The sequence below is a fragment of the Veillonella sp. 6_1_27 genome (genome assembly GCF_000163735.1).
In the GTDB taxonomy this organism is placed as follows: domain Bacteria; phylum Bacillota; class Negativicutes; order Veillonellales; family Veillonellaceae; genus Veillonella; species Veillonella parvula_A.
This window is the reverse complement of the sequence record NZ_GG770216.1, coordinates 572,588-628,195: the sequence shown is the minus strand read 5'-3', so window position 1 is coordinate 628,195 and position 55,608 is coordinate 572,588. Positions and strand designations below refer to the sequence as shown.

Annotated in this window: 71 protein-coding genes and 9 tRNA genes (1 of these 80 running past the window's edge); 2 read left to right on the top strand and 78 right to left on the bottom strand. The window is 41.5% G+C overall.

Going from position 1 to position 55,608, the window contains the following annotated elements; genetic code table 11:
• The 28 genes from hemB to rpsD form a co-directional block, all read right to left on the bottom strand.
• On the bottom strand, positions 1–881 hold the 5' portion of the coding sequence (hemB, locus tag HMPREF0874_RS06810) for a porphobilinogen synthase (protein WP_008602583.1). 94 nt of this gene lie to the left of the window's left edge; the window shows 881 of its 975 coding nt (coding positions 1–881); its start codon is at positions 879–881; its stop codon lies beyond the left edge, outside the window.
• 9 nt (positions 882–890) lie between these two features.
• On the bottom strand, positions 891–2,399 hold the full coding sequence (gene cobA / locus HMPREF0874_RS06805) for a uroporphyrinogen-III C-methyltransferase (RefSeq protein WP_039965272.1): 1,509 nt from the start codon (positions 2,397–2,399) through the stop codon (positions 891–893).
• Positions 2,396–3,334: a hydroxymethylbilane synthase gene (hemC, locus tag HMPREF0874_RS06800; protein ID WP_039965270.1), complete on the bottom strand. Its 939-nt coding sequence runs from the start codon at positions 3,332–3,334 to the stop codon at positions 2,396–2,398. Before hemC ends, cobA begins: the two co-directional genes overlap by 4 nt.
• A 4-nt stretch (positions 3,335–3,338) precedes the next feature.
• Positions 3,339–4,610 carry a glutamyl-tRNA reductase gene (gene hemA / locus HMPREF0874_RS06795; RefSeq protein WP_004696829.1) on the bottom strand — a complete coding sequence of 424 codons (1,272 nt, stop codon included), beginning with the start codon at positions 4,608–4,610 and terminating at the stop codon, positions 3,339–3,341.
• Positions 4,579–5,226 (bottom strand): bifunctional precorrin-2 dehydrogenase/sirohydrochlorin ferrochelatase, encoded by a 648-nt coding sequence (locus HMPREF0874_RS06790; RefSeq protein WP_008602580.1) that lies wholly within the window; start codon positions 5,224–5,226, stop codon positions 4,579–4,581. The genes hemA and HMPREF0874_RS06790 overlap by 32 nt, the downstream gene beginning before the upstream one ends.
• Positions 5,227–5,283: 57 nt before the next feature.
• On the bottom strand, positions 5,284–6,069 hold the full coding sequence (locus HMPREF0874_RS06785) for an RNA-binding protein (RefSeq protein WP_008602577.1): 786 nt from the start codon (positions 6,067–6,069) through the stop codon (positions 5,284–5,286).
• 2 nt (positions 6,070–6,071) lie between these two features.
• Positions 6,072–6,866, bottom strand: a complete 795-nt coding sequence (gene proC / locus HMPREF0874_RS06780) for a pyrroline-5-carboxylate reductase (RefSeq protein ID WP_021148481.1) — start codon at positions 6,864–6,866, stop codon at positions 6,072–6,074.
• Between the two features lie 26 nt (positions 6,867–6,892).
• Positions 6,893–7,390, bottom strand: a complete 498-nt coding sequence (locus HMPREF0874_RS06775) for a cell division protein SepF (RefSeq protein WP_004695224.1) — start codon at positions 7,388–7,390, stop codon at positions 6,893–6,895.
• 53 nt (positions 7,391–7,443) lie between these two features.
• The gene (locus tag HMPREF0874_RS06770; protein WP_004695221.1) at positions 7,444–8,130 is read right to left on the bottom strand and encodes a YggS family pyridoxal phosphate-dependent enzyme; all 687 of its coding nucleotides are present in this window, start codon (positions 8,128–8,130) and stop codon (positions 7,444–7,446) included.
• 173 nt (positions 8,131–8,303) lie between these two features.
• Positions 8,304–9,158 (bottom strand): polyphenol oxidase family protein, encoded by an 855-nt coding sequence (locus HMPREF0874_RS06765; RefSeq protein WP_039965269.1) that lies wholly within the window; start codon positions 9,156–9,158, stop codon positions 8,304–8,306.
• Between the two features lie 9 nt (positions 9,159–9,167).
• A complete protein-coding gene (locus HMPREF0874_RS06760) occupies positions 9,168–10,895 on the bottom strand; it encodes a radical SAM protein (RefSeq protein ID WP_008602571.1) in 1,728 nt (575 codons plus the stop codon).
• A 120-nt stretch (positions 10,896–11,015) separates the two neighbouring features.
• Positions 11,016–11,735: a DUF421 domain-containing protein gene (locus tag HMPREF0874_RS06755; RefSeq protein ID WP_038125705.1), complete on the bottom strand. Its 720-nt coding sequence runs from the start codon at positions 11,733–11,735 to the stop codon at positions 11,016–11,018.
• A gap of 12 nt (positions 11,736–11,747) precedes the next feature.
• A complete protein-coding gene (locus tag HMPREF0874_RS06750) occupies positions 11,748–12,209 on the bottom strand; it encodes a DUF3290 family protein (protein WP_008602566.1) in 462 nt (153 codons plus the stop codon).
• A gap of 173 nt (positions 12,210–12,382) precedes the next feature.
• Entirely contained in the window at positions 12,383–13,390 is a 1,008-nt protein-coding gene (ilvC, locus tag HMPREF0874_RS06745) for a ketol-acid reductoisomerase (protein ID WP_008602565.1), read from the bottom strand.
• 141 nt (positions 13,391–13,531) lie between these two features.
• The gene (locus tag HMPREF0874_RS06740) at positions 13,532–14,317 is read right to left on the bottom strand and encodes an ABC transporter ATP-binding protein (protein ID WP_008602563.1); all 786 of its coding nucleotides are present in this window, start codon (positions 14,315–14,317) and stop codon (positions 13,532–13,534) included.
• An 11-nt stretch (positions 14,318–14,328) separates the two neighbouring features.
• Positions 14,329–14,817 carry an acetolactate synthase small subunit gene (gene ilvN, locus HMPREF0874_RS06735; protein WP_004695208.1) on the bottom strand — a complete coding sequence of 163 codons (489 nt, stop codon included), beginning with the start codon at positions 14,815–14,817 and terminating at the stop codon, positions 14,329–14,331.
• Positions 14,817–16,526 (bottom strand): biosynthetic-type acetolactate synthase large subunit, encoded by a 1,710-nt coding sequence (gene ilvB / locus HMPREF0874_RS06730; RefSeq protein WP_039965267.1) that lies wholly within the window; start codon positions 16,524–16,526, stop codon positions 14,817–14,819. Before ilvB ends, ilvN begins: the two co-directional genes overlap by 1 nt.
• 18 nt (positions 16,527–16,544) lie before the next feature.
• On the bottom strand, positions 16,545–17,768 hold the full coding sequence (ilvA, locus tag HMPREF0874_RS06725) for a threonine ammonia-lyase (protein WP_008602558.1): 1,224 nt from the start codon (positions 17,766–17,768) through the stop codon (positions 16,545–16,547).
• 42 nt (positions 17,769–17,810) lie between these two features.
• On the bottom strand, positions 17,811–19,481 hold the full coding sequence (gene ilvD / locus HMPREF0874_RS06720; protein WP_008602556.1) for a dihydroxy-acid dehydratase: 1,671 nt from the start codon (positions 19,479–19,481) through the stop codon (positions 17,811–17,813).
• 535 nt (positions 19,482–20,016) lie between these two features.
• The gene (locus HMPREF0874_RS06715) at positions 20,017–21,420 is read right to left on the bottom strand and encodes a DASS family sodium-coupled anion symporter (RefSeq protein ID WP_008602554.1); all 1,404 of its coding nucleotides are present in this window, start codon (positions 21,418–21,420) and stop codon (positions 20,017–20,019) included.
• A gap of 16 nt (positions 21,421–21,436) precedes the next feature.
• Positions 21,437–21,880 (bottom strand): cupin domain-containing protein, encoded by a 444-nt coding sequence (locus tag HMPREF0874_RS06710; RefSeq protein WP_008602552.1) that lies wholly within the window; start codon positions 21,878–21,880, stop codon positions 21,437–21,439.
• Between the two features lie 68 nt (positions 21,881–21,948).
• Positions 21,949–22,257 (bottom strand): heavy-metal-associated domain-containing protein, encoded by a 309-nt coding sequence (locus HMPREF0874_RS06705; protein ID WP_008602550.1) that lies wholly within the window; start codon positions 22,255–22,257, stop codon positions 21,949–21,951.
• Between the two features lie 14 nt (positions 22,258–22,271).
• Positions 22,272–22,514 (bottom strand): twin-arginine translocase TatA/TatE family subunit, encoded by a 243-nt coding sequence (locus HMPREF0874_RS06700; RefSeq protein WP_008602548.1) that lies wholly within the window; start codon positions 22,512–22,514, stop codon positions 22,272–22,274.
• Between the two features lie 36 nt (positions 22,515–22,550).
• Positions 22,551–23,306, bottom strand: a complete 756-nt coding sequence (gene pgl, locus HMPREF0874_RS06695) for a 6-phosphogluconolactonase (protein ID WP_008602546.1) — start codon at positions 23,304–23,306, stop codon at positions 22,551–22,553.
• A 170-nt stretch (positions 23,307–23,476) separates the two neighbouring features.
• Positions 23,477–24,268, bottom strand: a complete 792-nt coding sequence (locus HMPREF0874_RS06690; protein ID WP_008602545.1) for an enoyl-CoA hydratase — start codon at positions 24,266–24,268, stop codon at positions 23,477–23,479.
• A 187-nt stretch (positions 24,269–24,455) separates the two neighbouring features.
• Entirely contained in the window at positions 24,456–24,848 is a 393-nt protein-coding gene (rpsI, locus tag HMPREF0874_RS06685; RefSeq protein ID WP_004695188.1) for a 30S ribosomal protein S9, read from the bottom strand.
• Between the two features lie 20 nt (positions 24,849–24,868).
• Positions 24,869–25,309, bottom strand: coding sequence for a 50S ribosomal protein L13 (gene rplM, locus HMPREF0874_RS06680; RefSeq protein ID WP_004695186.1), 441 nt, complete (start codon positions 25,307–25,309; stop codon positions 24,869–24,871).
• 214 nt (positions 25,310–25,523) lie between these two features.
• On the bottom strand, positions 25,524–26,111 hold the full coding sequence (gene rpsD / locus HMPREF0874_RS06675; protein WP_008602541.1) for a 30S ribosomal protein S4: 588 nt from the start codon (positions 26,109–26,111) through the stop codon (positions 25,524–25,526).
• 297 nt (positions 26,112–26,408) lie between these two features.
• Here rpsD and HMPREF0874_RS06670 point away from each other — a divergent pair, with 297 nt between their 5' ends.
• Together HMPREF0874_RS06670 and HMPREF0874_RS06665 are read left to right on the top strand one after the other, a co-directional pair.
• Entirely contained in the window at positions 26,409–27,308 is a 900-nt protein-coding gene (locus HMPREF0874_RS06670) for a LysR family transcriptional regulator (protein WP_004695178.1), read from the top strand.
• Positions 27,309–27,530: 222 nt separating this feature from the next.
• Positions 27,531–27,854, top strand: a complete 324-nt coding sequence (locus HMPREF0874_RS06665; protein ID WP_008602538.1) for a YnfA family protein — start codon at positions 27,531–27,533, stop codon at positions 27,852–27,854.
• A 44-nt stretch (positions 27,855–27,898) separates the two neighbouring features.
• Here the strand turns inward: HMPREF0874_RS06665 and HMPREF0874_RS06660 are convergent.
• The 50 genes from HMPREF0874_RS06660 to HMPREF0874_RS06415 all read right to left on the bottom strand — a co-directional run.
• Positions 27,899–27,974: transfer RNA gene (locus tag HMPREF0874_RS06660), tRNA-Val, on the bottom strand.
• Between the two features lie 3 nt (positions 27,975–27,977).
• Positions 27,978–28,052: transfer RNA gene (locus HMPREF0874_RS06655), tRNA-Glu, on the bottom strand.
• Between the two features lie 8 nt (positions 28,053–28,060).
• Positions 28,061–28,136: transfer RNA gene (locus HMPREF0874_RS06650), tRNA-Asn, on the bottom strand.
• 7 nt (positions 28,137–28,143) lie between these two features.
• Positions 28,144–28,218: transfer RNA gene (locus HMPREF0874_RS06645), tRNA-Gly, on the bottom strand.
• Between the two features lie 3 nt (positions 28,219–28,221).
• Positions 28,222–28,297: transfer RNA gene (locus HMPREF0874_RS06640), tRNA-Val, on the bottom strand.
• Positions 28,298–28,302: 5 nt separating this feature from the next.
• Positions 28,303–28,377: transfer RNA gene (locus HMPREF0874_RS06635), tRNA-Glu, on the bottom strand.
• A 5-nt stretch (positions 28,378–28,382) separates the two neighbouring features.
• Positions 28,383–28,458, bottom strand: a tRNA-Lys gene (locus HMPREF0874_RS06630).
• 3 nt (positions 28,459–28,461) lie between these two features.
• Positions 28,462–28,537 (bottom strand) — tRNA-Asn (locus HMPREF0874_RS06625).
• Positions 28,538–28,542: 5 nt separating this feature from the next.
• Positions 28,543–28,617 (bottom strand) — tRNA-Gly (locus tag HMPREF0874_RS06620).
• Between the two features lie 198 nt (positions 28,618–28,815).
• Positions 28,816–29,934, bottom strand: a complete 1,119-nt coding sequence (locus HMPREF0874_RS06615) for a nicotinate-nucleotide--dimethylbenzimidazole phosphoribosyltransferase (protein WP_008602537.1) — start codon at positions 29,932–29,934, stop codon at positions 28,816–28,818.
• The gene (locus tag HMPREF0874_RS06610; protein ID WP_008602535.1) at positions 29,931–30,968 is read right to left on the bottom strand and encodes a nicotinate-nucleotide--dimethylbenzimidazole phosphoribosyltransferase; all 1,038 of its coding nucleotides are present in this window, start codon (positions 30,966–30,968) and stop codon (positions 29,931–29,933) included. Before HMPREF0874_RS06610 ends, HMPREF0874_RS06615 begins: the two co-directional genes overlap by 4 nt.
• 123 nt (positions 30,969–31,091) lie before the next feature.
• The gene (locus HMPREF0874_RS06605; protein ID WP_008602533.1) at positions 31,092–31,979 is read right to left on the bottom strand and encodes a prephenate dehydrogenase/arogenate dehydrogenase family protein; all 888 of its coding nucleotides are present in this window, start codon (positions 31,977–31,979) and stop codon (positions 31,092–31,094) included.
• A gap of 107 nt (positions 31,980–32,086) precedes the next feature.
• Entirely contained in the window at positions 32,087–33,433 is a 1,347-nt protein-coding gene (locus HMPREF0874_RS06600; protein WP_008602531.1) for an MATE family efflux transporter, read from the bottom strand.
• A 205-nt stretch (positions 33,434–33,638) separates the two neighbouring features.
• Positions 33,639–34,511 (bottom strand): 2-oxoacid:ferredoxin oxidoreductase subunit beta, encoded by an 873-nt coding sequence (locus tag HMPREF0874_RS06595; RefSeq protein ID WP_008602530.1) that lies wholly within the window; start codon positions 34,509–34,511, stop codon positions 33,639–33,641.
• 1 nt (position 34,512) lies between these two features.
• Entirely contained in the window at positions 34,513–36,264 is a 1,752-nt protein-coding gene (locus tag HMPREF0874_RS06590; protein ID WP_004698101.1) for a 2-oxoacid:acceptor oxidoreductase subunit alpha, read from the bottom strand.
• Positions 36,265–36,560: 296 nt separating this feature from the next.
• A complete protein-coding gene (gene truA, locus HMPREF0874_RS06585) occupies positions 36,561–37,346 on the bottom strand; it encodes a tRNA pseudouridine(38-40) synthase TruA (RefSeq protein WP_008602528.1) in 786 nt (261 codons plus the stop codon).
• Positions 37,343–38,146, bottom strand: a complete 804-nt coding sequence (locus HMPREF0874_RS06580; protein ID WP_008602525.1) for an energy-coupling factor transporter transmembrane protein EcfT — start codon at positions 38,144–38,146, stop codon at positions 37,343–37,345. The genes truA and HMPREF0874_RS06580 overlap by 4 nt, the downstream gene beginning before the upstream one ends.
• Entirely contained in the window at positions 38,136–38,996 is an 861-nt protein-coding gene (locus HMPREF0874_RS06575) for an energy-coupling factor transporter ATPase (protein ID WP_039965264.1), read from the bottom strand. The genes HMPREF0874_RS06580 and HMPREF0874_RS06575 overlap by 11 nt, the downstream gene beginning before the upstream one ends.
• Positions 38,996–39,904: an energy-coupling factor transporter ATPase gene (locus HMPREF0874_RS06570; protein ID WP_039965263.1), complete on the bottom strand. Its 909-nt coding sequence runs from the start codon at positions 39,902–39,904 to the stop codon at positions 38,996–38,998. Before HMPREF0874_RS06570 ends, HMPREF0874_RS06575 begins: the two co-directional genes overlap by 1 nt.
• Before the next feature lie 283 nt (positions 39,905–40,187).
• Positions 40,188–40,523, bottom strand: a complete 336-nt coding sequence (gene rplQ / locus HMPREF0874_RS06565) for a 50S ribosomal protein L17 (protein ID WP_004695155.1) — start codon at positions 40,521–40,523, stop codon at positions 40,188–40,190.
• A 12-nt stretch (positions 40,524–40,535) separates the two neighbouring features.
• Complete coding sequence (locus tag HMPREF0874_RS06560; RefSeq protein WP_008602523.1) at positions 40,536–41,540, bottom strand: DNA-directed RNA polymerase subunit alpha; 1,005 nt, start codon at positions 41,538–41,540, stop codon at positions 40,536–40,538.
• A gap of 70 nt (positions 41,541–41,610) precedes the next feature.
• Positions 41,611–42,000 carry a 30S ribosomal protein S11 gene (gene rpsK, locus HMPREF0874_RS06555; protein WP_004695151.1) on the bottom strand — a complete coding sequence of 130 codons (390 nt, stop codon included), beginning with the start codon at positions 41,998–42,000 and terminating at the stop codon, positions 41,611–41,613.
• A 19-nt stretch (positions 42,001–42,019) separates the two neighbouring features.
• Positions 42,020–42,388 (bottom strand): 30S ribosomal protein S13, encoded by a 369-nt coding sequence (gene rpsM, locus HMPREF0874_RS06550; protein ID WP_004695149.1) that lies wholly within the window; start codon positions 42,386–42,388, stop codon positions 42,020–42,022.
• 23 nt (positions 42,389–42,411) lie between these two features.
• Complete coding sequence (rpmJ, locus tag HMPREF0874_RS06545) at positions 42,412–42,525, bottom strand: 50S ribosomal protein L36 (RefSeq protein WP_004695148.1); 114 nt, start codon at positions 42,523–42,525, stop codon at positions 42,412–42,414.
• A gap of 26 nt (positions 42,526–42,551) precedes the next feature.
• The gene (infA, locus tag HMPREF0874_RS06540; RefSeq protein ID WP_004695147.1) at positions 42,552–42,770 is read right to left on the bottom strand and encodes a translation initiation factor IF-1; all 219 of its coding nucleotides are present in this window, start codon (positions 42,768–42,770) and stop codon (positions 42,552–42,554) included.
• Between the two features lie 22 nt (positions 42,771–42,792).
• Positions 42,793–43,563, bottom strand: a complete 771-nt coding sequence (gene map / locus HMPREF0874_RS06535; RefSeq protein WP_008602519.1) for a type I methionyl aminopeptidase — start codon at positions 43,561–43,563, stop codon at positions 42,793–42,795.
• 3 nt (positions 43,564–43,566) lie between these two features.
• Complete coding sequence (locus HMPREF0874_RS06530) at positions 43,567–44,130, bottom strand: adenylate kinase (protein WP_004695145.1); 564 nt, start codon at positions 44,128–44,130, stop codon at positions 43,567–43,569.
• A 12-nt stretch (positions 44,131–44,142) separates the two neighbouring features.
• A complete protein-coding gene (secY, locus tag HMPREF0874_RS06525; protein ID WP_004695143.1) occupies positions 44,143–45,405 on the bottom strand; it encodes a preprotein translocase subunit SecY in 1,263 nt (420 codons plus the stop codon).
• 1 nt (position 45,406) lies between these two features.
• A complete protein-coding gene (gene rplO / locus HMPREF0874_RS06520; protein WP_004695141.1) occupies positions 45,407–45,853 on the bottom strand; it encodes a 50S ribosomal protein L15 in 447 nt (148 codons plus the stop codon).
• 22 nt (positions 45,854–45,875) lie between these two features.
• On the bottom strand, positions 45,876–46,055 hold the full coding sequence (gene rpmD, locus HMPREF0874_RS06515) for a 50S ribosomal protein L30 (protein ID WP_004695138.1): 180 nt from the start codon (positions 46,053–46,055) through the stop codon (positions 45,876–45,878).
• A gap of 14 nt (positions 46,056–46,069) precedes the next feature.
• On the bottom strand, positions 46,070–46,573 hold the full coding sequence (gene rpsE / locus HMPREF0874_RS06510; protein ID WP_004695136.1) for a 30S ribosomal protein S5: 504 nt from the start codon (positions 46,571–46,573) through the stop codon (positions 46,070–46,072).
• A gap of 18 nt (positions 46,574–46,591) precedes the next feature.
• Entirely contained in the window at positions 46,592–46,972 is a 381-nt protein-coding gene (gene rplR, locus HMPREF0874_RS06505; RefSeq protein ID WP_005385510.1) for a 50S ribosomal protein L18, read from the bottom strand.
• Positions 46,973–46,989: 17 nt separating this feature from the next.
• The gene (rplF, locus tag HMPREF0874_RS06500) at positions 46,990–47,535 is read right to left on the bottom strand and encodes a 50S ribosomal protein L6 (RefSeq protein WP_004695131.1); all 546 of its coding nucleotides are present in this window, start codon (positions 47,533–47,535) and stop codon (positions 46,990–46,992) included.
• Between the two features lie 24 nt (positions 47,536–47,559).
• Positions 47,560–47,946 (bottom strand): 30S ribosomal protein S8, encoded by a 387-nt coding sequence (gene rpsH / locus HMPREF0874_RS06495; protein WP_004695128.1) that lies wholly within the window; start codon positions 47,944–47,946, stop codon positions 47,560–47,562.
• A gap of 27 nt (positions 47,947–47,973) precedes the next feature.
• Positions 47,974–48,243, bottom strand: a complete 270-nt coding sequence (gene rpsN, locus HMPREF0874_RS06490; RefSeq protein ID WP_004695122.1) for a 30S ribosomal protein S14 — start codon at positions 48,241–48,243, stop codon at positions 47,974–47,976.
• Between the two features lie 16 nt (positions 48,244–48,259).
• Positions 48,260–48,799 carry a 50S ribosomal protein L5 gene (gene rplE, locus HMPREF0874_RS06485; protein WP_004695119.1) on the bottom strand — a complete coding sequence of 180 codons (540 nt, stop codon included), beginning with the start codon at positions 48,797–48,799 and terminating at the stop codon, positions 48,260–48,262.
• Positions 48,800–48,822: 23 nt separating this feature from the next.
• Positions 48,823–49,143, bottom strand: coding sequence for a 50S ribosomal protein L24 (gene rplX, locus HMPREF0874_RS06480; RefSeq protein WP_004695118.1), 321 nt, complete (start codon positions 49,141–49,143; stop codon positions 48,823–48,825).
• 18 nt (positions 49,144–49,161) lie between these two features.
• The gene (gene rplN / locus HMPREF0874_RS06475) at positions 49,162–49,530 is read right to left on the bottom strand and encodes a 50S ribosomal protein L14 (protein WP_004695117.1); all 369 of its coding nucleotides are present in this window, start codon (positions 49,528–49,530) and stop codon (positions 49,162–49,164) included.
• 24 nt (positions 49,531–49,554) lie between these two features.
• Positions 49,555–49,815, bottom strand: a complete 261-nt coding sequence (gene rpsQ, locus HMPREF0874_RS06470) for a 30S ribosomal protein S17 (protein ID WP_004695116.1) — start codon at positions 49,813–49,815, stop codon at positions 49,555–49,557.
• Between the two features lie 39 nt (positions 49,816–49,854).
• On the bottom strand, positions 49,855–50,058 hold the full coding sequence (rpmC, locus tag HMPREF0874_RS06465) for a 50S ribosomal protein L29 (RefSeq protein ID WP_004695115.1): 204 nt from the start codon (positions 50,056–50,058) through the stop codon (positions 49,855–49,857).
• On the bottom strand, positions 50,048–50,485 hold the full coding sequence (gene rplP, locus HMPREF0874_RS06460; protein ID WP_004695114.1) for a 50S ribosomal protein L16: 438 nt from the start codon (positions 50,483–50,485) through the stop codon (positions 50,048–50,050). Before rplP ends, rpmC begins: the two co-directional genes overlap by 11 nt.
• Complete coding sequence (rpsC, locus tag HMPREF0874_RS06455; RefSeq protein ID WP_004695113.1) at positions 50,485–51,153, bottom strand: 30S ribosomal protein S3; 669 nt, start codon at positions 51,151–51,153, stop codon at positions 50,485–50,487. The genes rplP and rpsC overlap by 1 nt, the downstream gene beginning before the upstream one ends.
• 16 nt (positions 51,154–51,169) lie before the next feature.
• A complete protein-coding gene (gene rplV / locus HMPREF0874_RS06450) occupies positions 51,170–51,505 on the bottom strand; it encodes a 50S ribosomal protein L22 (RefSeq protein ID WP_004695112.1) in 336 nt (111 codons plus the stop codon).
• A gap of 13 nt (positions 51,506–51,518) precedes the next feature.
• A complete protein-coding gene (gene rpsS, locus HMPREF0874_RS06445; RefSeq protein ID WP_004695110.1) occupies positions 51,519–51,800 on the bottom strand; it encodes a 30S ribosomal protein S19 in 282 nt (93 codons plus the stop codon).
• A gap of 23 nt (positions 51,801–51,823) precedes the next feature.
• Entirely contained in the window at positions 51,824–52,654 is an 831-nt protein-coding gene (rplB, locus tag HMPREF0874_RS06440; RefSeq protein WP_004695109.1) for a 50S ribosomal protein L2, read from the bottom strand.
• 26 nt (positions 52,655–52,680) lie between these two features.
• A complete protein-coding gene (gene rplW, locus HMPREF0874_RS06435) occupies positions 52,681–52,965 on the bottom strand; it encodes a 50S ribosomal protein L23 (RefSeq protein WP_004695108.1) in 285 nt (94 codons plus the stop codon).
• Positions 52,965–53,588 (bottom strand): 50S ribosomal protein L4, encoded by a 624-nt coding sequence (gene rplD / locus HMPREF0874_RS06430; RefSeq protein ID WP_004695105.1) that lies wholly within the window; start codon positions 53,586–53,588, stop codon positions 52,965–52,967. The genes rplW and rplD overlap by 1 nt, the downstream gene beginning before the upstream one ends.
• 26 nt (positions 53,589–53,614) lie before the next feature.
• Positions 53,615–54,256, bottom strand: a complete 642-nt coding sequence (gene rplC, locus HMPREF0874_RS06425) for a 50S ribosomal protein L3 (protein WP_004695102.1) — start codon at positions 54,254–54,256, stop codon at positions 53,615–53,617.
• Positions 54,257–54,268: 12 nt separating this feature from the next.
• Positions 54,269–54,580, bottom strand: coding sequence for a 30S ribosomal protein S10 (gene rpsJ, locus HMPREF0874_RS06420; RefSeq protein WP_004695100.1), 312 nt, complete (start codon positions 54,578–54,580; stop codon positions 54,269–54,271).
• Between the two features lie 180 nt (positions 54,581–54,760).
• Positions 54,761–55,608 (bottom strand): elongation factor Tu (locus HMPREF0874_RS06415; RefSeq protein WP_039965257.1); only part of this gene is annotated, 848 nt, incomplete at its 5' end.

Here is a 55,608-nt window from a genome sequence, read left to right as displayed (position 1 = left end):
AGGCGTTCTTCGTCGATAAGACCAGCCGCTGCGGCAGATTTAACCATCGCATACTCGCCAGATACATTGTATACTGCAACCGGCAATTCATAGCGGTCACGCGTTTCACGAACGATGTCCAAGTAGGACAAAGCCGGTTTAATCATGATAATATCCGCACCTTCAGCGATGTCGAGTTCGATTTCTCTGAAAGCTTCCAAGCGATTGGCTGGATCCATTTGATAAGATTTACGATCACCAAATTTTGGCGCAGAATTAACAGCGCCGCGGAACGGACCATAGTAAGCAGATGCGTATTTTGCAGCATAGCTCATGATGGATACATTGGTATAGCCTGCCGCATCAAGGGCTTCACGAATGGCACCTACACGACCGTCCATCATGTCGGATGGAGCCACCATATGTGCACCTGCTTCCGCTTGGCTCACCGCTACTTTACAAAGCAATGGCAATGTTTCATCGTTCAAGATTTCATGGTCATCGATCATGCCACAGTGACCAGTAGAGGTATATTGACACAAGCATACGTCAGAAATAACCAAGAGATTTGGCACGGCTTCGCGGATGGCTTTGATGGCTTGTTGTACTGGTTGGGACATATCCCATGCAGAGGAACCTTGCTCATCTTTGTATGTAGGAATACCAAAGATTTCTACACCACGCACACCAAGATCATACGCCTCTTGCGCTACTTTCACAGCCTCATCAACAGACAAATGATATTGCCCTGGCAATGTGTCGATTTCTTTTTTGATACCTTCTCCAGGCACAATAAATAATGGATAAATCAAATCAGTTACGTCGAGTGTCGTTTCGCGTACCAAATCTCGCATTTCTGGATTGATACGCAAGCGGCGAGGACGGTATGTTAAATCGTACATGTAATCCTCCTAAATATCTTTTACAATAGCGTTTACTAAGCCATCAGTTGTATATACATCACTAATGATAGCCGGTTTAAGACCTGCACTCATAGCCGTAGCAGCCGTAATTGGACCGATGCAAGCCACTTTAGTATTGCCTAATAGCTCTAGTGCATTGTCGCCCAATAATTGGATTGTATTTGTTACAGTAGAAGAACTTGTGAAGGTAATGTAATCTACATTGCCTTCTGTTAACGCTGTTACTAATGCTTCTTGTTGAGATGTATCTTGTGTAGTTTCGTATAAACGCAAGATATCTACATTCATATCGCGGTGACGCAAGCAACGTGGAATCACATCGCGTGCTACCTTTGGTTGAATCAACAGTACAGAATCCCCTGCATTGAGTTCTTCTTCAAGAGCCTCTACAGCAGATTCAGCCTTATAGTCTACAGGAATGATATCCGGTACGATGCCATATTTTTGAAGTTCACGAGCTGTAGCACAGCCGATAGCCGCCACTTTAGAATTACCTAAAGCACGTGTATCTTTGCCTTCTTTATATAGAGCATCAAAGAAGTAGCGAACCCCTTCACCAGATGTGAATACGATGCATTGGTATTCTTTTGTATTGTTGATGATGCGTTTATCTTCCTCAAACAATTCCAATGGAGATGTTTTAATTGCTGCTGCTTCCACTACATTAGCACCTTGAGCCGCTAATTTTTCACGGAATGCACTTGCTTGGGAGCGAGCGCGTGTGACTACGATAGTTTTGCCGAATAAAGGTTTATTATCAAACCATTGTAATTTTTCACGAAGGTTGACAACATCACCTACTACGATGATAGCTGGCGCTTTCAATTGAGCCTTTGCTACATCTTCAACGACATGTTCAAGGGTAGAAACTAATACCTCTTGTACTGTTTTTGTTCCCCACCGAACAAGCGCTACAGGTGTAGAAGCTGCTCGCCCATGAGCCATCAACTTTTCTGCAATGACAGGCAAGTTACCAACGCCCATTACAAAGCAAAGTGTATCTACCGCCGTAGCAAGGCCTTCCCAATGAATGCCAGATACTGCTTTTGTAGGATCCTCATGACCTGTTACCACCGCAAAGGATGTAGCCATAGCGCGTTGTGTTACAGGAATACCCGCATAAGCAGGCGCTGCGATGGGAGATGTTACACCTGGCACGAATTCAAATGGTACACCGGCTTCGCCAAGAGCCATCGCTTCTTCACCACCACGACCGAATACGAGCGGATCACCGCCTTTTAATCGCGCTACAATTTTGCCTTCTTTACCTTTTTGGACTAATAGCTCATTGATTTCCCATTGATGCATTGTGTGATCTTTACACTGCTTACCAGCGTAAATCAACTCTGCGTCTGGGCGCGCCCATTCTAACAAATGAGCATCCGCTAAATAATCATATACAATTACATCTGCCTTTTCGATGCATTCACGACCTTTTACAGTGATGAGTTTAACATCGCCAGGGCCCGCACCAATTAGATATACCATACCTGTCATTTTATGATTCCTTCCTCTATGAGAGCATCCACAATACGTTTGCCCCCTTCTTCGTATAAAGCTTTTGCAAGGTTTTTCCCAAGAATTTCACCTTTTTTAGCAGGGCCAGAGATTTCCCCTTCGTACACAGTTTTTCCATCGAGGGATGCAATCATGGCTTTCAAGGTTAATTGTCCTTTATTTATGGTACCATGCACCCCCATTGGCACTTGGCAACCTCCATTTAGTTGACGCAAGAAACTGCGTTCCCCTTCAACGGCATAGCGCGTTGCTTCATCGTTGATAGGAGCCAACATATCAAGCATTTCCGCATCGTCGGCGCGGCACTCAATAGCGAGAGCCCCTTGACCTACGGCAGGAATCATTTCATCAGCCTTGAAGACTTGTGTGATTTGGTCTTCTAAACCTAATCGTTTAAGCCCTGCTTGAGCCAAGATAACACCATCTAACTTTTCCGTTTCGATCTTGCTCAAACGAGTCTGTACATTACCGCGAATAACCTCTACCTTTAGGTCAGGTCGAGCATGCAGTAACTGCGCTTGCCGGCGTAAACTGCTGGTACCAACGCGAGCTCCTTGTGGCAATTTGTCTAGTGTTTTATACACGGGACTCACCAGCGCATCATAAGGCACTTCACGAGCAGAAATAGCCCCAAGAGTGAGGCCTTCTGGCAACTCTGTAGGCATATCCTTTAAGCTATGTACGGCGATATCGATATCGCCTTTATGCATAGCCTCTTCTAGCTCAGCAGTAAATAAACCTTTACCACCAACTTGAGCCAGTGGTTTCTCTAGGATACGGTCACCCTTTGTATTAAAGTGAACTAGCTCTACCGTAATATTGGGGTACAGACGTTGTAATTCTGCACTAATATGTTCAGCCTGCCATAGGGCAAGGGCACTTTTTCGCGTGCCGATTCGAATATGATCTCTCATGGCATTAGCCTTCTTTCTCAAGATTAAACATATCTTTGAATAAGTCCCAGTACAGACCTTCTTCCTCCGTACCAGCAATTTCGTTGAAGTGAATCATCGGTTCACGCAACATTTTGCGAATGATCATGCGACTCATCGAGTCCATAACACGGCGCTCTTTATCGGAAATATCTGGTAATTTAGCTAATGCGCGATGTAATTCACGACGGCGAATACGCTCCGCTTTTTCTGTAAGCAATGCCATCATCGGACGCACTGTTAAATAGCTTAATTTATCCAATAGCTCTTCAATAGCATCGTGAATAATAGGTTCTGCCCGACGAGCTTCCTCTTCGCGCTGCGCCTTATTTTCTTCTACTACACTTTCAAGAGAATCAATATTAAATAGATAAATACCGTCCAAGTCTGCCACCGCAGGGTCGATATCGCGAGGCACCGCTATATCGATCATAACGATAGGTTCACCTTTACGAAGAGTCGTAATTTTCTTGGCTTCTCGTTCCGTAATAATATAATGTGGTGCCCCTGTAGATGTGATAAGAATATCCGCATCTTTAGCATAGTCTACAAAGTTATCGAGCTTAACAGCTTTACCATTAAAGCGTTCCGCTAACATTTCAGCCTTAGCAAAGGTTCTATTAGATACGAAAATCGTTTTTACACCCTTCGCTTGTAAATGTGTAGCCGTCAACTCGCTCATAGTACCTGCCCCTAAAATGAGTACCGTAGCTTCAGATAATGGCTTATCTAAGCTATCCTCAGCTAGGTTAACAGCGGTGTAACTAACGGATACAGGCGTATTTGCAATGCCCGTATTGGTACGCACCTTTTTACCAACCCCAATAGCACGTTGGAATAAAATATTAAATATTGTGCCCGTACAGCCTGCGCTATAAGCTTGAATATAGGCTCCTTTTAATTGGCTCAAGATTTGACCTTCCCCCAACACAAGGGAATCAAGGCTAGCAGACACACGGAATAGATGTTCAATACAGTCCCGTTCTTCGTAGAAGAAGAATGCATCTGCATCAATATAATCTGCGCCTTTTAAATCTTTTAACACTGCCAACATGTAATCCTTTGGAAATTCTACGCCTTCTAAAGCAGCATAAATTTCCGTTCTATTACAGGTGGATAATATAACGCATTCTGAGATACAGTCAAATTCATAGAGGCGGTTTAGTGCGGCAACTACCTCGTCTTTATCAAACGAGAAACGTTCACGCACCTCTACAGCGGCACTTCTATGATTTAGACCTAATACCACTAATTGCATGGTTAAGTTTCTCCTCTATAATCGTCCACTCTCCCTTGAGAATGGCTTCAAATGTTTCTACCGTCAGATTGTCTCGCCAAAATTTCTGTCGAGCCTCTGGAGTAGGAAGCAGTAACTTTACTTCTTCTCTAAATATTTTAAGTCTAGGCATAGCCTTTTGCAACTGACCATAACGATTCATCATATCTTGTCGTACGAGACGATTAATACGAGGGCCCACATTATTGGCGCTAATAGCAATATGAAGATCGCCTAGCTCAAGTGATGAAGGTATGGTAAACCTACACGCCCCAGGGTCATCACTGCGGTTGGTCCACACGTGATGCTTTTTGCCAAGTGCATGCAACGAATCGTTCAATTTATGATTATCTGTGCAGATAAAGAACAAACTGCTCGTGATGATGAATTGTTCATCATCACTGGTGAAAGCACGGTCCCACCAAATGATGCGCTTTTCTTTTGCCCATTGGCCAATCCTATCCGTCACAACAGGAGCGATAACAACAATGTTACAAGGCTCCTCAATAAAGAGCCGTATCCGTCGTTCCGCTACTTCTCCGCCGCCTACGAATAGGATTCTATCTTCAGTTGTAGGTTGAAATGTTATGGATACCATGGCTGTCCTACCATATATAAAAAAATCGGCTTGATGGTCAAGCCGATTTTCAACTGCCTACATAAATCGTTTCAGGTATACACCGATACGCCCTTTACGAGAGGTACCTGTAATAGCTTCTACCTTAATTCGGCCACGACCACGCATGGATATAACATCCCCTTCTTTAACTTCTTGGGATGCCCCCTTAGCTGGTTGCCAGTTTACTTGTAATAAGCCCGCATTGATAGCACTCACTAGTTTAGTGCGCGATACACTAAAGCCAGAGCTGGCTACCGCATCTAAGCGCAAAGAGGCAACAGTAGTGCGGACTTCTTTAATTTTTTCTTCTTTTGGTGCTATATCTGATAACTCAATAGCCTCTACAGATACGGAAACCATAGCAATTTTCGTAAAGTTTTGAATTACGAAATCAGCCACGCTTTCATCCACCATAATCTGAGCGCCCCCTTGTTGGACGATAACGTCCCCAAATTTGGAGCGATCAATGCCTAGGCCCATTAAGGAGCCAAGCACATCGCGATGAGTGAGCAATCGGAACCGAGGGTCCCAATTCACCTTAAGGGCGCGAATGCCCATATCCACAGTACCGTTAAAGTCGCTGTCTACGAAAGCGATACGAATGCGTTCCGCCCCTTCATAGCCACCATCAGTTTTAACTGTTAACTGTGGGTAATTAGCCTTAATAGCATCTGCAATAACAAGGCCTGCAGGACTCGTAAAATCCGCCACACGGTATGGGCGACCTTTTACGACCTGCTCAGCCAAATCTAGCATGCGACGAGCTTCCTCGCCACTGCCACTGGCCTCGAAATATCGTATTAATTTACTAGTATCTGCCAAAATTATTTCCCCAACTCATTCGACCGAGCAAGACATGCTACTACGCCATCTTGGAGAGCACTGCGAAGTCCACCTTTTTCCATGGCACCAATACCAGCAATGGTGGTGCCACCGGGGCTGGTCACTTGATCTCGTAGTACTGCTGGATGATTGCCACTTTCAAGAGCCATCTTACCTGCACCGTACATTGTTTGAGCAGCTGCCTTTATGGCTAGCTGACGTGGCAAACCAATGCGAACACCCGCATCAGCCAATGCATCGAGGATGACAAACATATAGCCAGGTCCCGCACCAGATAGTGCGCCTAAGCGGTCCAAATCGGCTTCGCTCACCACTGCTACCTCGCCTACAGCCTCAAATAAGGCTTGTACAGCACGACCTAGGTCAGTATTCACATCATCCCCGGCAAGTGCCGTCATACCTGCACCGATAGAAGCCGGTGTATTTGGCATAGCTCTAAACCAGTTAGCTTGTGGAATCGCCGCATCAAGAGTATCTAATGTGACGCCTGCGGCAACAGAAATCATAACAGTCCCATAAGGTACTTCTTTTAAAGTCTCTAACACAGATGGTAACACTTGTGGTTTCACAGCCAATAGAATAGTGTTGTACTCGTTTACATTAGGCAATATAGTAAAACCTACTACACCAAGCTCCTCTGCAAGAGCCTTACATTGTTCTTCGCGACGCACTAGAATGTGTGTATCACAGGCTTTCAATACACCATGCTGTAATGCACCGCGCAATAGAGCGCCCCCCATTGAGCCAACGCCTATACATAGGGTTTTACCTAACATAGTTATCACCACCATTTATAGAGAGATTATTTGTTTTCCCAAGAATATTCGTTTTGCTCAGTTGTGTTGCTTTCATTGTCATTATAATCAATGGAAATATTTACAGGTACACACATGAAAATGTCTTTACCTACTTTTTCCAATTTGCCATCCAATGCATAGGTCGCACCAGATACGAAATCTACAATACGAGCTGCTTCATGAGGGTCTGTATTTTCAAAATTAATCAATACAGGACGCATGTCGCGCAATTGATGTGTAATATTTTCAGAATCTTCAAATACTTTTGGTTCAATTACAACTACTTTCATAGCTGTTGGACGTTGTGTCATCGTAGATTGGCCTCCTACCTTGCGTGGATGAAATTCAGATGCGCCGGACACGGGAGCCGCTGTTGCTACTGGGGTAGGTTCAGCTTCGTATTCCTCTTCATCTTCGTATTCGTAATCATCATATTCATAGTCATCATCAGTTCTGCCTAAGAATAAGTTTTTTGCTTTGTCTAAATAATCTCCCAATGCCATTTGGATTTCCTCCTAATACAATTAACGCTTCCAATTATCAGGTAACCCGAACCTTAATAATATACACGTTCCCCAAAAATTGCTGTGCCTACACGAACGATGTTAGCCCCTTCTTCCAAAGCGACCTCAAAGTCGTGAGTCATCCCCATAGATAAATATTGAATCTGCCCTTCTTCAAAGTAGCGTTTCATATCCTCAAACAAGGCATTCGCTACGCGAAAGATTGGACGAGCTTCCTGTGGATCATCGAAAAATGGCGCCATACACATCAAGCCCCTTACGCGTACATGAGGCAATGTTTTTGCATAATCTCGTATTTCCGGAAACTCTTCAACGGTCATTCCCGTTTTAGAAGCTTCGCGGGCCACATTGACTTGCAGTAATACATCTTGTATTTTATCGTGCTTTGCAGCAACCTTTTCGATTTCATCTAATAATTTACGGCTGTCTACAGAATGAATTAAATCAAACATAGGGACCGCTTGGCGCACCTTATTGACCTGTAAATGACCAATCAAATGCCATGTTAATTGTGGCCCCTTATAGGTTAGCTGTTTTTCTTTGGCCTCTTGTACTCGATTTTCCCCTACATGAGTGACACCGAGCCGTGCGACCTCTTCCACAGCTGACACAGGGTGGTTCTTTGTAACCGCCACTAATAATGCTGTATCTACGCGACCAACACGCGCCATAGCATCAGCCATGCGCTGCTGTATAGCGTGTAGGGATTCTTCAATCATGTGAATGCCCCCTTCAATCTATATATCATAATCATCAAATATATTTGTATAGACTATTTTATTATATAGTATTTAAGGTCAAATGTACATGATTTAAGGCTATCCCCTCCACAAATCCAAGCAAATATAATAAAAATATCATACGTTATTATGATTCCTGTGAAAGTCGAGTTTTATCGTTCTTGTAACATCGCAAATAAAGCCATACGACCGGTTCGACCTGCCTCTCGACGATAGGAATAACAATCTACTTCCGTTACACTATCGGTACCACCAATCGTGATGTTCTCTGGAGGAACGCCATTTACAACGAGATCCTCACCAATAAAGTTCCATAAATTGATATAAGCCTTGTCCAATTTATCAGCAGAATAATTGACAACATCAGATGAATCTCGGTCTGTCATATCTCTCCAAGCCAATTCAAAGCGTTTACCTAGTTCTACATCTACTTCAAAAGACTCAGGTCCAATACTAGGCCCAAGATATATATAGCAATCTTTGAACTCGGTCCCATACGCCTCTTTCATGGCCTCAATGGTAAGGACTGGTAAACGGCCAATGGCACCACGCCAACCTGCATGCGCCGTAGCAATCGCATGATGTTTAGCATCGTAAATACCTACGCCAACGCAGTCTGCTGTGAACAGAAATAATGGCACATGCGGTAGATTTGTAAATACCGCATCACAATCATCGATAGCGGTATCTTCTCCAAAAGCACCTGCCCCAACAAGGTCTTCTGTGATTTCTACAGCCTTTAAACCATGGACTTGATTGCCACAAGAAATACGGTTTGGTTCAACACCTAAATATTTCACAATAATAGCTCGATTTTCTCGTACGCTTTGAGCTTCATCCCCTACATGAAACGCTAGGTTTAATGATTCATAAGGGGCTTTAGATACGCCACCATGACGATAAGTATCGCCCATTACAATAGGAAATCGATCAACCCAGCTTGGCGCCTCATAAGACCATGTTCCATGAGGGCCTTTCACATCTATACGTTTTACAGATTGATTCATCTGTTCCTCCTATTTACAAACGCCACAGCGTTTACAACCTGCTGCACATGGAGGGGTATATGCTTCATCGAGGGATCGTTGCCATTCCATTTCAAGATACCCCTCCTGCATGCCCATGTCTAAATGGCTCCACGGCAAGAATTCATCAAAACTGCGTTCACGATAATTCATATTATCCATATCCAGGCCAGCAGCCTTCATTTCGGACTTAAAAGATTTACTGCCTCGATCGGCTGCACATGCTGCAATAACAGCGCCTAAGCGGCGATCCCCACGAGCAAGAACGCCTTGAATATACGCCTCTTTAGGCGACTCTACGAGAACCTCGATGCGGCGATTCTTTTGCAATGCTTTCTTTATGTATTGTAACTTTTTCTCCACCACTTTTTGGTTATCCATGGCCATCCATTGGAACGGTGTAAAAGGTTTAGGAATAAACGGATTAATACTGAGCGTTAAACGACCTTTACAGCCTACTTTTTCCATATGAGCCTGTGTTCTTTCCGCAAGTCCTACAATAGCCTCAATGTCCTCATCGGTTTCCGTTGGCAACCCAATCATAATATACAAGCGCATATGCTGAATACCTGACTTCGCAGATAAGGTGGCTGCATTTTGTAAATGCTCTTCACTGATTCCCTTGTTAATGACCCGACGCAAACGTTCACTGCCCGTTTCTGGCGCAATGGTAATCGTCTTTTGTCCACTATCCGCTAGTCCATCCACCACGGCTTGTGTTAACGAGTCAGCACGCAAGGATGCACAAGAGTAACGCATATCTTTAGAGCGAATATAATTAACGAGTTCGTCTACCTCAGGATAATCCGAGATAGCAGCGCCCATGAGGCCTACCTTTTTACCTAGCTTTTCTGCGCGTTCTACGCCTTCTTTCAAAATGTCTAAAGGACGTACACGAGGTACGCGGAAGCAATACCCAGCCATACAGAAGCGACAATGACGACCGCACCCACGGGCTACTTCAATGATATACATAGCACCAAATTCAGTATAGTTCGTAGCCACTACCGTTTCACCACCGCTAGTGAGCATTTCAAAGTGCCGTTTAATCGTTTTAGGCACGCCCTCTGCAATATCATAGCCTTTAAATTCACCGTCTTCACTGTAAATCGGCACATATAAGGATGGTACATACACGCCCGATATATCCGCTAATTGACGTAAAATAGTATGGCGATCCAAGCCTTCCATTTTTCCATCTCGAATGATATCTAGTACACGACTTACGATGCCTTCCCCTTCACCGATGATGAAAGCATCAATAAAATCAGCAAAAGGCTCAGGGTTGAAGGTCGCACAAGGGCCCCCTGCAATAACGATAGGATCAAACTCGGTACGGTCTTTTCCCATGATAGGGACTCGGCCATGACGCAACATCAAAGGAATATGGAAATAGTCCATTTCAAAGGTAACATCAAAAGCGACTACATCAAATTGATGCATAGGCCGTTGTGTTTCAACGCTCATAAGGGGAGTCTTAGTCTTATCGTAAGCTTCTAATTCCTTTTTCTCAGGCAAGAAAATCCGTTCGCAAACGCTATCATTTCGCAAATTGATTTCCTCATAAATGATATGAAGTCCAAGATTACTCATGCCCACGAAGTATGTATTTGGATAGACGATGGCCACCTTTTGCCCTGCATGAGGATTTACTGTTACCCGACTATCTTCATCTTTATATAATTCTTGTAATCGATCTATTAAATCTTTACGATTCACTAATTTCCTTTCTATATAAGCCCACTACGAATAGTGGGCTTAATAACATTATATATATTATTTATATATTTATAAGACTACGAAATACGTATCTCGCCTATACTATAAGAGCAATAGATATTATAATTTAGATTTCAATTTATCTTTAGTATAATTGGTCTTACTTTTAAGAGTGCTTACAATTTGTGGACGATGTTTTCTTTCGTAAGGATATACAACAACTTTTCCATCTTTATATTCTGCAATATATATATCCTTAACAGAGTATCCTTGAGCTTGGATTTCTTGTTCAAGCCACTCTCTATCTTTTTCAATTACATCGAGGGTAAACTGATTAATTTGACCATCATCGATAAGATCAAATCGGATATTATCTTCACCGAATTGAACCACGTTGAGCTGACCGTTTTGCTCCAATACGGCACGCTTAACATCCGTAACATATTGAACACCGGCAGCACGAAGTTTTAATTTAAGTTCAGCCGCTTGTATACCATAACGCATACATTCTTCTGTTAGAATATGACCTTTTTCGATTACTATAACTGGATGACCATCAAGAATTGCTTTAAAAATACGAAGATTCCCTTTTAAAAACTTAAGAGTCATTACGAGGATAGTCCATAAAATAAGGACTAACATAAATTGTAAAATACCAATTTGATCATTGTAAATAATGGCACCGATAATACCACCAAGTACGTAGTTTTGCAGTTGATCTAAGGCAGAGGTTGGGGCTAAATTGCCCTTACCCATTAAATTGATTTGTAAAATAATCGCCAAGAGACCGATGGCGAGTTTTGCAAAGACCATCCCATAGACGGCCATAGCTTCTGTCATATGTGGTCCTCCTTATTGTAATGCATCCTCTTTATCGTGAATTCGATCTATAGGGCTTACCTTATAAACACGTGTAATAGTATAGGTTGAAAATTCTGGATTAAATTGAACCTCATAGTAAGCGTCACTTACTTTTAAAATCATACCATTACGAATCTTTAAGGAGTTAACCGCCAATTGGTCGCTCGGTACGGAACGATCTGAACTAAAAGAATGTAAAAATTGAGCCATACGAGAGGAGTCCTCAGAATAGGTTTTCATCCGATTATACTCTTGGTATTCAAGCCCTAAGAAGAACACTACGATTAAAGACAATATAATCATCAGGTCACGATAGCGACTAGTAAAACCATTTCGCAATACTTGTACTCCCAAAATGAGTAATGCTAACAGAACAGCTACAATTATAATAAAGCCCCAAGTTTGACCTATTACAGCCTGACTTTCAACATAGGCTAATGTGTAAAAATCCATGCTACACTCCTTTCAAATATTACTTTTTATTATACCATATTTGATTCCAATATTTTCGATGTAATCGTCAAGATGGCCCAAAATAATGTAAGAAAAGATAAAAAATAGCGACCCCTTACGGGGTCGCTTTTAATAAGCATATAATCTCACAAAAGATTACCTAAGTAATACTCTTATTTTAACCAGCTCATCAAGTTGCGAAGTTCTGCGCCAACTGGTTCAATTAGATGATTAGCAGCTGCTTCACGATGTTCTTTAAGGAATTTTTGACCATTTTTAGAATCTGCTAAGAATTCATCAGCAAATTTACCAGATTGAATATCCGCCAAGATTTGTTCCATAGCTTTTTTAGTATCTGCAGTGATTACGCGAGGACCTGCATGGTAATCGCCGTATTCAGCAGTGTTGGAGATGGAGTGGCGCATTTTTTGGAAGCCACCTTCGTAGATAAGGTCTACGATCAATTTCATTTCATGCAAGCATTCAAAGTAAGCGTTTACAGGTTCATAACCAGCTTCTGTTAATACTTCGAAACCAGTTTTGATCAATTCAGTAACACCGCCGCACAATACAGCTTGTTCACCGAAGAGGTCAGTTTCAGTTTCAGATTTGAAGTTAGTTTCCAAGATACCGGAACGGCCACCACCGATACCAGAAGCCCATGCTAATGCAACTTCTTCAGTATCACCAGATGGATCTTTTTCTACAGCGTATAAGCAAGGAACGCCAGAACCTTCTTGGTATGTACGACGTACTAAATGACCAGGGCCTTTAGGAGCTACCATGAATACGTTGATGTCTTCACGAGGTACGATTTTACCAAAGTGAATGTTGAAGCCGTGAGCAAATGCCAAGTATGCACCTTGTTTTAAGTTAGGAGCGATATCTTGTGCATATACGTCTGCTTGTAATTCGTCTGGAATCAATACCATAACGATATCAGCGCCTTTAACTGCTTCTGCAGTTTCTTTAACTGTAAGGCCTGCTTCTTCAGCAGCTTTCCAGCTAGAAGAACCACCACGAAGACCAATTGTTACATCCATACCATTTTCTTTCAAGTTCAATGCATGCGCATGACCTTGGGAGCCGTAACCTAAAACTGTAATTTTTTTGCCTTCCAATTTGCTCAAATTACAATCTGCATCATAATAAACTGTAGTACCTAAAATTTTACCTGCCATATTAGACAACCTCCAAACATATTCAATAGAATATAGATTATATATACTGTACACAATCTAACAAATTTTTGCAAGATGTGGCGTACATTAATTTAGTATCAGCAAGCCAAGTTTTAAGCCTCTGATAAAAAAAATTGATAACTACCGAACCATCACCCATGGACGATCATCTTTCCATACAACTTGTACGGAAAGTCCAAAGACATCAGATAAAATATCATCAGTTAGTACCTTGTGTTTAGGACCTGCATGAATCATCTTGCCCTCTCGCAAGATAGCTACATGAGTAATAAACGGTAGTATCTCTTCAATTTGATGTGACACATAGATAATCGGTGTCTGCTGCTCAGCTACCAAAGTAGATACGATGCGTAAAAACTGCTCCCTCGCTGGTAAGTCCAAACCAGAGCAAGGCTCATCCAAAATCAATAATTCTGGATTTGCCATAATAGACCTCGCTAACAATACCCGGCGCTGTTCGCCAGCAGATAAGGTTCGAAAACGATGACCTTCCAAATAGTCTAGTCCAAATTCAGATAATAATTGCATACCTCGTTGACGCACCTCAGGTGCTACCTCTTGGTATATACCAATGCTACTAAATGCACCAGAAATAACAATATCTTCAACGACTTGTTTATCCAAGGTTGACTGAAATTGTCCAAGCACAGAGCTAACAAATCCTAGTCTAGCCTTGATTTTGGGCCACGCATATTTACCAAATTCCTTACCAAACACACGCAAAGTACCCGTTGTGGGAATTTGATAAGCAGGTATCATGCTGAGTAGCGTTGATTTACCAGCCCCATTAAGCCCTAATAAGGCCCAATGTTCACCGTCCTCTATATGCCAATTTACATTATCTAAAATAGATCTACCATCACGGCGAAAGCAGACATTTTCATAATGGAGTAATTCACGCCCCACGTTATCAACTCCTACATTTTTTCTCCGCGGCTCATAGCGGTGATACCTGTTTTAGCAATTTCAAGAATACCATAAGTTTCCATAATTTGAATGAAGCCACGTAATTTTTCTACACTACCAATGACTTCAATGATCATAGATGTAGGAGAAATATCTAACACATTACCACGATATACATCGGCAATCTGTACTATTTGTGATCTTGTGGAAGCAGATGCTTTTACCTTGATAAGCATTAACTCACGGCATACCACATCATGATCTTCAAACACTTTAACCTTAACAACATCGATAAGCTTGTAGATTTGTTTTTGCACTTGATCGAGAATTCGGTCATCGGCCTCTACAGTAATAGTAATACGTGCATAACCTGGCTGATTTGTAATGCCAGATGTCATTTTTGTAACGTTAAAGCCACGACGGTTAAAGAGTGCCAAAATACGTGTACCAATACCTGGTGCATTTTTTGCAATGATTAAGACTTGATGTTCTTTCGCCATTATAGCACCCCTTTCTTACCCATCATACCGCTTATCGTGCCGCCTGCTGGAATCATTGGTAATACATTATCCTCTCGTTCAACGCGACAATCCAAGACAATGCTTTCATCCGATGTAATGTATGATTTAAATTCTTTGTTGAAAGTTTCAACATTATCTAGACGCGCTGCTTTCAAGTCAAATGCATCTGCGAGTTTCACGAAGTTCGGACTCACTTCCAAATCTACATAGGAGTAGCGTCTATCATTGAAGATTTCTTGCCATTGACGAACCATACCAAGATAGCCGTTGTTAATAATAATAATCTTGATTGGCAAATTATATTGGCGAACCATCATGAGCTCTTCACAAGTCATTTGGAACCCACCATCACCGACAACAAGGATAACTTGCTTCTTAGGCGCCCCTACTTGAGCCCCAATAGCCGCCGGCAAACCATACCCCATGGTACCCGCACCGCCAGAGGTAACGATAGTATGAGGTTTTTTATGAGTTAAGAATTGAGCCGCCCACATTTGATGTTGACCGACGTCACTTACGATTATGGCATCTTCCTTGGCAATCTTATTAAGCTCAGATAACACATATTGTGCATGCAATACATCATTTTTAGACTCAGGGATTACCATAGGGTATTCCGCTTGCCATTCTCGGATTTGCTCAAGCCACGCTTCATGAGTTGTAGGTTCTACAAGAGCATTAAGCTCCGTTAATACCTGTTTTAAATCCCCTACGATAGGCACATTGATTGTAACATTCTTATCAATTTCAGCTGGGTCGATATCAATATGGATGATTTTAGCTTTTTTACAGAAGAAATCTGGATGGCCTGTGATGCGGTCATGGAAACGAATCCCTGCAGCAATCACGAGATCTGCCTCATCTGTACTATTATTAGCTGCAACAGAACCGTGCATACCAACCATACCAAGAGCCAATTCGTGATCTCCTGGGAAACCACCAAGACCAACTAATGTATTCGTCACCGGAATTTGAGCCTTTTCAGCTAATTCTTTAAGCTCATCCATAGCACCAGACTTTAATACGCCTGCCCCAGCAATGATAAGTGGACGCTTTGCATTTTTGATGAGAGTAGCTGCTTTTTTGATTTGACCTTGATGACCTTTATAGGTTGGATCATAGCCTTCAAGATGAATAGGTACTTCGTACAATTTGTTGTATTCCGCCATGGATATTTTCTCGGTTTGAATATCCTTCGGAATATCGATAAGTACAGGGCCTGGGCGACCTGTGCCAGCAATAAAGTACGCCTCTTTAATGATGCGAGGCAAATCATGAATATCTTGAACAAGATAGTTATGCTTGGTTATAGGCATCGTAATACCTTGGATATCCGCCTCTTGAAAAGAGTCCTTACCGATAAAGGGCCGGCCAACCTGACCTGTAATGGCCACCATAGGTACGGAATCCATGTACGCAGTCATAATACCTGTTACAAGATTCGTTGCACCAGGACCAGACGTAGCAAGACATACACCTACGCGACCAGATACGCGAGCATAACCATCTGCTGCATGTGCAGCACCTTGTTCATGACGAACAAAGTAATGTTTAATTTCAGGGAAGCTATATATTTCATCATAAATTGGAATTACCGCGCCACCTGGATAGCCGAACATATCGGTTACACCAAGGCGATGCAATGTTTCAAGGACAATGCGTGCCCCATTGATTGTTTCTGCGCTCATAGGAACCCTTTCACCCAGCTATTCAGACAATATCTCGCTGGAATTTAAACGTTTAATAATGTAGCCATTATGTTTGAAAGTATCAATAATGTGTTGGATGTGCTCTTCACCATTTGTTTCTACCGTTACTTGCAATTCCACTTCATGGAAACGGTCAAGGTTTTTGAACTGATTATGGTCAAGTTTAATAACATTTGCATCTGCATCGGCTAACATTTGAGATACAGCCACTAACTGGCCTGGTTTATCAGGAAGGTTAACGGAGAAAGTAAAGATACGACCACGTACGACAAGACCTTTATTAATCATAGAGGAAATGGTAAGTACGTCGATATTACCTCCACTGACAATGGCTACAACCTTCTTACCTGTGCAGTTCAATTTTCTAAGACCTGCCAATGGTAAAATACCGGAATTTTCTGCTACTAATTTATGTTTTTCAACAAGCAACAGGAATGCTTCCATCAATTCGTAGTCTGAAACAGTAATAATGTCATCTACATATTGCTTGATATATTCTAATGTAGTTTCCCCAATTTGGCGTACTGCCGTACCATCTGCAATCGTCGCTACTTCATCGAGTGGTACCGGATGATCAGCCTTTAATGCAGCGATTGCACTTGCGGCACCTTCAGGCTCTACACCGATAATCTTAACGCGCGGATTTTTTAACTTTGCCGCTGCCGCAATACCAGATACGATACCACCGCCCCCAACAGGAACAAGCAATACATCTGCATCAGGAAGTTCATCGAGAACCTCGAGAGCAATTGTCCCTTGCCCTTCGATGACATCTTCATCATCGAAGGGATGGACGAACACATAACCATGTTCTTGTTGGAGTTCCATCGCTTTTTGGCAAGCTTCATCATAGATTTCACCATGTAATACGACATCTGCGCCGTACTGTTTTGTTGCATTAACCTTTATAAGAGGCGTGTGTTTCGGCATAACAATAGTCGCTTTAATGCCAAGGCGTTTCGCAGCAAGGGCCACGCCTTGTGCATGATTACCAGCAGACGCAGCGATAACACCGCGCGCCTTTTCCTCTTCTGTCAGCTTTGCAATTTTATTATAAGCTCCACGAACCTTAAAAGAGCCTGTTATTTGCAAGTTTTCTGGCTTGATATATACATCATTTTCGCACTCGTCAGAAAACACATCGCTGTGAAGCAATTTCGTTTTCACCGTGATTGTGCTCAAGCGCTCACGAGCCTCCATAAAATCATATAACTTATACATATACACGGTCTCCTCTAGTTAGTATTAAATGAAAGTCTAGTATTAGTCTTCAAATACTTCGATAGCACCTTGTGCAGCAGAGGATACGTGAAGAGCGTATTTTTTAAGATATCCAGTTACATTGGATTTGAACGGTTTCAATGCAGCTTTACGACGAGTGATTTCATCATCAGATACAGCTAGTTCCAATTTACCGTTTGGAATATCGATGTTGATAATATCACCATTTTCAACGATGGCAATGGTACCGCCTGCAGCTGCTTCTGGAGATACATGTCCGATGGATGCACCACGAGTAGCACCGGAGAAGCGTCCATCTGTCAACAATGCTACATCTTTATCTAGACCCATACCGGCAATCATAGATGTTGGAGTCAACATTTCACGCATACCAGGACCGCCTTTAGGGCCTTCGTAACGGATAACTACAACATCACCTTTCACGATTTTACCGCCTGTAATAGCTTCAACCGCTTCTTCTTCACTGTTGAATACCTTTGCTGGACCAGAGTGAACAAGCATATCTGCATCTACGGCACCGGCTTTTACAACGGAACCATCTACAGCAAGGTTACCTTTAAGAACCGCGATACCACCAGTTTCATGTACTGGATTATCCCATGGGTGAATAACATCTTCATCCACAACATGAGCTGCCGCTGCAATTTCACCTTGTGTTTTAAGAGCAACAGTTTTGCAATCTGTATGAAGGCGACCATTTTCTGCTAAACGTTTCAACACGGCAGATACACCACCTGCAGCGTACAAGTCTTCAATGAAGTATACGCCAGATGGAGATAATTTAGATAATTGAGGTGTATTTTGAGCGATGCGATCAAAATCGTCTAAGGATAATGGTACACCTGCTTCGTGAGCAATAGCCGGTAAATGAAGCGCCGTATTAGAGGAACCGCCCAAAGCCATATCAAGAGCTACCGCATTTTCAAAGGCTTCACGAGTCATAATATCTTTAGGGCGAAGGTTTGCTTTTAATATCTCTACCGCTTGCATACCAGCTAACTTAGCTAAACGCAAACGTTCAGAATATACCGCTGGGATTGTACCATTGCCAGGAAGGCCCATACCGAGAGCTTCTGTTAAGCAGTTCATTGTATTTGCCGTATACATACCAGAGCAAGAACCACATGTAGGACATGCCGTATTTTCGATATCAGCTAACTCAGCATCATCCATTTCACCAGTTTGATGTTTGCCTACGGCTTCGAATACGTCGGACAAACCAATTTTTTTACCTTTATGTACACCAGCGAGCATGGCCCCACCAGATACGAATACAGATGGGATATTAAGGCGAGCAGCTGCAATCAACATGCCTGGCACTACCTTATCGCAATTTGGAATGAATACCATCGCATCGAATGGTGTAGCCATAGCAGTAGCTTCGATAGAATCTGCAATGATATTACGTGTAACTAAGGAGTATTTCATGCCGATATGGTTCATTGCCAAACCATCGCAAATACCGATAGTATTGAACTCGATTGGCACCCCACCTGCGTTGCGAATACCGTCTTTTACGGCTTGTACAATATTTTTCAGGCCTACGTGACCAGGGATGATTTCATTGAAAGAGTTGGCAATACCGATGACTGGTCTACCCATTTCTTCATCAACAAAACCCAGAGCTTTTAATAAAGATCTGTGTGGTGCACGTGCTACGCCTGTTTTCAAATTGTCACTTCTACAACTCATGTTAATCTCCTCACTTTTGAAAGCATCCACTTGGACAGCTTTCACGACGCATAAAAAAAGACGATTCCAATGAATCGTCTTAAAAGTTTACAAATGATATTCCTTTTGTTTACAGAATTCCTATATACATAAATAATCCTATGTACCCCTTGGAAAATATACACATAAGAAACAAACCATATAGTCAAATCTTATTGATTGTATATTAAACCATTCGCGGAACTTCTAAGACAAAAACGTGTTAAGTTGTTGTTCATAATTCGAATGTCATTAATAATCACGACTAGCGCAATAATCAATAAGCTAATGACTAAACCTAACATGTTTCCTCCTAAAATATTCTGTAATAATAATCACGGAATAATAATAACACGTTATATTATCCCGCGCAAGATAATTCACAATAAATTCTATAGATTCATCATAGTTTTTTTATGAAGTTCACCATACCCAAAAACTATAGCAAACCTAGTAAGGTATAAAAAATATAGATATAACAAGAAAAATCCCTCACCGTAGTGAGGGATTGAATATATTATAAAATACCAAAGAGCCACATGCCAAAAGTGCCGCCCCAGAAATGAATGAGGAAGCTCACCACGGAAATGGCAAGACCTACGCGCCACCATGTACCTTGTGGCACATAGCCAGCACCGAAGAAGATTGGTGTTACACCTGAACTATAATGAGTCAATGTACAGCCAGGACTGTTCATCAAACCAAAGAGCAATATCGTAAACGGAATAGGAGCCCCCATCGCCACTAAAATGGCTGCAAAGGCGGAGAATAAAGCTGTAATACGCGCCGTACCACTGGCAAAGAAATACTGAGAGTACACAAAGGTAGCGGAAATGATAAAGGATGCCCAGAACCAGTCAAAGCCAGCTAAATGTTGACTTACAAAGTCTGCAAACACAGCTACTACACCGAGTTTACCAAGCAGCCCAGCCATGCCCACAAGCGTACCCATCCAGATAAGGATATCCCAACCGGTACGTTCACCCAAAATATCCTCCCAAGTAAGAGAGCCAGTCACAACACACGCCAGAACCCCCATCATCGCTACTACTGTAGGATGAAGCTTAGTCCAAATTGCTGTAGCCCAAAGCAAGATGCAAAGTACAAAGATAATAGCAACAGAAATTTCAGCCTTCGTAATAGGTCCAAGAGCATCTAGTTCTTTTTGAGCCATTACAGCAGCCTCTGGTGTTTCCTTGATTTCTGGTGGATAGATTTTATAGATAAACCAAGGCATCAAAATCATACAAATCACACCAGGAATGACACCTGCTTGGAACCATTCCCACCAAGATATATCATAGCCAAACAGTTTAGCACCTAAAGACGTAATAAGCAAATTACCGCTACATGCGGTCAAGAAGATCGTCACAGTAATAGTGTTAATAGTATGTGCCGTCGTCATCAAGTACGCCCCAATGCGGCGGGCCGTATTACCATAAGGTTCAGAACCAAAAGCTAAGGAAATATTTTGTACAATGGGGAATACAATACCACCTCCACGCGCCGTATTAGATGGTGTAGCTGGAGAAATAATCAAGTCCGTACAAGCCAACGCATAGGCAAGCTTTAATGAGCTTGTGCCAAAAGAGCGAATCAAGGTGTACGCAATACGCTTACCAAGGCCAGAATTAATAATACCTCGTGAAAAGAATACGGCCGCTACGATAAGCCACACATTCGCCTCTGCATAGCCACCTAGAGCCTGTACCATAGTGATGGAATTAGTGGCTACGGCTACAACAATACCAAAGAGGGCCATAATACCCGTTGGCCAGGGACGTAAGATAAAGCCCACAATAGTAGCCGTAAAGATAGCTAATAAATGCCAACCTTCAGGCTTGATTGCCTCTGTATGAGGTAAAAACCAAATAACGAGGCCCACTAAAACGGTAAGGGCCGCTCGTGTAAAAGTATTCATAGAACCTCCATCAGGCTTAACAACTTTCCAAGAATTCTTTGATTTTAGGATTTGCTCGTAACATTTCCATCTCTTCAGGGGATAATAATTTTACCTTATCTCGATCTTGATTTACCAAGCAAAGAAAACCAATATAATCGCCCTTATTAGCACGGAACTGATGAATTGTTTTGCCTGGAATTTCGATAAAATCACCAGTTTCTACATCGTGGATTTCATCGCCCAATAAGACTTGCCCCTTGCCGCGAAATATCATAACCATATGCGTATGATCGTGATACTCCAAGGTAGAATATCCCCCTGGCAAACATTCAAAATAGCGGAATTGACACGGAATATCATAAGCACCATCGTATAATACTTGACGTGTTACATCTTTAAAAGGACTACCATCTTGTTTATATACCAAGGTTTCAATACCATCCCACTTAAAATTTTTAGCATCAAACTTACGTATCATCGTATTACCTCTTTAAACAAAAAAGGGCTGCATCGAAACAAGGTTTCAATACAGCTCCATCGGTTCGATTATTTGAAGAGACGTTTCAAAGTGCCTAGTAATCCATGACTATGTTTTTGTACACCGTCTGCAACGCCTGTCACTTCAAAGCCAGTTCGTTCAATGGCTTTTGTAATAACTTCTACAGATACTTTTGTTGGATCAAAAGAAACGGTAGCTGTCTTTTCTGGCAAATCTACTTCTGCACTTAATACGCCAGGCAAACCTAGAGATGCACCTTCAACTGTTTCTTTACAGTTGTTGCACATCATCCCCGGTACAGTAAATACCTTTGTTACAACGCCATTATCTTCGCCACAACCACAATCTTTGCACATAGTGTTACCTCCTATTAATCCTTAGCTTCTTTATGTTTATCGTCGTTCTTAGCCCCTGCTGTCACATCGATAGTAGTCGCTTTCTTAACGGCTTCTTTCGTTTCATCAACAGCCTTTTTAGGCCCCGAAATAGCATCTTTAAACTCATTGATGCCTTTACCAATAGCTTTACCGACTTCAGGCAATTTACCAGGTCCGAAGATAACTAGAGCAATCACTAATATAACTATTAATTCAGGTGTTCCTATAGACCCCATATGTATCTCCTTTATTTTTACTACTACTTATACTCTTTAGTGTACATCATCATAGGCTGCCTTGTCCACATACCAGGTCATAGCTTCTTGTGAAAGCACTGCTCCAGGCAATACACGACCAATGCGTTTTTCCCAAGGTAAATCCTCGTAATCTTCGCGTTGATACAATACCTTTGTCAAAGCAGTTCGCTTACTTTCACCAGTTACGGTAAACCAAACCGCATCAGATTTTGCTAGGAACGAAAAGGTCATAGAAATACGTTCCCATACCTTTCCATCCTCAACGGCTACCACGTCTTGATCTGTGACACGCAATGCATGAGAACCTGCAAATAGGCCGGCTGTATGACCATCTTCACCAAGATCGAGCAATGCCAAATCTAGTCCACTTTTTTTACAAGCCTTGAGAACATTCTTAACCTCTTTCTCGTATTCCGCTGCCGCTTCTATTACAGTTTTAGAATCTGTATTGATTGGCAAGAAATGAGCCGCCCCTTTCGCCTTACACAACAAGTAAGGTTTCACGCGATTGAAGTAATTATCCTCATGAGATTGCGGCAAGAATCGCTCATCAGTCCATACAAAGAATATGCGTTCCCAATTAAGGCGTTCAATATATTCTGGGGAATTAAGCAATTCTAATAAACCATTAATAACAGTCCCGCCTGTAATACCAACAACACACGTTTCAGTGCGATTGATTTCCTCGTTAGTGAAAGCAATAAAATCCTCTGCTAATGCTTTAACTACATCGCTAGGGCTGTCATAACATTTAATTGTATCTTGAGCCATGTAATAATGACCTCCTAAAACTATTTCAATAGTTCTATTATATACACTTTTTCTGTGTAATGAAAGCAAAACCGATGCAACTCAATAGTTGGAGCCACATCGGTTCTAATTATATTTGTATTTTCTTATGAATTACAGGAAATTCCATTCCATATATCCATAAATCAATATTATTGTTGACCAAATTTAGGACGGCGACGCTCTGTGAAAGCACGTACACCTTCTTTGAAGTCCTCGGAAAGGCCTAATTTACATTGGTTTTCTACTTCAAACTTCTTGTACTCTTCCCAACCTGCTAAGAAGCTATTCCACATCATTTCCTTCATAACGCGGTAAGATTGTGCAGGCCCTTTTGCCAACTTCTCAACAAGGCGTCTTGTAGCAGTCTCTAAATCTTCTAATTCACAAACCTTATACACAAAGCCAAGGTCCTTACCCTTTTCAGCAGATACGGCTTCACCGGTCATAACAATATGCATAGCACGGTTCATACCAATAGAGCGAGCCAATAAGAATAAACCACCAGCATCAGGAGCAAGACCTACATTTACGAAGGCTTGAATAAAGCGTACATTATTAGCCGCCACAACAAAATCTGCCGCTAAAGCCATATTGAAGGCAGCACCTGCCGCAGCCCCTTGAAGGCTCATGATAACAGGTTTTGGTAACTTCTTCATAGCCATAGAAATCTCAGCTACTAGCTCAACGATTTCAAATAAAGACTCAGTATCCCCTTCGTTTACAGCGCGCTCCATCTCTGTTAAATCGCCACCCGCAGAGAACACCTTCCCCTCTGCATTGATAAGCAACGCACGAACACTTTCATCATTATGAGCTTTATCTAAGACCTCAAGGATCTCCTTGCACATCTCGATATTAAAACCATTGGCTACGGTTGGACGATTAAAGGTCAACGTACCAATACCGTTGTCCACTACGTACTGAATTGTATTATAAATCATATGATTTCTCCTATATAAAAATCTATTTTCGAAAAAATTCGATTATTATATATCTATTATAGGAGAATTAAATATAGATGTAAATGAAAGAATGAAAATTAAGCTGACTTGAGTATTAAAAATTATCTAATAATGCAAAAACACCTGCAGACATTGTCTGCAGGTGTAATATCCTGTATTCCAAATATTAACGTTTGGAGAATTGGCTTGCTTTGCGGGCTTTTTTAAGACCGTATTTTTTACGTTCTTTCATACGTGGGTCACGAGTCAAGAAGCCAGCTTTTTTCAAAGATTGACGAAGTTCGCCATCTACGTCCAATAACGCACGGGAGATACCGTGACGAATTGCACCAGCTTGACCAGAAGGACCACCACCAGCTACAGTTGCGATAACATCGTATTGTTCAACTGTGTTAGTCAAGTTCAAAGGTTGTTTTACGATCAATTCCAAAGTTTGGCGACCGAAATAATCATTAAGTTCACGTTTGTTAACAGTGATTTTACCTGTGCCCGGTACCAGACGAACTCTAGCAACGGAAGATTTTCTACGACCAGTGCCGTAATATTGTGCTACTGCCATTATATATTCCTCCCTCTAGATTATCGTACGGAAATTTCTAACACTTCTGGTTTTTGAGCTGCATGTGGATGCTCAGGACCAGCGTATACATTTAATTTACGGTATTGTTGTGCACCCAATTTATTTTTTGGAAGCATACCACGAACTGCCATCTCAACAACACGTTCAGGTTGTTTTTCAAGCATCATGGACAATTTAGTGAAACGGGAACCACCTGGGTAACCAGAGTGACGGAAGTATTCCTTTTGTTCCAATTTTTTACCAGTTACGCGAATTTTTTCTGCGTTTACAACAATCACATGGTCACCAGTATCTACGTGTGGTGTGAAAGTTGGTTTATTTTTGCCCCGAAGAACTTTTGCAACTTCGGCAGCAAGGCGTCCTAAAGTTTTACCTTCAGCGTCAACAACATACCATTTCCGTTCGATTGTGTTCGGATTGGCCATATATGTAGTTTTCATGCTGCATATCCTCCTAATAACGTCATAATTCTACCAAAATCAGCTTGTCCTTTGCTTCCGGGGCTAATGGAAACACGACTAAAGCTTACTCAAAATAGTATACAGATTTTGGTTGTCTATGTCAATTGTTTTTTGCACTGTCATAGCCCTTTGACACTAATATTCATAAAGAAAAAACCACCCAATTCTGAGTGGTTTTCCCAAAAGCGCCAAATTATTTGGAGTACAATTCGACGATAAGTGTTTCGTTAACTTCGATAGGAAGTTCTTCACGTTGAGGAAGACGAGTGAAAGTAGCTTTGAAGCCGTCCAAGTCTTTTTCAATGTAAGGAAGTTCGAAAGAACGAAGTTCTTGGAAATTAGTTTTGAACATTTCGTTGTCACGAGATGCTTCGCGTAATTCGATTACATCGCCTGGTTTGCAGGAGAAGGAAGGAATGTCTACACGACGACCGTTTACCAAGATGTGGCCATGGTTTACCATTTGACGAGCTTGACGAATGGAGTTACCGAAGCCGATGCGATATACAAGGTTATCAAGGCGTTGTTCCAAAAGGATCAACATGTTTTGACCTGTAACACCTTGCATTTTTTTCGCTTTATCATAATAGCGTACGAACTGGCGTTCTAGCAAGTTGTAGTAAGCTTTAACTTTTTGTTTTTCTAATAATTGTGTGCCATACTCAGACATTTTCTTCTGACGTTGGTCTTTTTTGACGCGATTCAAGGCTTTTGCGTGACCGAATACGTTCACACCAAAGCGACGACAAAGTTTGAATCGAGCCTCTCTTCTCGTTGCCATGTGATTATCACCTCATAAGATTAAAATAAACTTGTACCTACACATAATGGTACCCAAGTATAATATCATTTTCATCTACTTATGTCAATTATCGATACTTGTGAAAGTTATTGAAATAAGTGCATAATCACATTTTTTGATTACACTTTTTTACGATAATACTACTCTCTATATCGATTGTGCATGTTTCATCATATTTTATAGATTTAGATGAAAAATCAATTATAGTATGCTACAATATGAATAAGTAAGGTAATAGGTATCATTGGATTCTTATAACTAAATTGGGGGAATAGCATGAAAGAGTTACCTACAATGCAAGAGCTACAAAGTTTTATTACCTATAATAAAACAGGAAGCTTTACATTAGCAGCACAATCTATGAATATTACACAATCAGCTTTCAGCGCTCAAATGAAAAAATTAGAGCGTTTAGTTGGTGTAAAATTAATCTCCCGTTCTACAAGAGGTAGCCGTTTAACACCAGAAGGTGAGTTATTTCTACCAGAAGCAGAACAAGTTCTCGACACATTGGAACGAGCGATCCAATCCATTCGTTTGGCCAGCAAGGTTGAACGACCAATTCTAAACATTGGCGTATTACGTAGTCTCGGGGATATCCGTCTAAATGGTTACGTATCCCACTTCTTCCAAAACCATCCTGAATTCTCTGTCAGTATTTACGACATGGAGGAAGAAGAATTGATGCTCGACTTGCGCGAAAATCGCATCGACATTGCATTACTCTATTTGCCAAACAATAAGGATATGTCTGCATACGAATCCACTGCACTTAGAGAAGATGAGTTTGTATACTATGCGCCAAACTTAGTGAACGGTATGGAAACGGCTAGTTTGAAAGCTATCCAGCAGCAACCATTGCTCATGTATCCTCCTAAATACTTTATGTACCGCACATTAAAAAACTATGTTGGAAACGGTCAGCAAAACCTACATATCCGCGGTAGTCGCCTGTCCAATCCATATACAATGATTGACTATTGTCAAAAGAATAAATCTGGCTGCATTGTAGCACGTCAAATTTTAAGTTCCTTAAATATCAATGATGGCTTTGTACCTTTAGAAAAACCATTCAAACTTCAAGTGTGTTTCGCATTTAAGAAGAACAATTCTAAAACAGAAACCATGCATACCTTCATGGATTATGTACAAAGCGAATCACCACCACGTTTATAAAAAATAACAAAACCCCGTATACTTTTTTAGGTGTACGGGGTTTTGTTATATTTACAACACGACTCAATTCCATCACTGCTAAAATCTATATTTAAGTAAATTTTCTCTTTCATTCTAAACAGTTAATAGTCTAAGGGTATAAAATAATTGCTCTCTTCTAACTCAGGTTGTAAAATAGAGAATAGATTTCAATTAATACTGCAAGAATACAGTGAGGTTACTATGCTCTTATCTATTCTCTTCTTTATATTGGCAGGACTTGCGGAAATCGGTGGTGGCTATCTCGTATGGCTTTATATGCGCGATGACAAAGGACCGATTTACCTGATCGCAGGTGCATTTATATTATTTTTATACGGTATTATCCCTACCTTTCAACCAGAAGCTAGTTTTGGTAAAGTTTACGCCGCCTATGGCGGTGTATTCATTGCCCTCTCTATTCTCTGGGGATGGCTTGTGGACGGCTTGCGACCAGACATGTATGATATCATCGGTGGTATCGTATGTCTTGTAGGTGTATATATCATCATGTACGCACCGCGATAATTTTACATACTAAAAAACGGCTATCCGAAGATAACCGTTTGCTTTGGTGGACGATGACAGGATCGAACTGCCGACATCCTGCTTGTAAGGCAGGCGCTCTCCCAGCTGAGCTAATCGTCCATGTGGTGACCCGTCCGGGAATCGAACCCGGGATACCGCCGTGAAAGGGCGGTGTCTTAACCGCTTGACCAACGGGCCAATAAAAATGGCTCCTCGAGTAGGACTCGAACCTACGACCGATCGGTTAACAGCCGATTGCTCTACCGACTGAGCTATCGAGGAATGTTTATGGAGCGGGAAACGAGATTCGAACTCGCGACCCCCGCCTTGGCAAGGCGGTGCTCTACCGCTGAGCTATTCCCGCAAATGGTGGACGATGACAGGATCGAACTGCCGACATCCTGCTTGTAAGGCAGGCGCTCTCCCAGCTGAGCTAATCGTCCATATGTGGTGACCCGTCCGGGAATCGAACCCGGGATACCGCCGTGAAAGGGCGGTGTCTTAACCGCTTGACCAACGGGCCAGAAATGGTGACTCACCCGCGACTCGAACGCGGGACACCCTGATTAAAAGTCAGGTGCTCTGCCAACTGAGCTAGTGAGTCAAGTGGCTCCTCGAGTAGGACTCGAACCTACGACCGATCGGTTAACAGCCGATTGCTCTACCGACTGAGCTATCGAGGAATGTATGGAGCGGGAAACGAGATTCGAACTCGCGACCCCCGCCTTGGCAAGGCGGTGCTCTACCGCTGAGCTATTCCCGCATACAGAACCGATAATTACTATAACATAATTATCAATCTGTCGTCAAGGATGAATTAAGTCCATCCTGACTGCCATATAATAATATCAATTTACACATATAGTGTCAATGGTTTTTCCGTAAAGTTCCTTGAAAATATAGCATACAAGAACATCTTTTACCCGAGAAAGGGGGATATACAATCCCCCTTTAAAATAGATTATTCTTTATCCTTTTGTCTACCTTTACCAGCCCCATCTTCAGCCACGCTAACTTCCGCTTCGATGAAGGTCTTCATGTCATTTAGCATATGCATGGATGCATCGATTATAGATAGTCCCATAGTTGAACCTAAGGCTTCATCGATTAGCAGATTATAGTGCAAATAAGGCTTTACCCCTAAGAAACGACATTGTTCCTTATGTATAGGTTCATCATGTATAGGCTCATCATAGACAGCTGATGGGAACACATAGTCCTTAACTAGGGGATCAATGGTAACCGCCGCCAAAATAGCTGCACCAGTTACTACATTATCAAAGACTACAGCCATGCGATGGCTAGCAGCCCCCAAGATGAAGGCCGTTAAAAACGCAATATCTAAACCACCTGCTACATGAAGCAAGTTCAATACCGCATCACGGCGCTCGCTTTCACTCAAAGCAGACCAATCATCAACACCGATATTAAATCGATCTACAAAAGAATGAATATGAGCAGCACGTTGCTCTACTGTAGGTCCATATTCATTATGAACGAGAATATCCTCATACGCACAACCTGTGATCGTCGCCGTCGTGACAAGAGAATCTAGAAAGGCCCTCTCCCCTACGTTACCAATCGCCACCACTTGTAATCCATCAGCATGTAATCTATCTGCATAGGTAAAGCCGAGCTCAAGAGCACGCTCTAATTCCTCACGAGAAATAGCAGGTTCTACGCCAAAGAAATGGGATCCTTTTCGAATCACCTGTTGCTCAATATTTGCTAAATCAGAAGTGTCTTGTTCTAGACCTACATTCACCACGTGTACAACAGCATTTAATTTAGCTGCAGCCCCTTGTGTAGCTGTTCTTCCCTCATTAAAGCGTTTTATGGCAGCATAACTTTCACTACCATGTTGATTATTTTGCGGTCCATCTACCAAGTGATCAGCTGCCACAACGAGCACACCTTGACGCAAATGATTCGGTTTAGGGTCTCCTAAAATTCCTGCAAAACGCTCCGCTATAGTTTCTAACGTAGCCAGGCTATAGATAGGCTTTGTCAAATTATCAATACGGAATCGACATATTTCCATTGCTTGTGTATCTAACGGCTCAACTTTGAAAGTTCTCATTTATTACCTCCTGTAATGGCCATATACATATGCACCGCAAGATCTAGCATCCCCATTTGTATGGACCCACCAGAAGCCTCACCTAAACAAAGGCCTAAATCTACATAGGCTTCAAGGCCTAAATTTTCTAAGGAAGATTTGGCCGCTTTTTCAGCAGATAAATGTGAAGCCATCACATAATCCATCGCTTTTGGAGCCAATGTTTTAGCCACCAATGCACAAGCCGATGTATTAAATCCATCGATAATAACTAACCCATGATTTGCTGCAGCGCCTAAGATAACACCCACAATACAAGCAAATTCAAAACCGCCTACAGAAGATAAAATACCAAGAGCATCATCCTTACTAATATCCTTATATTTTTCTAGCACATCATGAACGATCCGCTGTTTTAGTTTGAGTCGTTCATCGGAAATATTCGTTCCTCGTCCCGTCGCCTCTTCCGCTGTAAGTCCTGCAAACTTAGCGGTCATAAGGGCACTAGCTGTCGTATTCGATATGCCCATTTCGCCTACTAAAAATACATTGAAGCCTTCATCAATTTTTTCTTTTACTAGACGAATCCCTGTTTCGATGCCCTCCACGGCTTGTTCGCGCGTCATGGCGGGCTCTTCTACGAAGTTTTTCGTACCCATCCCAAGTTTATGAATACGAAGGCCTGGAACCCAACTCATATCCGCATCAATGCCCATGTCGATAACTTCCATTTGAGCTCCACAGTAATTCGCTAGAGAATTAGCGCCAGCCCCCTTAGGAATCAGGTAATTTTGTGTCATCCCAACGGTCGTTTCTTTTGGATACGCACTGACGCCCATATCAGCTACGCCATGATCTGCAGAAGCAATAATCATACATGGTTTTGGCACGGTTACCTGCTCTTGATTTGTAGCCGCCCCATATTGAGCCACAACATCTACAAGACTACCATATAGTTCCACCGGCGATTCTGCATTCCAACTATTAAATATATATTGTTCAATCTCTAGGCTGCGACCTGTAATAGCGCCACAAGTTTCTTGTAACAAACTCATAAAAGCTCCCTTAACATAATATATTTACATACTCATATCGATATATAGTATACACGATTCTTGATATATGTCATGTTTTTTCAGTTACATTTACTCTCTTATAGGATACAAAACTACGCCATTTTAATTATCCTTGATTTGACCAGTTAAATACGGTAACTTTCCTCGAATCTCGCGACTTCGTTCAAGATAGCTTTCTAATTCTTGTCCTTCGTCATCTTGTGAAAGTATCACTTTAACATGTTCAATTTCTGATTCAATTTGTGTAAGGCCTTCAATAACATTATGACGATTGCCATAGATAATTTCGCGCCACATCGATGGTAATCCACCAGCCACACGTGTACAGTCTCTAAAGCCCCCTGCGGACAATTTCATACGCAATTCGCCCAATTCATCGCCTCCCGAAACTTGTGTTAAAATAGAGGCCAATAAGTGAGGCATATGACTAACCATAGCCAGATATGCATCATGAGCATAAATATCGACAAACTCGATACGAGACCCTAAGGCACGACCCATGTCAGCTAATTCTTGAGCTACTTCTTCACTATATACATCAGATGCCTTATCTTCTAACACGATCCAGCCCATACCTTTGAATAGGTTTTTATGAGATACTTCATACCCACCCTTTTCGGATCCTGCCATAGGATGGACAGATACGAAAACGGTCCCCTTAGGAATCGATTCATAAACGGCTCGTACAAAGTTTTCCTTCGCACTAGATACATCGGTTACGACTTGCCCCGGTCTAAATAGATGAGCCGTTTCAGTAAAAAGCCGTGCGTTTGTATCAGGTGGCAAGGAGAACACAACGATATCTGAGTTCTTAATCAATGGCTCAACTTCAGTCCACGCAGCTTTTACCACACCATCTTGAATGGCCGCATCACAGACCTCTTGACGACGTGCATAGCCTACTACCTCATAATCTGTATATTCCTTTAAGGCCTTTGCCAAGGATCCACCTAATAGGCCTAAGCCAATAATGCCTACTGTCTTACTCATATAAACCTACTTTCAAGTAAAACTAGCAATATCTATTCTCCAATATAATGCTAGTTATATTACATTATTATTTAGCTAATTGTAAATCAAAATTAGGGAGAATGAAATTAAGCTTCGATAAGATGCTTGTTTCTCCATTTACCGCTATACCAACGATATATAAACAATAAACCTCGCAAGATTTCATCAGCGGCCATGGCAATCCATATACCAACAAGGCCCCAACCCCAGTAAATACCAAATAGATACGATAATGGCACGGCGCATAACCACATGCCAAAGATTCCCACTAGCATAGGTGTACGAATATCACCGGCAGCCTGCAAACAACCAACCATAACGATATTTACTGCACGTCCTAACTCAAGAAAGATCTCAACCAGTAATACATTATGTGCTAACTCTAGGATTTCCGGATCCGAAGTAAACACAGAGACAACAAAATCACTAGTCACATAGAAGAATGTAGCAAGACCTACGTTAATAGCAATCGCTAAATACATGGACTTCCATACACGACTAGTAACCTCCTCTTGGCGTTTAGCGCCCATTAGGAAACCTACGATAACTTGTGAAGCATTGGATAGTGCTATGGTGTATACATAACAAAGCATGGCGATAACAGATACATAAACTTTAGTATTAATAACTGCTAAGCCTAAAATATTGACCATTTTCATAATCGTAGTTTGAGATAATTGATAGCTCAATGTTTCTCCACCAGAAGGAACACTGATATGCAATAAAGATTTAACCGTATGCCACGGAAATGGTTTTAAGAATGTAAAGCTCACCTCTAAGGTTAATAATTTCTTAAAAGTATATCCAATAATCACGAGCCCTACCACTTTAGATAGCCATGTTGAAATAGAAACGCCTAATACCCCAAGACTTGGTATTGGACCATGTCCAAAGATTAATACATAGTTTGTTAGAATATGAATGATATTCATCACAAGAGCAATGTACATGGTAACGCGTGTTAATGAGTGACCTCTAAATACGGCTACTAACGCATAATACATCGCTTGTATCGGTAGCCCTGCAGCAACGATAGTAGTATATATCGACGTATCACTCATCGTTTCTGGTGGTATACCTAGCCATGTAAAGATCCATTCATGGCAAGTAATAAAGAATACTGCCGCTATAGATGAAAAGAGAAAATTCATCACTAAGCTGACCGTACATACCTCTGATAGCTTGGACTGGTTTCTCGCTCCTAAATATTGGGCAATCAAAATCGTCGTAGCTGTACTCATGACGATGATGAGCATAATAAAGATATTTAAAATCTGATTGGCATTAGCTACCGCTGCTACCGCTTGAGGCGAGTAGTGACTCATCATCAATTGGTCTATATTACCTACTAGCATCTGTAGGAACACTTCAATAAATATAGGCCAACTCAAAGTCCAGATAGATAGACTAATCCCCTTTTCGTATGCTTTCATAAAAACCTCTGCAATGAATACGATACGATTGCAATGAATATCATACAATGTCCTTATTATATCACGTTATATAACCACATGGGACAAATCGCAGAAAGCAATATACTAAATAGTTTTTCATAAAATAGTACATACAAAAAACGTGCCACCCAAAGGTGACACGTTTCTTTAATCAGCATCCTACCTAATGGGTACGATACTAATATTATTTAAATTGATTGCAAAGACTATCAAATAATGCTTGGTCAGGTTTTACAACATCTTCAGTCAATGGACGAGGATGTGGTCCGCCATTTGCTGCAGCCATTGCTTTTTCAAAGGAAGGTTTAGATGTATTTTGATAGATAAGGCCTGTAACCAAACCATCAGTATCACCCAAAGTTTTAAGCGCTGTTGCACGATCTGTTGGGTCATAACCTTCAGGCAATGCTACTAAATGTTCTTTGAACCAATCATAGCTATTGCGTTTGTTGTATGTAACACATGGGCTAAATACATTGATGAAGGAGAAGCCCTCATGATCCATAGCTTGTTGAATCAAATCAACGAGCTCTTTACGATTCACCATATAGCTTTGCGCTACAAATGTAGCACCTGCTGCAATCGCAGTTTCACAAACGGACAATGGAGACTCAAACGCACCATGAGGAGTTGTTTTTGTAACAAAACCGATGTCAGAACGAGGGGATGCTTGACCTTTAGTCAAACCATATACATGGTTATCCATTACTACGTATGTCATGTTTACATTACGTTTAAAAGCATGAATGGTGTGACCCATACCGATAGCAAAGGCATCACCGTCACCAGAAAATGCAATAACTTCTAGGTCTTGGTTAGCAAGCTTAACGCCTTGCGCATAAGGAAGCGCACGGCCATGAGTTGTATGCGCACCATAAGCGTAAAAATAGCCACCGATACGGCTAGAACAACCGATACCGGAAATTACGGCTAATTTTTCTGGTGGAATATTTTTCGCTACTACAGCGTCAGTAATCGCCGCTTGAACCCCATAATGGCCACAGCCTGGACACCAGTTAGGACGAATATCATTTCTGTAATCTTTAGCTGTTGTCATATTATAGGACCTCCTTAATCGCATTTTTCACATAACTTTTTGTGAATGGATTACCATCGTATTTCAAGCAGCTAGAAATCTTATGTTTCTTATGCATGTTGATTTTAAATAAGTTAGCCAATTGACCAGTTTTATTGTGTTCTACAATAACTACTTTTTTCGCAGCATCAAAGAACGGTTGTAATTGCTTTGCTGGGAATGGTTTAATTAAGCGCAATTGTAAGTGATTAACTTTAACGCCTTCTTGATCAAATTCAGCAACGGCTTCTTCAATAGCACCACGGCTAGAAGCCATACCTACAACGAGTACATCTGCTTCGTCGTATTTAGCATTATTCAAGAATGGTTCATAGTTATCAGCTACAGTTTCCAATTTGCGGAAACGTTTATCAGTTTGCGCTACGTGCATTGTAGGCGCTTCTGCTGGTTTACCTTCTTCATTATGCTCTAAACCTGTGGAAAGGAATAGACCATTTTTCATGCCTGGAATTGTACGCGGAGAAATGCCATCTTCAGTCAATTCAAAGCGTTTGAAGTAGTTAGGTTGTACCAATTCAGGAAGTTCAGCTTCTTTCATCATTTTACCGCGATTAATAGGTACGCGGTTCAAATCGAAGGAAGGAACGGATTGTTTATTCAAACCTTGTTGTAAGTCAGGCATAAAGATAACTGGACATTGGTACATTTCTGCCAAGTTGAAAGCTTTTTGAATCTCATAGAAGCATTCTTCGATAGATGTTGGAGAAATTACGATACCAGAATAGTCACCATGTGCATTGTAACAAGCCGCATCAATATCAGATTGTTCAACTTTTGTAGCCATACCAGTGGATGGGCCAGAACGTTGAACGTCGATAACAACCATTGGCAATTCAGCCATAGAAGCCATGGACAAGGATTCTGCCATCAAGGAAAGACCTGGGCCAGAAGTACATGTGAAGCCACGAACACCTGCGTATACGCCACCCATAGCTGTCATACATGCTGCGATTTCGTCTTCTGTTTGAACAACAGTTGAGCCCAACTTATCCATAGTTTTAATCATGTATTCCATAACTTCGGATGCTGGCGTAATAGGATAAGACGCCATAAAACGGGAGCCTGCTGCAATAGCACCAAGAGCACATGCTTCGTTACCTAATAAGAACATTTGATCTTTCTTACCAGGCGCTGGCAATGTATCGATTTCAACATCGCCTAATTTTTCCATTACAAGGCTATGACCATCATCGAAAGCAGCCAAGTTTTTATCAATAATCTCTTGGGATTTCTTTGCAAATTTCTCAGTAATAGCATCTTTAAACATCTTAGTATCAAAGCCAAGAAGCGCTACGGACATCCCAAGTGCTACGATATTACGCATCAACAAGGAGCCTTGTTTCATTGCTGTTTCAGAGATAGGCAAAGATAAGCAATTAATCTTTGTACCTTCAAATTTAGAAAAGTCTGGATTAACTTTGCTATCACAGATGATATATCCACCATCACGTACTTCGGAACCGTGCATATCAACGGTTTCTTGATCAAGGGAAAGCAAGAAGTCTACCCCTTCACCAATGGACATAATTTGTTCCAATGCTACGCGCAATGCGAATGTAGTATGACCACCTTTGATGCGAGATGCAAATAAACGTTGGCTATACAAAGAGTAGCCTTCTTTAGCAAGGATTGTGGCCATAATTTCGCCGCAACTCTCGATACCTTCACCTTGTTGGCCGCCCATTTTCCAGATAAAATCTTTACGTTTTTGCAAGAGATTCACCCTCCTTAGGATAAAAATTACACTGCTGACAAGAGTCTACCTTACTATGTTAATGTTTTATAGTACGAACCTGTCTTATATCGCCATTGTATCATGTATATTTTAGGTTTACAATGTATCATTTCACATAATAATAGGTATAAATTAAGGTATTATAACTAAAAATTATAAGAAAAAAAGGATACTACTTTTGAAGTAGTATCCTTTTAGTATTTATGCTCAACGTTTTATACTTTCACATCAAAAAAAGAGTCTATATAAAATTATATAGAATATTTATTCTCGAATCATCTAAAATATTTATTCCGTAATACCTCTTGTTGTCGCTCTTCAGTGAAGAATATTTCTTCTAAACATAAGCCTTGAGCAGGTGCAGTTTTCCCTATAGCACGCCGGTCTTTAGCGGCTAAATATCCTTTAATATCCTCAACCTTACGACGACCGAGACCTATATCTACAAGTAAGCCTGCAATATTGCGAACCATATGATATAAAAAACCATCACCAATCACAGAAATCGTCACCTGTGAACCTCGGGCCTCAACACGAATTCCCATAATTGTCTTTACAGGATCCGCCGAAGTTGAGTTGGTTCCCTTTAGGGTTGTAAAGTCATGTGTACCTACTAGTTCATTACCTGCAGCCTGCATACGAGCAATATTTAAGGGCTTTTTCACATGCCAATGATATCGTTGCGTCAAAGGATCTGCAATGAGCTGATTATGAATCGTATATATATATTCTTTACCGTATATATTCCACCGTGGCTTCCAATCTAGCGGAATTTCTACCGCTTCTAGAACGACTATATCCTTAGGAATATGAGCTATCATGGCGCGAGGAATATTTTCTACTGGTATAGTCCCCGACGTTTGAAATGTACAAACTTGAAATTTAGCATGCACACCCGCATCCGTACGAGAGGCACCATAAATTTGGATCGGTTCATTACAAATACGTGATAAACCATATTCCAAACATCCTTGTACCGTTAACCCCTTATCATTAGGTTGCTTTTGATAACCTGCTAAATCTGTACCATCATAAGCCACTATGATCTGTATGTTTCTCATAGATCTAACCACCACAATGCGACAAGTACAATAGTTACCAAAACAACAGCGCCAACACCAATATAATCGACATAAGTAACTTGTAATTCCTTCATACGCGTACGGTTGACACCACCTCTATAGCAACGCGCTTCCATAGCGATAGCTAATTCATCGGCCCGTCGAAACGCACTGATAAATAATGGCACTAAAAGTGGCACCATGTTTTTCGCTCGTTGAATAATAGAGCCTGTCACAAAGTCTGCACCACGAGCAGATTGTGCTTTCATAATACGATCTGTCTCATCCAATAAGGTAGGGATGAAACGCAACGCAATAGTCATCATCATGGCTAGTTCATGAGCAGGAACACCAATGCGACGGAATGGATTGAGCAAGTGCTCGATGCCATCAGTTAAGCGAATCGGTGATGTGGTATAGGTCAACAAAGAAGAGAACAAGATTAAGAAGATTAATCGTGCCGCCATTTGAAGACCCATTGCCACCCCATGATCCGTAATATTAATAATTCCCCATTGGAAAATTGGATTACCAGGCGTCGTAAAAATATGAATACCCATGGTAAATACGATGATAATCCAAAGCGGTTTAATAGCAGACCACATCAGGCGTAATGGCAAACGCGATAATAGCATTGCAAAGATGGTGAAACCACCTACTATGCCATAGGCTAGTGGAGAATTTGCCAAGAAGATAGCCACTACGAAGATGGTAGTAGCAATAATCTTTGCTCGCGGGTCCATGCGATGCAAGAAGGAATTCCCTGGGAAGTATTGACCAATAGTAATGTTATTTAACATGGCTACCTCCCTCTAGAATTGCTTGTACCGCATCATCTACAGACAGTACGCGATTAGATACATCAAAGCCTTGTTCACACAAATATTCCATGGTAACAGATACTGGTGGAACATCTACACCCACAGCTTGTAACTCATCACGATGATTATTAAAGATGTCCATCGGCTCACCATCGAGAACGACACGCCCTTTATCGAGTACTACGAGACGGGAAGCCATGCGAGAAATATCTTCCATATTGTGAGATACAAGAATTACAGTTATTCCCTTTTCTTTATGAAGTCGAATGATTTCTTCAAAAATTTCTTCCCGTCCAAATGGATCAAGACCAGCAGATGGTTCATCAAGCACAAGGAAATCTGGGTTCATAGCCACTACACCAGCAATAGCAACGCGGCGCATTTGACCACCAGATAAATGAAATGGAGAACGTTCTGCATATGTATCGTAATCGAGTCCTACGAACTTCATCGCATCTCGCACACGCTCGTCTACGTCATCAGCACTAAGCCCTAAATTTTTAGGACCAAAGGCGATATCCTGAGCAATGGTTTCTTCAAACAATTGATGCTCTGGGTATTGGAATACCATACCAACCTTATGGCGCATTTTTTTAGCTTCCTCTGTGGAAGCGCTAATATCTACACCATTGACCGTAACGGTACCAGTTGTAGGATGTAATAGACCATTTAGATGCTGTACAAAGGTAGATTTACCGGAACCAGTATGACCGATAACACCTAAAAACTCCCCATTTTCAATGGTAAGAGATACGCCACGAAGTGCAGTCTTTTCAAAAGGAGTACCCATGCCGTAAGTATATGTAATATTATCTAATACGATCGCCATTAGTGGGTTTCCTCCCCTCTTGAAGCATCTGTTGAGTGTATAGCGGATAATTGCTTGCCTAACTTTGAGCCTTTAAGGCCCTCTGCTAACTCTTCATTATTAATGATGCTCTTACCAACTTCATACCCTTTAGCATTCAGTTTAAAAGCAATTTCTGATGCCACCGGTACATCGAGGCCCAGACCTTTTAAGGTATCTACATGGCTAAAGATTTCACGAGGCGTACCATCATGTAATTTCACACCATTTTTCATAACCACAACGCGGTCTGCCGTAACAGCTTCCTCCATGAAGTGTGTAATATATACAATGGTAATACCTTCTTCTTTATTGAGCTTATGAACTGTTTCAAGAACCTCACGACGACCTTTGGGGTCGAGCATAGCTGTTGGTTCATCAAGAACAATGCAATCAGGCTTCATCGCTAATACACCTGCGATAGCAATACGTTGTTTTTGTCCACCCGATAATAAATGGGGCCCATGTTCTCTATATTCAGTCATATTAACAGCGGCTAACGCTGCATCGACACGTTGTCTAATTTCTGCACTAGGAATACCTAAGTTTTCTGGACCAAAGGCAACGTCCTCTTCTACGACGGCCGCTACGATTTGGTTATCAGGATTTTGAAATACCATCCCCACATGTTGGCGAATCTCCCAAATATGCGCTTCATCTCGCGTATCAAAACCACACACGTTGATATATCCTTCGCTAGGTTGTAATAGCACATTAAAATGCTTGGCAAGCGTACTTTTACCACTGCCATTAGTACCAATGATACAAACAAATTCGCCGTGCTTAATGGTTAGACTCACATCGTCTAAGGCACGTACATCATTGCCGTTTTCATCAGTATAAATATGACTCATATGATTGACCTCAATCATAATGTCTTGTTCATTCATGGATAACCTCATATCTTTCTAGTCAATTTCGTTTCTATGAAAGTAGAACCATTTGCATCATCTATCATACTCATACTGTGCATGATTCCCTTATTTCAATTTATCCTATTGATAGAACTGGAATTTAATAATGTCTTAGATATTATGCAAAAAGTTGACAATACATATTCATTATTTACGATAACTGCTAACATATTACGATATTATACTAGTCGATTGTACCATAAAATTGACAATAAAAAAACGGTGCTGCAACGTAAGTTACAACACCGTATGAGTTTGATTAAACTAACTCGATAATAGCCAAAGGTGCAGCGTCACCTTTGCGGAGACCAGTTTTGATTACACGAGTGTAACCACCTTGGCGGTCTGCATATTTTGGAGCAATTGTATCAAACAATTTTTTTACTACACTTTCATCCATGAGGTATGCAAGAACTTGGCGACGTGCATGAAGATCACCACGTTTAGCCAAAGTTACCATTTGATCAGCTAAAGAACGAAGTTCTTTCGCTTTAGCTTCAGTCGTTTCAATACGCTCATATTGGAAGAAAGATGTTAACATGCTACGGAACAACGCTTTACGAGCGGAGCTGTCGCGGCCTAATTTTCTGTACATTCGTCTTCCTCCTTATTCGCCTTTTTGTTTAAGTTGAAAACCACCTGGGTGATTATTGAGTTTTTCCTCAATTTCATCGATAGATTTTTTACCTAAGTTGCGAACTTTTCCTAAGTCATCAATGGTTTTGTCTAGCAGGTCTGCAATTGTATTAATGCCAGCACGTTTCAAGCAGTTATACGCACGAACAGAGAGTTCCAACTCGTCGATGGAAATCTTTGCTGGGCCGTCATCTACAGCTGGTTCTTCATTATCGGAACCTACTGGATCTATAACGATACCGCCTTCACCAGTGTTTACATCTACAACATCTGCAGAATGCGCTAATTTAGTGAAGTTCCCTAAATAACCAATCATAATGGCAGCAGATTTTGCCACTGCATCAGCAGCAGTAATGGAGCCATCAGTCCAAACTTCTAATGTAAGCTTGTCGAAGTCCATTTCATTGCCTACACGAACATCACTCACTTCGTATTTAGCACGAAGAATTGGAGAGAAGATGGAATCGATTGGAATACAACCAATAACATCAGTATCTTTTTTATTCTTCGTTGAAGGAACATAGCCTTTACCTCGTTCGATTACTACGTCCATTACGAGATGAGCTGTCTCATCCATTGTCGCAATCACGAGTTCAGGATTCAATACTTCTACCTCTGGCGGGAATTGTTCAGCTAAATCAGTAGCTGTCAATATTCCATCCTTTTGGAAGTCGAAATGAACTTCCAAAGGTAATTGTGCTTCTTCTTCAACTTTGATGCACAATTGCTTTAAGTTAAGGATGATATCCGTAACATCTTCGCGAATACCAGGAATAGTAGAGAATTCATGAAGAACTCCATCAATTTTGATAGAGGTGATAGCTGCCCCATCCAAGGATGAAAGCAAAATTCTGCGTAAGCTATTACCGAGAGTGATCCCATAACCACGATCTAATGGTTCACATACGAACTTACCATAACGACCGCCATCGGCGATGTCCACTTTCTCGATTTTAAGTTTCTTTTCTTCGCTCATCAGGAACATCCTCCTATATAACACACGTTCATAGTTAATTATAGCACCGTATCATATCGGTCACTATAAATTATACACGACGGCGTTTTGGAGGGCGACAACCATTGTGAGGAATTGGAGTTACGTCTTTAATGGAAGTAACTTCAAGACCTGCAGCTTGTAAAGCACGGATTGCAGCTTCACGGCCGGATCCAGGACCTTTTACGAATACTTCAACAGTGCGAAGACCATGTTCCATTGCAGCTTTAGCAGCTTGTTCAGCAGCCATTTGAGCAGCAAATGGAGTGGATTTACGAGAACCACGGAAGCCCAAGCCACCAGCGGAAGCCCAAGACAACGCATTACCGTTTGTATCTGTCAAAGTTACGATAGTGTTATTGAATGTAGAACGAATATGAGCCGCACCGGATTCAATATGTTTCTTTTCTTTTCTTTTAGTTCTAACAACTTTTTTAGCCACGCTTTATCCCTCCTTTATCTTATTTCTTTTTACCAGCAATTGCTTTTCTAGGACCTTTGCGAGTACGTGCATTCGTTTTAGTACGTTGACCACGAAGTGGTAAACCCATACGATGACGTTTGCCTCGATAGGAGTTGATTTCAATTAAGCGTTTAATGTTAAGAGCTTCTTCACGACGAAGGTCACCTTCTACTTTGTAATCAGCATCTAACAATTCACGGATTTTCGCTACTTCATCTTCAGAAAGATCGCGAACGCGTGTGTCAGGATTGATGCCAGTTTTAGCAATAATTTCAGATGCTAAAGTTGGACCAATACCATAAATATAAGTTAAACCAATTTCCACTCGTTTATCACGAGGTAAATCTACACCGGCGATACGTGCCATCTAATCATCCACCTCCTATCAGATTATCCTTGTTTTTGTTTATGTTTTGGATTTTCGCAAATAACCATTACACGGCCTTTGCGTTTAATGATTTTACATTTTTCGCATATCTTTTTAACTGATGGTTGAACCTTCATTAGTACCTCCTTTGTGGACCCTATGCTTATTTAAAGCGATAGGTGATGCGACCACGATTTAAGTCATACGGTGTCAGTTCCATAGTAACTTTATCACCAGGAAGAATACGGATAAAATTCATACGCATTTTACCTGACACATGAGCCAATACGATATGACCATTTTCCAATTCAACTTGGAACATGGCATTCGGTAATGCCTCAACGACCGTACCTTCCACCTCAATAACGTCTTCTTTTGACATATCTTTTCCTCCGGTTACCTGTTTATTTAATTAACCGCGGTTCTTCCCGCATAGTTAATATTTCAGGGCCGTTTTCTGTAACAACCACTGTATGTTCGAAATGAGCAGCAGGTTTACCATCTACTGTAACTGCTGTCCAGTCATCCCCTAATACACGAACACGATGTGTCCCTAGAGTTATCATCGGTTCAATACACAATACCATACCTGGTTTCATAAGAGGTCCTTGATCAGGACTACCATAGTTTGGTATTTGCGGATCTTCATGCATTTCGCGGCCTAAACCATGACCTACGAAGTCGCGTACGACACCGTAACCATGTTTCTCACAATACGTTTGAACAGCGTGACCGATAGCACCAATACGGTTACCGACTTTCACTTGTTCAATTCCCTTGAACAGACTTTCCTCTGTAACTTTTAACAATTTCATCACATCGGGTTTGACGTGACCAATAGGAATCGTCACAGCCGAATCGCCGTGATATCCATCAATAGATGATACGAGATCAATACTGAGGACATCGCCGTTTTTAAGCTTACGCTTAGCGCTCGGAATACCATGAACGACTTCTTCGTTAATAGAAGCACAGATTGTAGCGGGGAATCCATAGTACCCTTTACAACTTGGTATACCACCGTGGCTGCGAATATATTCTTCGGCAATTGTATCTAACTCAAGCGTCGTGATGCCAGGTTTAGCCTTTTCTACTAACAAGGACAACGTGTCTGCTGTAAGCTTACTTGCCTTGCGGATACATTCAATCTCATGGGGCGATTTTAAAATAATCATAGATTATTTCTCCAACGCCTTAATGATGTCAGCAAATACTGCGTCTACATCTTGTAAACCATTGATTTCTTGATACAATCCGCTATTGCGATAGTAATCAATTAATGGTTTAGTAGATTCTTCGTACACAGCTAGACGTTTCTGTACTGTTTCAGGGTTATCATCAGCACGATTTTCTAGAACAGCTCGTTCGCTAATACGTTTAACCAATTCCTCAGAAGGAACGTTTAAGTTAAGTACAGCGTCCAAAGAAATTCCTAATTCTTTAAGGATTGCATCCAAAGATACAGCTTGCGCTGTAGTTCTTGGGAATCCATCAAGAATAAATCCAGATTTGCAGTCATCTTTCACCAAGCGATCACGTACGATACCAACAGTTACACTGTCTGGTACCAATTGACCGGCATCGATGTATTTCTTAGCCTCAACTCCAAGAGGTGTTTCGTTCTTAATCGCAGCGCGGAACATATCACCTGTTGAAATTTGGGGAATACCGTATTTTTCAATAAGTCGAGCTGCCTGAGTGCCTTTACCAGCACCAGGAGGTCCCATTAATAGAATATACATATTGTTTCCCTCCTATTTCACAAAGCCTTTATAGTGGCGTGTTACCATGAGCGACTCAATTTGTTGCATTGTATCAAGTGCTACACCTACAACGATGAGAAGAGCCGTACCACCAAAGTATACGCCTTGGACGCCGGTTATACTACCGAGGAAATTCGGTATAATAGCAACGACAGCTAAGAATACAGCGCCAGCCAAAGTGATCTTGGTCATCACGTTATCCACATAATCAGCAGTTGGTTTACCCGCACGAATACCTGGGATAAAACCACCGTATTTTTTCATATTATCTGCCATATCTGTAATGTTGATAGAGATTGCAGTATAGAAATACGTAAAGATAAAGATCAATATCGCATACAATGCCGTTTGTAACGGCGTCCCCCATGTAAATAAATCAGCAGCTTTATGAACAAATTCATTGTCAATAAATTGTGCAATTGTTACAGGGAACATCAACACAGATGACGCAAAGATAATTGGGATTACACCTGCCTGATTGACTTTCAACGGCAAGAATGTAGAGTGACCACCGTACATTTTACGCCCTACTACGCGTTTTGCGTATTGGATAGGAATGCGACGTTGGCCTTGTGTAACTGCCACTACGACAGCGATCATCGCAAGTGCAATTACAGCAAATAAGAATGCTTGGAACATGTTAATGGTTCCGTTTTGGATATATTGATAAATAGTTTCGAGACCATCTGGCAATCGAGCTACGATACCAGCAAAGATGATCAAGGAAATACCATTACCTATACCATATGCTGTGATTTGCTCACCAATCCACATCAACAAACATGTGCCTGCTGTGAGGATGATGGCCACAACGAATACGCTAAGGAAATCATTATTTACCAAAGCGTTGTTTGCTCTAAGAGCAAATGCCATACCAGCGGCTTGTACAAAGCCAAGGACTACGGTGCCATAACGAGTTACCTTCGCTATTTTCTTACGCCCGTCTTCACCATCTTTACTCCATGCTTCAAACTGAGGAACTACAGACTGAAGCAGTTGCATGATGATGGAAGCATTAATGTAAGGGGTAATACTCATCGCAAAGATAGAGAACTTACTTAGCGCACCACCAGCAAACAAGTCTAATAGACCAAATAGGTTACCGGATGTAAACAAGGATTCGATAACAGATGCATCTACACCTGGTACTGGGATGTGAATGCCGGCTCTAAACACAGCAAACATCATCAATGTGTACAAAATCTTGTTACGTAACTCAGTAATCTTAAAGATGTTCGAGAGGCTATCTAGCACCCTAGATCACCTCAACTTTTCCGCCTGCTGCTGTGATTTTTTCTTCAGCAGCTTTAGTGAAGCCATTAGCGATAACAGTCAAGTTTTTAGTTTCCAATGTGCCGTTACCTAAAATACGAATACCATCGCGTACATTTTTCAAAATGCCAGCTTCAATAAGAGCTACTGGATCAACTGTTGCACCATCTTCAAAGCGATTTAATTGTGCTACGTTAACTTCAGCATATTGTTTAGCAAAAACGCTGTTGTTGAAACCGCGTTTTGGTAAACGACGATAAAGAGGCATTTGGCCGCCTTCAAAACCGGAGCGAACGCCACCGCCAGAACGGGAGTTTTGACCTTTTTGACCACGACCAGATGTTTTACCCAAGCCAGAACCTAAACCACGGCCTACACGAGTACGAGTTTTTTTAGAACCAGCTGCTGGTTGTAATTCATGAAGTTTCATTCAGTGCACCTCCTTATCAGTATTAAACTTCTTCAACTTTTACTAAATGTCTAACTTTATGAAGCATACCTTCGATTTGAGGTGTTACTTCTTTTACGACTTGAGAATTAGTTTTTTTCAAGCCCAAAGCTTTAACTGTCGCGCGTTGATCTTCAGGACGACCGATTAAGCTTCTTGTTAATGTTACTTTAACTTGTGCCATTTCTTGTCTCCTTATTACGCGTTATAGATTTCTTCAACGGTTTTACCACGAAGCTCAGCAACTTCGCTAGCGCGTTTCAAATCTTTCAAACCTTCGATTGTAGCGCGAACCATATTGTTAGGGTTAGAAGAGCCCAAAGATTTAGTCAAGATGTTACGAACACCTACTAATTCCAATACGGCACGAACAGGGCCACCAGCGATAACGCCAGTACCTTCAGCAGCTGGTTTCAAGAATACGCGGCCTGCACCGAATACGCCTGTTACGCTGTGAGGGATTGTACCATTTTTAATAGCTACGTTTACAATATTTTTCTTAGCATCATCGATACCTTTGCGAATTGCTTCTGGTACTTCCGCTGCTTTACCTAAGCCAACGCCTACATAACCGTTGCCATCACCAACAACTACAAGAGCGCTGAAGGAAAAACGACGACCGCCTTTAACTACTTTGGCTACGCGGTTGATGAATACTACTCTTTCTTTAAGATCAAGACTGGTGTAGTCAATTCTCGCCATGTCTATAGTTCCTCCTTCTTAGAATTTTAAGCCTGCTTCACGAGCACCTTCTGCAAGGGCTGCTACGCGGCCGTGGTAAATGTAACCACCACGGTCAAACACTACAGTGTCAATGCCTTTAGCGATAGCTTTTTTAGCAACTGCTTCACCAACAGCTTTAGCAGCAGCTACGTTACCACCATAGGATAAGTTCAAATCTTTATCTAAAGAGCTAGCAGCAACCAAAGTTGTACCTGCTACGTCATCGATTACTTGTGCGTAAATGTTGCTCAAAGAACGGTAAACGTTCAAACGTGGGCAAGTTGCCGTACCAGAGATGTGACGGCGAATACGAAGATGACGTTTTGCTCGAGCGATATTTCTACTAGATTTACGAGGCAAGATATTCACTCCTTTCATTCATATAGATGATATTACTATTTACCTTTTGCACCAGCTTTACCAGCTTTGCGACGAACAACTTCGCCTTCATAGCGGATACCTTTACCTTTGTAAGGTTCAGGTTTTCTCCATTTACGGATATCAGCTGCTACTGCACCTACAACTTCTTTGTCTGCACCAGACACAACGATTTTGTTAGGAGCTGGAACGTCGATTGTAATACCAGCTGGAGCTTCCATTTCTACTGGATGAGAGAAGCCAAGTGTAAGAGCTAATTTATTGCCTTGTTTAGCCGCTCTGTAACCAACACCGTTGATTTCAAGAGTTTTTGTAAATCCTTCAGATACGCCTGTTACCATATTAGCAACAAGAGCGCGAGTCAAACCGTGAAGGGAACGATGATTTTTATCGTCGGAAGGACGAGTTACTGTGATTGTGTTACCTTCTACAGTGATATTCATATCTGGATGCAAATCGCGAGATAATTCACCTTTAGGGCCTTTTACGTTCATATGATGGTTATCATATGTAACAGTAACGCCTGCAGGGATCTCGATAGGCATTCTACCGATACGTGACATTATTTCTACCTCCTATTGCTACTATTACCAAACGTATGCGATTACTTCGCCACCAAGACCTTCTTTACGAGCTTGTTTGTCGCTCATAACGCCTTTGGACGTAGAAATAACTGCGATACCCAAACCACCAAGTACACGAGGAAGTTCTTCCTTTTTCGCGTAAACACGTAAACCTGGTTTGGAAATACGTTTAATTCCTGTAATAACTTTCTCGTTATTGGAACCATATTTCAAAGTTACTTTTAAAGTGTTTTCTTCTTTTTCAACGTTCTTTACAAAGCCTTCTTGTAAAAGGATGTCAAGAACGGCTGCTTTCATTCTAGATGCAGGAATGTTTACCGTTTCATGAAGTGCAGCGTTTGCATTACGGATGCGCGTAAGCATATCCGCGATAGGATCGGTCATTACCATAATCTAAAAACCTCCTCTCGTCTAATATTACCAGCTGGCTTTTTTAACACCAGGAATTTGTCCTTTGTACGCCAATTCACGGAACGCAATACGGCTGATACCGAATTTACGCATATAGCCGTGAGGACGACCAGTTAAGTTGCAACGGTTGTGCAAGCGTGTTGGGGATGCATTTGCTGGTAATTTGGATAAGCCTTCATAATCACCTGCTGCTTTTAACGCTTCACGTTTAGCTGCATATTTTTCAACGATTTTAGCGCGTTTCTTTTCGCGTTCAATCATAGATTTTTTAGCCATCTATATGTTCCTCCTATTATTTTTCAAAAGGCATACCGAATTGAGTCAACAATTCACGAGCTTCTTCATCTGTCTTAGCACTTGTTACGATAATGATATCCATACCAGTAACACGTTCTACCTGATCATATTCGATTTCAGGGAAGATGAGCTGTTCTTTAAGACCCAAAGCGTAGTTACCACGGCCATCGAATGCAGTAGCGCTGATACCGCGGAAGTCACGTACACGAGGTAATGCCGCATTGATCAATCTATCAAGGAATTCATACATGCGTTCGCCACGAAGAGTAACTTTTGTACCCAACGCCATGCCTTCACGAACTTTGAAGTTCGCAATGGATTTTTTAGCTTTTGTGATAACAGGTTTTTGACCAGCAATAATAGTCAAGTCATTAACTGCTGCTTCCAATGCTTTTGCATTGCCTACTGCATCACCTACGCCGATGTTGATAACGATTTTTTCCAATTTAGGAATTTCCATTACATTGCCGTATTGGAATTTTTCTTGCATACTCTTTTTGATTTCAGAGTTGTATTGTTCAAACAAACGAGACATTTATGTAGCTCCTCCTTTCCTGATTATTTAAGTACTGTACCGGATTTAACAGTAGCGCGAACGAATTTACCGTCCTTGCCTTCTACCTTTTTGATACGAGTAGCTGTTTTAGTTTCTGGGTCGACAACCATTACGTTAGAAACATGAATGCCAGCTTCTTTAGTAACGATGCCGCCTTGTGGGTTAGCTTGGGAAGGTTTTGTGTGACGTTTTACAGTGTTAACGCCTTCAACAAATACGCGTTCTTTTTTAGGTTCAGTTGCGATAACTGTACCTTGCTTACCTTTATCTTTACCGGAGATAACAACAACTGTATCGCCTTTTTTGATTTGTAGCTTAGCCATATGCTGCGTTCCTCCTTCTTATAATACTTCTGGAGCCAAAGAAACGATTTTCATGAAGTCTTTTTCACGAAGTTCTCTAGCTACAGGTCCAAAGATACGAGTACCACGAGGGGTCTTGTCATCTTTAATAACTACTGCTGCGTTTTCATCGAAACGAATATAGGAACCGTCTTGACGGCGGATACCTTTTTTAGAACGAACAATAACAGCTTTAACTACGTCGCCTTTCTTGACAACGCCACCGGGTGATGCATCTTTTACAGAAGCAACGATTACGTCACCGATATTGCCGAATTTGCGATAAGAACCGCCCATGACTTGGATGCACATAATACGTTTAGCACCAGTGTTGTCGGCAACATTCAAAATTGTTTGTTGCTGGATCATCGTCTATTCCTCCTTACATCACTCTTATTTTTGTCTTTCAAGAATTTCAACAACTCTCCAACATTTATCTTTAGAAAGTGGACGAGTTTCTACAATTTTAACTGTATCGCCAATTTGACACTCATTATTTTCATCATGAGCTTTGAAGCGTTTTGTGCTAACCATTGGCTTGTTATATAATGCGTGAGGTACTTTACGTTCAACAGCAACAACAACAGTTTTGTCCATTTTGTCGCTAACAACTTTACCTACGCGGACTTTACGTACGTTTCTTTCTTCTGCCACGATTTTAAGCCTCCTTTTCAAACTTTAACAAATCTGTTATTATGCGTTTTCAGATTTAAGTTCAACTTCACGTTGTACAGTTTTAATACGAGCGATTGTCTTCTTAACTTCACGAATGCGCATAGGATTTTCTAATTGACCTGTTGCAAGCTGAAAACGGAGGTTAAATAACTCTTCCTTAAGACCGGAAACTTTTTGTTCCATTTCGGCAGCGCTCATATTGCGAATGTCATTAACCTTCATTTACGTCACCACCCAATTCTTTACCCTTAACAACAAATTTGCATTTGATTGGAAGTTTATGGCTTGCAAGACGCATAGCTTCACGAGCTGTAGCTTCTGGCACACCGTCCATTTCAAACATTACACGACCTGGTTTAACCACTGCTACCCAGTATTCAGGAGAACCTTTACCGGAACCCATACGAGTACCAGCTGGTTTAGCTGTGATTGGTTTGTCAGGGAAAATTTTAATCCATACTTTACCACCACGTTTGATATAACGAGTCATAGCAATACGGGCAGCTTCGATTTGACGGTTAGTGATCCAAGATGGTTCGCATGCTACCAAGCCGAACTCACCATGAGACACTGTATTACCGCGCATAGCACGACCTTTCATACGGCCGCGGAATTGCTTACGATGTTTTACGCGCTTTGGAATAAGCATTACTTGCCACCTTCTTCCTTCTTAGCAGGTGCTTGTTTTGCTTCTGGCAAAACTTCACCTTTGTAAATCCATACTTTAATGCCGATACAACCATATGTTGTATGGGCTTCAGCAGTACCGTAGTCGATGTCTGCACGAAGTGTATGCAAAGGAATAGAACCTTCACGATAGGATTCGCTACGAGCGATTTCAGCACCGCCAAGACGACCGCTTACCATGATTTTAATACCTTTTGCACCTAAGCGCATTGTACGACCTACAGCTTGTTTCATTGCACGACGGAAGCCGATACGACGTTCCAATTGGCCCGCAATGTTTTCAGCAACTAATGTTGCATCCATGTCTGCTTGTTTAATTTCTGCAATGTTAACGTCCACTTGTTTATCAGTGAAACGAGTCATTGCTTTTTTGATATCTTCGATACCAGCACCACCACGACCGATAACCATACCTGGTTTCGCAGTGTGGATAGTCAATTTAATACGTTTATTTGTACGCTCGATTTCAATGCGGGAAATACCAGCAATGAAAAGGGTTTCTTTCAAGAAGTTACGAATTTTTACGTCTTCATGAAGATTAGCAGCGAAATCTTTATCTGCATACCATTTTGCGTCCCAATCTTTTACGATACCGACACGCAAACCGTGTGGATTAACTTTTTGACCCACTCTGTTTCCCTCCTTCTTAAGCTCTTTCTTTAACTACTACTGTTACGTGGCTAGTACGTTTCAAAATTTTGAAAGCTTGACCACGGGAACGAGGATGAATGCGTTTTAATGTAGGGCCTTGATCAACGAAGATCTCGGATACGTAAAGATTGTCAACATTCATATCGAAATTATGTTCAGCGTTTGCGATTGCAGAACGCATAACTTTTTCTACTACATCAGCGCCAACTTTCGGAGTGAACTTCAAGATGGCAAATGCTTCGCCGATGTTTTTACCGCGCACTAAATCTGCAACGATACGGATTTTACGAGGCGCGATTCGGATATGTCTAGCGATTGCTTTTGCTTCCATGTATTATTTCCTCCTATTTTTTGCCTGTAGATTTTTCGTCCTTACCATGACCTCTATAAGTACGTGTAGGAGCGAACTCACCTAATTTATGACCTACCATATCTTCTGTAATGAATACAGGTACATGTTTGCGACCATCATGCACAGCAATTGTGTGGCCTACAAAACTTGGGATAATAGTAGAGGCACGGGACCAGGTTTTTACAACTTTCTTTTCGTTAGTTTCGTTTAAAGCTTCAACTTTCTTAAGCAAATGATCTGCTACGAAAGGGCCTTTTTTAATAGATCTGGACACTATTTTATCTCCTTTCCTTTATCCTATTTTGTACGACGTTTAATGATTAAGCTGTTAGAAGCTTTTTTCTTGTCGCGAGTTTTAACACCATGTGCTGGTTTGCCCCAAGGTGTAACAGGATGTTTACGACCAACAGGAGATTTACCTTCACCACCACCATGTGGATGGTCACAAGGGTTCATTACAACACCACGGTTGCCAGGGCGAACACCCATCCAACGATGACGACCAGCTTTACCGATTACAAGGTTGCTGTGGTCAGCGTTACCAACAACACCAATTGTTGCACGGCACTCTTGACGAACACGACGCATTTCACCAGATGGTAAACGAAGAATAGCGTAGCCATTATCTTTACCCATCAATTGAGCAGATGTACCAGCGGAACGAACGATTTGACCACCTTTACCGATTTTCAATTCGATATTGTGGATTTGTGTACCGTCTGGAATATTAGCCAATGGTAAGCAGTTACCAGGTTTAATATCAGACTCAGGACCGGAGAATACAACGTCACCAACTTTTAGACCGTTAGGAGCTAAAATGTAGCGTTTTTCACCATCAGCGTAGTTAAGCAAAGCGATACGAGAAGAACGGTTAGGATCATACTCAATTGTTGCTACTTTAGCTGGAATATTATCTTTAGTACGTTTGAAGTCAATAATACGGTATTGACGTTTGTGACCGCCACCTTGGTGACGAACTGTCATTTTACCAGTATTGTTACGACCACCTTTTTGAGAAATCTTAGCGAGCAAGGATTTTTCTGGTTTGCTTGCTGTGATTTCGTCGAAGGCGGATACTGTCATAAACCGGCGACCAGCGGAGTACGGTTTAAATGATTTAATTGCCATTAGTGGGCCTCCTTACAACTAGACTCTTAGACACCTTCAAAGAATTCAATGGATTCGCCAGCTTTTAAGGTTACGATAGCTTTTTTATAATCGCTACGTTTACCTTGTGTACGACCCATGCGTTTAGTCTTACCTAAAACACGAATAGTAGCTACTTTTTCTACTTTTACATTGAAGATTTTTTCAACTGCTTGACGGATTTGCACTTTATTTGCAGTCAAAGGCACACGGAAAGTGTATTTGCCTTCTTCCATAAGCATAGTGGATTTTTCGGTAATAACCGGGCGGATTAGTACATCATGTAATTGCATTATCCGAGCACCTCCTCGATTTTTGCGACAGCGCCTTTAGTAATGAAGAGCTTATCGTAATGAAGAAGATCGAAAATGTTCATACCTTCGCAAGCCAAAGCTTTAACACCTTGGATATTACGAGCGGAACGTTCAACATTTACATCACCTTCAGTGATGAACAATACTTTTGCATCACCAACGTTGAAGCTGTTAATAATGTTCAACACTTCTTTTGTTTTAGGAGCTGCTAATGTGATTTCTTCCAAAACGTATAATTCGCTATTATTCACTTTATCGCTAAGAGCAGATTTAACTGCTAAACGTCTAGCCTTACGAGGCATAGCTTTGTAATAGCTGCGAGGTTGTGGACCAAATGTAGTACCACCACCGATCCAGATTGGGGAACGGCTGGAGCCTGCACGAGCACGGCCAGTACCTTTTTGTTTCCAAGGTTTGCGGCCACCGCCACGAACCATACCTCTAGTTTTTGTTGCATGTGTGCCGAGACGTTCGTTAGACAATTGACGAACTACGGCTTGATGCATTACGGCTTCGTTAACTTCAACGCCGAATACTGCATCGTTTAACTGTATTTCACCGACTTTAACGCCGGATTGATTATATGTTGCTACTGTAGGCATTACATAATCCTCCTTTCGACAAATGATTATTTAACAGGTTTAACCGTGTTGCGAACCATAACCAAGCTACCTTTAGCGCCTGGGATACCACCTTTAACCAATAAAAGGTTACGTTCAGCATCAACTTTCACAACGGATAAGCGTTGTACGGTAACTCTGTAACCACCCATTTGTCCAGGGAGTTTTTTACCTTTGTATACCTTACCGCCGCCACCGGAGATCATAGGACCGATGGAACCAGGTTCACGGTGAGATTTAGAACCATGAGTTTCAGGACCACGGGAGAAGTTATGGCGTTTAATTGTGCCAGCAAAACCCTTACCTTTACCTGTACCCACTACGTCCACCAATTCACCTTCTGCGAAGATATCAGCTGCCAGAGTTTGGCCTACTGTGTAGTCAGCTGCATTAGCTACGCGAACTTCGCGAAGATATTTCACTGGAGCTACGCCAGCTTTGTCGAACTGACCTTTTACAGGTTTTGTTAAATGTTTTTCTTTAATGGAACCGTAACCAATTTGTACTGCTTCGTAGCCGTCTGTTTCTACAGTCTTTACGCGCACTACAACGCTTGGGGTAGTTTCCACTACTGTTACAGGAACTAATTGGCCTTCAGCTGTGAAGACTTGTGTCATTCCTAATTTTTTACCCAAAATAGCTTTAGACATTATCGCACCTCCTTATAGTTTTATTTCAATAGATACACCAGCTGGTAAATCTAAACGAGTGATAGCATCTACTGTTTTCGAATTTGGTTCAAGAATATCGATTAAGCGTTTATGTGTACGCATTTCGAATTGTTCACGAGAATCTTTGTTTACGTGTACAGAACGAAGAATTGTGAAGATATTCTTTTCTGTTGGCAATGGAATCGGACCAGATACCATAGCGCCATTTCTTTTTGCAGTGTCTACGATCTTAGCAGCGCTTTGATCGAGAGCTTTGTGGTCGTATGCCTTAAGGCGAATACGGATTTTTTGCTGTTTAGCCATTATTAATAATTCCTCCTGTCGTCCATTTCGTGAATGGGCTGCTCCATAGAAATTCTCCTCCGCAGAGGCAACCTTCTACTTCATAGTTTAAAAACACAACACGAGAGCGGCATTATCTGCCGCTCTGAGTGCTGCATGTATTGTGCTCAACGCATTCTACGATGAGCATAAAAGGTTAAATTAACCTTCGATTTCTGTTACTACGCCAGCGCCTACTGTATGGCCACCTTCGCGGATCGCGAAGCGAAGACCTTCTTCGATAGCGATTGGAGTAATCAATTCGATTTCCATTGTTACGTTATCGCCAGGCATACACATTTCTACACCTTCAGGAAGGTTTACAACACCTGTTACGTCTGTTGTACGGAAGTAGAATTGTGGACGGTAGTTGGAGAAGAATGGAGTATGACGGCCACCTTCTTCTTTAGTCAATACGTATACTTCTGCTTTGAATTTTGTGTGTGGGTTGATGGAGCCTGGTTTAGCCAATACTTGACCACGTTCGATGTCTTTACGATCAACACCACGAAGCAATGCACCTACGTTGTCACCTGCTACTGCAGAATCCAACACTTTACGGAACATTTCAAGACCTGTTACTACATATTGTTCAGCTTTTTCTTTCAAGCCTACTACTTCAACAGTATCACCAACGTTTACTTGACCACGTTCAACACGGCCAGTTGCTACTGTACCACGACCAGTGATTGTGAAAACGTCTTCCACAGGCATCAAGAATGGTTTATCAGTATCACGAACTGGTGTTGGGATGTAGGAGTCTACAGCGTCCATCAATTCGTCAATTTTAGCTACATATTGAGCGTCGCCTTCCAAAGCTTTCAACGCGGAACCTACAACGATAGGTACTTCGTCGCCAGGGAATTCGTAGGAAGAAAGAAGTTCACGAACTTCCATTTCTACCAATTCGATCAATTCTTCATCGTCAACCATGTCAGCTTTGTTCAAGAATACTACGATTGCAGGAACACCAACTTGACGAGCCAACAAGATGTGTTCGCGAGTTTGAG

What these genes read in the sequence shown, in the direction of transcription:
- cobA (WP_039965272.1), bottom strand. Translation starts at nt 2,399, where the DNA reads ATGACAGGTATGGTATATCTAATTGGTGCGGGCCCTGGCGATGTTAAA.
- hemC (WP_039965270.1), bottom strand. Translation starts at nt 3,334, where the DNA reads ATGAGAGATCATATTCGAATCGGCACGCGAAAAAGTGCCCTTGCCCTA.
- hemA (WP_004696829.1), bottom strand. Translation starts at nt 4,610, where the DNA reads ATGCAATTAGTGGTATTAGGTCTAAATCATAGAAGTGCCGCTGTAGAG.
- HMPREF0874_RS06790 (WP_008602580.1), bottom strand. Translation starts at nt 5,226, where the DNA reads ATGGTATCCATAACATTTCAACCTACAACTGAAGATAGAATCCTATTC.
- proC (WP_021148481.1), bottom strand. Translation starts at nt 6,866, where the DNA reads ATGTTAGGTAAAACCCTATGTATAGGCGTTGGCTCAATGGGGGGCGCT.
- HMPREF0874_RS06775 (WP_004695224.1), bottom strand. Translation starts at nt 7,390, where the DNA reads ATGGCATTGGGAGATTATTTAGACAAAGCAAAAAACTTATTCTTAGGC.
- HMPREF0874_RS06770 (WP_004695221.1), bottom strand. Translation starts at nt 8,130, where the DNA reads ATGATTGAAGAATCCCTACACGCTATACAGCAGCGCATGGCTGATGCT.
- HMPREF0874_RS06765 (WP_039965269.1), bottom strand. Translation starts at nt 9,158, where the DNA reads ATGAATCAATCTGTAAAACGTATAGATGTGAAAGGCCCTCATGGAACA.
- HMPREF0874_RS06755 (WP_038125705.1), bottom strand. Translation starts at nt 11,735, where the DNA reads ATGACAGAAGCTATGGCCGTCTATGGGATGGTCTTTGCAAAACTCGCC.
- HMPREF0874_RS06750 (WP_008602566.1), bottom strand. Translation starts at nt 12,209, where the DNA reads ATGGATTTTTACACATTAGCCTATGTTGAAAGTCAGGCTGTAATAGGT.
- ilvC (WP_008602565.1), bottom strand. Translation starts at nt 13,390, where the DNA reads ATGGCAGGTAAAATTTTAGGTACTACAGTTTATTATGATGCAGATTGT.
- ilvN (WP_004695208.1), bottom strand. Translation starts at nt 14,817, where the DNA reads ATGGCGAAAGAACATCAAGTCTTAATCATTGCAAAAAATGCACCAGGT.
- ilvB (WP_039965267.1), bottom strand. Translation starts at nt 16,526, where the DNA reads ATGAGCGCAGAAACAATCAATGGGGCACGCATTGTCCTTGAAACATTG.
- ilvA (WP_008602558.1), bottom strand. Translation starts at nt 17,768, where the DNA reads ATGTATAAGTTATATGATTTTATGGAGGCTCGTGAGCGCTTGAGCACA.
- ilvD (WP_008602556.1), bottom strand. Translation starts at nt 19,481, where the DNA reads ATGAGTTGTAGAAGTGACAATTTGAAAACAGGCGTAGCACGTGCACCA.
- HMPREF0874_RS06715 (WP_008602554.1), bottom strand. Translation starts at nt 21,420, where the DNA reads ATGAATACTTTTACACGAGCGGCCCTTACCGTTTTAGTGGGCCTCGTT.
- HMPREF0874_RS06710 (WP_008602552.1), bottom strand. Translation starts at nt 21,880, where the DNA reads ATGATACGTAAGTTTGATGCTAAAAATTTTAAGTGGGATGGTATTGAA.
- HMPREF0874_RS06705 (WP_008602550.1), bottom strand. Translation starts at nt 22,257, where the DNA reads ATGTGCAAAGATTGTGGTTGTGGCGAAGATAATGGCGTTGTAACAAAG.
- HMPREF0874_RS06700 (WP_008602548.1), bottom strand. Translation starts at nt 22,514, where the DNA reads ATGGGGTCTATAGGAACACCTGAATTAATAGTTATATTAGTGATTGCT.
- pgl (WP_008602546.1), bottom strand. Translation starts at nt 23,306, where the DNA reads ATGGCTCAAGATACAATTAAATGTTATGACAGCCCTAGCGATGTAGTT.
- HMPREF0874_RS06690 (WP_008602545.1), bottom strand. Translation starts at nt 24,268, where the DNA reads ATGATTTATAATACAATTCAGTACGTAGTGGACAACGGTATTGGTACG.
- rpsI (WP_004695188.1), bottom strand. Translation starts at nt 24,848, where the DNA reads ATGGCAGTAGCACAATATTACGGCACTGGTCGTAGAAAATCTTCCGTT.
- rplM (WP_004695186.1), bottom strand. Translation starts at nt 25,309, where the DNA reads ATGAAAACTACATATATGGCCAATCCGAACACAATCGAACGGAAATGG.
- rpsD (WP_008602541.1), bottom strand. Translation starts at nt 26,111, where the DNA reads ATGGCAACGAGAAGAGAGGCTCGATTCAAACTTTGTCGTCGCTTTGGT.
- HMPREF0874_RS06670 (WP_004695178.1), top strand. Translation starts at nt 26,409, where the DNA reads ATGAAAGAGTTACCTACAATGCAAGAGCTACAAAGTTTTATTACCTAT.
- HMPREF0874_RS06665 (WP_008602538.1), top strand. Translation starts at nt 27,531, where the DNA reads ATGCTCTTATCTATTCTCTTCTTTATATTGGCAGGACTTGCGGAAATC.
- HMPREF0874_RS06615 (WP_008602537.1), bottom strand. Translation starts at nt 29,934, where the DNA reads ATGAGAACTTTCAAAGTTGAGCCGTTAGATACACAAGCAATGGAAATA.
- HMPREF0874_RS06610 (WP_008602535.1), bottom strand. Translation starts at nt 30,968, where the DNA reads ATGAGTTTGTTACAAGAAACTTGTGGCGCTATTACAGGTCGCAGCCTA.
- HMPREF0874_RS06605 (WP_008602533.1), bottom strand. Translation starts at nt 31,979, where the DNA reads ATGAGTAAGACAGTAGGCATTATTGGCTTAGGCCTATTAGGTGGATCC.
- HMPREF0874_RS06600 (WP_008602531.1), bottom strand. Translation starts at nt 33,433, where the DNA reads ATGAAAGCATACGAAAAGGGGATTAGTCTATCTATCTGGACTTTGAGT.
- HMPREF0874_RS06595 (WP_008602530.1), bottom strand. Translation starts at nt 34,511, where the DNA reads ATGACAACAGCTAAAGATTACAGAAATGATATTCGTCCTAACTGGTGT.
- truA (WP_008602528.1), bottom strand. Translation starts at nt 37,346, where the DNA reads ATGAGAAACATACAGATCATAGTGGCTTATGATGGTACAGATTTAGCA.
- HMPREF0874_RS06580 (WP_008602525.1), bottom strand. Translation starts at nt 38,146, where the DNA reads ATGTTAAATAACATTACTATTGGTCAATACTTCCCAGGGAATTCCTTC.
- HMPREF0874_RS06575 (WP_039965264.1), bottom strand. Translation starts at nt 38,996, where the DNA reads ATGGCGATCGTATTAGATAATATTACATATACTTACGGCATGGGTACT.
- HMPREF0874_RS06570 (WP_039965263.1), bottom strand. Translation starts at nt 39,904, where the DNA reads ATGAATGAACAAGACATTATGATTGAGGTCAATCATATGAGTCATATT.
- rplQ (WP_004695155.1), bottom strand. Translation starts at nt 40,523, where the DNA reads ATGTACAGAAAATTAGGCCGCGACAGCTCCGCTCGTAAAGCGTTGTTC.
- HMPREF0874_RS06560 (WP_008602523.1), bottom strand. Translation starts at nt 41,540, where the DNA reads ATGAGCGAAGAAAAGAAACTTAAAATCGAGAAAGTGGACATCGCCGAT.
- rpsM (WP_004695149.1), bottom strand. Translation starts at nt 42,388, where the DNA reads ATGGCACGTATCGCCGGTGTAGATTTACCTCGTGATAAACGAGTGGAA.
- rpmJ (WP_004695148.1), bottom strand. Translation starts at nt 42,525, where the DNA reads ATGAAGGTTCAACCATCAGTTAAAAAGATATGCGAAAAATGTAAAATC.
- infA (WP_004695147.1), bottom strand. Translation starts at nt 42,770, where the DNA reads ATGTCAAAAGAAGACGTTATTGAGGTGGAAGGTACGGTCGTTGAGGCA.
- map (WP_008602519.1), bottom strand. Translation starts at nt 43,563, where the DNA reads ATGATTATTTTAAAATCGCCCCATGAGATTGAATGTATCCGCAAGGCA.
- HMPREF0874_RS06530 (WP_004695145.1), bottom strand. Translation starts at nt 44,130, where the DNA reads ATGTATATTCTATTAATGGGACCTCCTGGTGCTGGTAAAGGCACTCAG.
- rplO (WP_004695141.1), bottom strand. Translation starts at nt 45,853, where the DNA reads ATGAAACTTCATGAATTACAACCAGCAGCTGGTTCTAAAAAAACTCGT.
- rpmD (WP_004695138.1), bottom strand. Translation starts at nt 46,055, where the DNA reads ATGGCACAAGTTAAAGTAACATTAACAAGAAGCTTAATCGGTCGTCCT.
- rpsE (WP_004695136.1), bottom strand. Translation starts at nt 46,573, where the DNA reads ATGGCGAGAATTGACTACACCAGTCTTGATCTTAAAGAAAGAGTAGTA.
- rplR (WP_005385510.1), bottom strand. Translation starts at nt 46,972, where the DNA reads ATGAAAGGAGTGAATATCTTGCCTCGTAAATCTAGTAGAAATATCGCT.
- rplF (WP_004695131.1), bottom strand. Translation starts at nt 47,535, where the DNA reads ATGTCACGTATCGGTAGAATGCCTATCGAGATCCCTGCAGGCGTTACT.
- rpsH (WP_004695128.1), bottom strand. Translation starts at nt 47,946, where the DNA reads ATGGTAATGACCGATCCTATCGCGGATATGCTTACGCGCATCCGTAAT.
- rpsN (WP_004695122.1), bottom strand. Translation starts at nt 48,243, where the DNA reads ATGGCTAAAAAATCTATGATTGAACGCGAAAAGAAACGCGCTAAAATC.
- rplE (WP_004695119.1), bottom strand. Translation starts at nt 48,799, where the DNA reads ATGTCTCGTTTGTTTGAACAATACAACTCTGAAATCAAAAAGAGTATG.
- rplX (WP_004695118.1), bottom strand. Translation starts at nt 49,143, where the DNA reads ATGGCTAAGCTACAAATCAAAAAAGGCGATACAGTTGTTGTTATCTCC.
- rplN (WP_004695117.1), bottom strand. Translation starts at nt 49,530, where the DNA reads ATGATCCAGCAACAAACAATTTTGAATGTTGCCGACAACACTGGTGCT.
- rpmC (WP_004695115.1), bottom strand. Translation starts at nt 50,058, where the DNA reads ATGAAGGTTAATGACATTCGCAATATGAGCGCTGCCGAAATGGAACAA.
- rplP (WP_004695114.1), bottom strand. Translation starts at nt 50,485, where the DNA reads ATGCTTATTCCAAAGCGCGTAAAACATCGTAAGCAATTCCGCGGCCGT.
- rplV (WP_004695112.1), bottom strand. Translation starts at nt 51,505, where the DNA reads ATGGAAGCAAAAGCAATCGCTAGACATATCCGAATCGCGCCTCGTAAA.
- rplB (WP_004695109.1), bottom strand. Translation starts at nt 52,654, where the DNA reads ATGGCAATTAAATCATTTAAACCGTACTCCGCTGGTCGCCGGTTTATG.
- rplW (WP_004695108.1), bottom strand. Translation starts at nt 52,965, where the DNA reads ATGCAATTACATGATGTACTAATCCGCCCGGTTATTACCGAAAAATCC.
- rplD (WP_004695105.1), bottom strand. Translation starts at nt 53,588, where the DNA reads ATGCCTACAGTAGCAACATATAATCAATCCGGCGTTAAAGTCGGTGAA.
- rplC (WP_004695102.1), bottom strand. Translation starts at nt 54,256, where the DNA reads ATGTCTAAAGCTATTTTGGGTAAAAAATTAGGAATGACACAAGTCTTC.
- rpsJ (WP_004695100.1), bottom strand. Translation starts at nt 54,580, where the DNA reads ATGGCTAAACAGCAAAAAATCCGTATTCGCCTTAAGGCATACGACCAC.